The sequence below is a fragment of the Bacillus sp. YKCMOAS1 genome (assembly GCF_030268125.1).
GTDB lineage: Bacteria > Bacillota > Bacilli > Bacillales > Bacillaceae > Bacillus > Bacillus safensis.
The window spans coordinates 1-57,671 of sequence record NZ_BSEI01000003.1; the positions used below are offsets into that span (position 1 = coordinate 1).

Sequence of the window (57,671 nt, forward strand, 5' to 3'; positions counted from 1 at the left end):
AAGGCAAAAAGCGATATTGAGAAGCAAACTTCTGAATATCTGAAAATCAAAAAAGAACAAGAAGAAGCCCGCGAGATTGCAAAGGAACAAGAAGCACTCGCCAACCGCCCTTGGTATGAAAAAGCGCTCGATTATGGTGGAAACATCGTGAATGAACTGACTGGTGTGAACGATGCAAAACGTGCCGCAACAGGCGTTGATCCAATCACAGGGGAAGAGCTCACCGCAGGTCAGCGCGTCGCCGCAGGCGGTATGGCGGCCGCAGGCTACATCCCTATCGTTGGCTGGGCAGGCCGCATTTTCAAAGGCGGGAAAGCTGTCTATAAAACGACCCAAGCAACATCAGCCGCAGTCAGGGCGGTCGATATCTACAAGACATCGCAAAAATCTTTTGACGCCCTGAAAACATCTCAAAAAGGCTTATATGGCCTCACCGCCACCAACGGCTTCAGCGAAGCGATCACAGGCCGAGACATGTTTGGAAATAAGATCTCGAAAGAACAGCAGGAAGCGAGTATGAACGCGGCTCTGGGGATGCTTTTGCCGTTTGGGGTGAAAGGGTTTCATGGTAAAATGGGGGTTAAGGGTAATAAGGTAGATTCTGATACAATAAAAAAATATATTAGAGATATAGAAGGCCGAACAGGCAGAGAGTTACCTAAAAACCAAACACAGAAGTTGAAGGAAGCCTTAAGAAATAAAGAATATAAAAAAATGTCACCAATAGAAACAGCTAAGCATAGAGCAGAATTTGATAAAGTAAAAAATACAGTAATCAAAAAGTGGGAAGAAAATACTGGGCAAAAGTGGCCTGAGTATAATGAAAATGTCATTTCAGAAAAAACAGGTAAAATAATTAGGAAAAAAGGAGATAAGTATGATGCTCATCATATAATTGAGAATACATTTGGAGGAGAACATGAATGGTGGAATATGCATCCTGCAAAATTCCCAAATGAGCATCAAGCTGGTATTCATGGAAAAGGTTCACCAGCAAACGAACTATTTAAAGGAGGTAAAAAATAATGGGATACGAATCTATAAAGGCAAATCAAGAAAATAGTTTTTTTCCAGTAACTGAAAATGAAATAAAAGAGGTTGAGAAGGAACTTGATTTAAAATTTCCTAAAGAGTTAGTTAATTTTTATATAGAGGTTGGCTACGGGTTTATTAAAGGTTCAGAGTTTAATATCAATCGTATTATGGATCCTTATTCCGTAAGAGATTTTCGATTAAGAGAAAATGATTTTGAGTTTTATCCTGACATAGAAATCTATGATGAATTTGAAAATAACAAACTAATATTTTTTGAAGGTAATGAATCAGCTTTAATGTCAATTGAATTGAATGAAAAGAATAGCAGTCCGGTTTACTATTATGATATTCAAATTGCGACTTCTCTTGAAGAATTTTTAAGAAAAATAGAAGAAAATGATAAATATTACTTGGAGTTACTAGTTGATTAAAAAAATAAAACTCATACCTTGATTGGCTAAATGCCTTTCAAAGTTTTTTGTGTTATTGTACTTCAAATTGAGAAAAAAACGACAAAAAGGGAGATGAGGACCTTTTTTCCTGTGTGGGTCACGTATGATAGAGACAAGCCAAAATGAGCACTCACAGCTTTTATAGTGAGTGTTTTTTGAATGAGGGATACTTTACATCTTTTTCTTGAAAAAGTATAGATGTTAAACAGACAAGCCACTTTAACGACGAACTTCTTCATAAAGAAATGAGGTTGGTACAATAAACAGAAAAACATCCTCTAAATAATGCATAGAGAATGCTGCTCTGTTTAGAAGGCGGAAATTATTTTAATTTATTTGTTCAATCAGATTCACAAATTCGAGTAAAGAAAGTGTTTCTCAACTCAATATTCCCCTTTAATTTTAAAGAATGACCCACGAATCGTTCCAGCTAGTTTAGACTTCTGCCTAGCAAATTTAAATTTTCCTTCTAATTCCTTTGGTACTTCCATCCCTTCAGAAAGCTTAAAACCAACAGCACGTTTTTTCGGGTCATCCACTGTATACAGGACGTTAATTGCAAGACCATCCTCATAAAAGACGTAGGTCCATTTGATATTTTCCACTTGAAAACTTGCCGTTTCTAAAGGTTTGGCTGCAAACTCTAGTTCACGTTCTTCTTTTAACACTCGGTTTACATAATCAAGGGTCTCCTGACTTTCCCTAGCAGGTAATACTGTAAATTCATGCTTATATTTGTTCATAAAGTAACGAGCCTCATTCGCTCGTAAGCCAGCAAGTGCTTCTGCTACAGGTGAAGACTCTAAACCAATCGTAGACACATGTTTAAAATCAACGATATAAGCCATTTCTATTCCTCCAAATCCTTCTTATTTCCGTACAACAGGAATCCACATCTCACCAAGTAATAAGTCGTTTCGCTGTCCCATTTCTACCACTGCATTTGGTCCACCAACATAGGCAAAATTCTTTGCTTCAGGCAAGACTTGACCAAATGCAATGCCAGTAAGCGTTTGATGCAATTCATCAGCGGTTTTAGCTTCCCCTTTAACGATTAGATATTCCCCTTTAGGAAATTGAATCACTCTGTCCGCTTCTGGTAACGATTCCTCTGTCATGACCCCGACATAATGCATCAGCTTATTATTTACCGCTTCGTTTACGATAAAAATATAGTCATTTGTGGCAATGGCTTTTAAGGTGTCAAGCTTACCTTCTTGGTTGACTGCTTGCCAAAAGTCTGCTTTTTCCTTCGTTATGCCCGCATAGTCTGTGTAATGACTCTTAAGTTCAGTTCCAATACCTAACACGTGAAAGCTGTCTTTTTCTTCTAGTATATATTCTGCCATATTCAACACTTCCTTTTCGAAAAATGAACCAAGTGATTCTGTCTTTTCACTTGATAGGTATATAATAGGCTTAAACCATGTCAAAAAATGATACTGTTTAGGGGGACCAGATGAAAAAAGTTGAACGGATAAATACCATCATGCGGTATATTAACAACCGCGCCAACTTTACAATTTCTGAAATCATGAGAGAATTTCATATCTCTCGTTCGACAGCAATTAGAGACATCAGAGAAATTGAAGCTATGGGGATGCCGCTTGTCGCAGAAGTCGGAAGGGACGGGGGATATTTTGTAATGAACAATTCTGTCCTGCCAACTGTTCGCTTTACCGATAATGAGATTAAAGCTCTTTTTATTGCCTTTATGGCCACGAGAAACCAACAACTCCCTTATTTAAAGAGTCGCCAGTCTTTAGCTGAAAAATTACTAGGACTCATCTCAGAAACCCAGCAAGATGACCTCGTTCTGTTAAATCGCCTCTTGCTATTTGAAGGGACCAACCCGAATAATCCTGATCTGCTTGATTTGTCCGATCTCCCTCACCCCATGTTAGAAAAATTAATCCAATTGCTTATTTTGGATCGATATTTACTGATTACCGTTAGAGAGGAGAAAGTGATCAAGTCCTATCCTATTTACCTTTTGAACCTTTATCGTGAAAAAAGCCTGTGGTTGATTGAATGCTTTGATTTAAAGGAAGAGAAGAAACGGATTTTGACTGTCGACAATCTCACAGATGTAGAACCATGCTCTACAAAAAATAGATTAACCAGGAAAAAGATTTTAGAAAAACTAAGTAAGCAGGAGGAAGTAATCAACCTTGCCCTTGAACTTGGTCCAAAGGCAATTGCACAGTTCAAAAAATACCATCCTTTCAAAATGTCAATTTCTTATACGAATCCTTACCAAACTACAGCCATTTTAAAGACTTTTATCAATGTTAATTATTCAGAAGAAATAACCGAAATAACAAATTGGCTATTTTTCCTAGGCGATGATATCAAGGTCCGGGAAATGCCTGTAGAAATCTTTGAAAGTTTACAAGAGAGACTACTCCTATATTGTCCATAATCAATGCTGGTTAGACCTCATATTAGATACATGACGGTGAGACGTATCACTAATAGTGGTAAAGCAGAAAGGTGAAGTGGTATTTTGATAAAGAGTCGATTCACAAAATTCATGCTCCAAGTTTCAAACAAAATCGTCAATGAACCACCAATATTATTTCCATGCTTCTTTTAATAAACAAATACCTCTTTCGATTTGTTCAAGAGAAAGGTTTGCGAAACCGAGCAGTATGTGAGGTAGTACAGGTGGATTTTCGATAAATAAATGACTTGTTGGATAAACTTTAACATGCTGTTGAAGGGCTTTTTCAATTAATTCATTTTCGGTATAGGGAGTGTGTATACGTAACATGATATATAACCCTGCATTGTCGCCAATGATCTCAATTTGTTTTCCAAATAAATGCTGAACTTGTTGAACCAATAAGTTCATTTTCCTTTTATAAGTATTGCGCATACGTTTAATATGCTTTGTCCATTCCCCACTTTTCATAAATTCAGTCATGGTCAGTTGATGTAATAAAGAAGCATTATGTTCGAAGTGTTGAAATTTATCCATATAGATATTGATTAATGAATCAGGTAACACCATATATGCTAATCGTATAGATGGTAGAAATGCTTTTGAAAACGTACCAAAATAAATGACATGTTCAGCATCTAAAGAAGCTAAAGCAGGAAAGGGTTTTTGGCCATATCGAAATTCTCCATCGTAATCATCCTCTAATAAGAAACCGTTATTTGATCGTACCCATTGAATCAATTCAAGTCTTTGTTGAATCGATAGTGCAGTACCAGTAGGATATTGATGTGAAGGTGTTATGTACAATAATTTCCCGCTTTTATTTACGAGTGAGTCCAATAATACACCTTGTTTTGATGCAGGAATACTTTCAATCTCAAATCCATGTAAATGACAGACCTCACGTACACCGCTATAACCAGGGTTTTCAACAATCATACTAGAAAAACGTTCTTTTAATAGAAATCCTAAATACAACAGTAGTTGCTGTGTATTACTTCCAACAATCATGTTTTGAGGATTAATGCTCATACCTCTCGCTTGGAATAAGTAATCAGCCAGTTCTTGTTTAAATTCCGGCTCTCCAAAAGGATATCCATATTGAAAGCTAATGGATTGCTGCAACACTTTGTTAGAAATTTGCCGCCAAACTTTTAAAGGGAATTGTTCCTCATCAACAGCACTTACTTTGAAATCAATGAAATCGATCGATTGTGTTGGTTTAGTTCTAGGTACTTCTGGAATAGGGGTGTGAAGAAATATTGGTTCAAATTTATTGACAGTATAGCCTTTACGCACATTGGCTTGAATGTATCCTTCAGCTAATAATTGATCATATGCTTGCAGTGTTGTATGACGGCTAACACCTAAGTCATTTGCTAGTGAACGAATGGAAGGTAGATTTTCTCCTGTTTTTACCTTTCCGTCCTCGATTAATTTCTTAAATTGCTCATAAATTTGTTTATATTTTGGTTGATTGGCACTGAAAGGGAAAATATAATGTTTCATCTTTTTATTCCTCCCTTCTGACATTTAATAAAGTGGAAATCTGTACATTTTCACATGTCAGAATATCGATTATTATACTACTAATTGATATGAAAGGGGATAGAAGAGTGGATATAGTAAGAGCTAATGAAAATGACTTAAAGCAAGTTGCGGTTCTGTTTGATCAATATCGCCAATTTTATAAGCAGCTTTCAAATGTAGAAGGTGCTTATCATTTTCTAGCGGAACGATACGGTAAACAAGAGTCTATTTTGTTTGTTGCAAAAGAAGATGAACAATATTTAGGATTTGTCCAATTGTATCCAACATTTTCATCTGTTTCGATGAAAGATGCGTTCATTTTAAATGATTTGTTTGTTATAGAAGATTCTCGTCAAATGGGAATAGGTAAGCAATTGATGGAAAAAGCATTTTCATTTGCAAACGATAAAGGAGCTCGATTTATCAGTCTAGAAACAGCGACTTCTAATACAAAAGCACAACAATTGTATGAAAAAATGGGGATGACAATAGATTCTTCAACTCAGCACTATATTTATTATTGGGATTGAACATAGAAGAATGGAGGTTTAGGTATGGCAGGAAGAAAACAGTTAAAGATTTAATAGAATTCGGTCAAACAGTGAAAATGATTTGTAAAAGACGGAGCAGCAATCTACAATGGCATTGTACGCTGAAATGATGAATGCAACAAATGATATTACAGCGAGTCCTATGAATTTAGAAAAGAAAGACAGTGAAAAAATACAAAAGTATTTTAGACAAAGGGGGTAATTTTTTTGAATTCTTATGATGAAGATCTAATAAAGGATTTGGAATTACAAGACCTTCTTAAAAGTGTCAAAGTACATAAAAATCCAGAAATTTATTTAGATTTAATAGAACATAAATTTGATTTTGCTGGTTCAAAAATAGATTGGTTACAAACCAATAAACATTATAGTAAGAGCTCAAATAATGAATCTTTACTTCCTGATACTCTTCTATTTATAACTGAATTAAAAGACAAATATTTAGATAATCACTTACAAGTAATTTACATAGGGGATAACCTTACAGAGTTTGGGTACCAGTTTGAATTACAACATTTAGAAGAGTTACTAGTCTATTTGTTAGATATCCCACAGCACCACTACTTTATATCATTAAAAGGTGATTGGTGTATTTGTATTTCATTTGAAAACGATTTGGATTTCGGATTTAGTTTAAACAAAAAATAATTTTAAATGTCACGTATAGGAAAAATAAAAGATGATAAGAAGTGAAAAAACCTTGACTGGCTTTATATCATTCAAGGTTTTTTGAGTTTATTGGTCCTCAAACACGCAAAAGAAGACAAAGAACTCTTTGTTACAATCCTGAAAGCACACTCAAGCAGTGTGTTTTTCTTATGAAAAGAGTACACAATCTCTGCATAGCACGTGCTGAAGACATTTGGACTTCTTTGATGCATGTGAGTTGATTAGACTTATAAGCAAAGGGAAGAAAGGAGGAATTCCAACTGTACTTAACCAAAAGGGGCACTGCTTTATTATCTATACTGCTTCACACGACATCTTATCTATCAATAGAAGATTTACAGAATCGGATGAATGTCTCGACTCGAACCGTTTACGCTGAAATCAAACGAATGAACAGCTGGCTTGAAATTCATCAGCTTAGCGGTGTGCAGCGAAAAGGTCAACTTGGCTATTATTTAAATCCTCTGGAAAAAGAAATCATTATTCAAAAAGCTGACACCATTCTTGTTGGTCACGATTATGAACCATGTGTAAAGGAACGAAGAGCCATCTTGCTTTTATCCATTGCATGTAGCGAGCATTGTCTAAGAATTGATGATTTTATGAAGATGACAAAGGTGAGCCGAAATACATTGCTCGAGGATATGAAACAGCTAAAAGAGGCGCTTTCAAAGCAGGAGATCACACTCCGCTATCAGGCAGCAAGCGGCTATGTGATTTTAGGAGACGAAAGGGCCATTCGATTGGCACTCAAACCTTATATACATTTCATTCGCACAATGATAAAAAACGAAAAAACGTTTCCGTCATTTTGGTTAAAGGGACCTATTTCGTCCAAACGGGTACACCATCTCCTCCAGCAGTCAGAACAAGAACTTAAGCTTGAATTTGCAGATGAGATGCTGGATCAGCTCTCTTTGGATCTCTGTTTCTACTTCAAGCGGATGAAGCTAGGGCATGCTGTACACATTTCAAACGAAGAAAAGCGAACATTGCAGGAAACAGAGGAATGCTTGGCGGCTATTCGTTTCATGGCGCAGATTCAAAAAGAGGCCAGTCTCATTGTTCATGATGATGAGATCTATTTTCTTAGCACCCTATGGCTAAGTGCCAAAAAACAAAAACTTCCATTAATTAAAAAACCAGAAGAACATCTCATTCGCACCATCGCCAGGCAAATGATACTTGACTTTCAGCGATATGCTTGTATTTCCTTTCAAGAACCAAAAGCATTGGAGCAAAACTTAACCATGCATTTAATTCCAGCTTATTACAGGCTCATCTATCACATTGGTATAATCAACGAACTAACGGAGTCTATAAAAAAAGCACAGCCAGAAGTATTTGAAATCACTCAAAAAGTTGCCTGCCATTTAGAAAAGGCGGCCTGTTCAAAGTTGAGTGACCATGAAGTTGCATATCTCGCCATGCATTTTGGCAGCTGGATGAGAAGGGAAGGAATTTCATCCATTGTTAAGCGTTCTGTATACATTGTCTGCGGAGAAGGAATCGGCACAAGTTACATGCTGAAAACTCAGCTCCTCGAATTAATCGGCTACATCGAAGTACGAGGGCTGTTATCAAAGCGTGCATATGAAGAATTAGCAGCCGTTGATGCAGATTTCGTTGTGTCCACAACACCTATTTCGTTTAAAGGAAAACCAGTTCATCTCGTTCATCCTATTTTAACTGCCTATGAGAAAAAAACATTACTTCAATACGGGAAAGGCTTAGAAACGAAGGTTGACGAGCAGTATGTAAACGCTTTATTCGAAGTCATCCAGCAGCATACCATCGTACAAAACAAACAAGCACTGCTTCATGACATTCAGGAGCTGCTTCATCCCACATATGTATCCTATCAGAAAGGGTGGAACCCAGTGTTAAACGATTTATTAACAGAACAAACCATTAAGCTCCACCAAACAGCAGACACATGGCAAGAGGCGATTACAAAAGCGGCGCAGCCTTTACTTGATCAAAATGCCATTGAACCAAGTTATGTAGAAGCCATGATTCAGTCTGTTCATCAAAATGGTCCTTATATTGTGATTGCACCACAAGTGGCCATTCCACATGCAAGGCCCGAGGATGGCGTGAACAAATTGAGCATGACACTCATGTCATTCAAACAGCCCATTTCGTTTTCAAAGGATGGCAAAAAGCAGGTGCGGCTCGTCATTGTGTTAGCCGCTATTGACAGCATGAGTCACTTGAAAGCACTCAAACAGCTGACCATTCTGTTAAGTGAAGAGAAACGGACGAAACAATTGATTGAAGCAGAAGATTTAGCATCGGTTCAAGAATTAATTGATCAATTTTCACAAGTATAAAGGGGGAAAAAGAGAATGAAAAAAATTCTAGTTGTATGTGGAAACGGGTTAGGAAGCAGCTTTATTGTAGAAATGAATGTCAAAAAAGCATTAGAAGAATTAGGTCTTATAGCTGAAGTGGATCATACCGATCTCAGTACAAGTAAAAATGAACAAGCAGATCTTTATATCGGCGCAGCTGATATTATTGACCAGCTGAATGACGGCACAAGAAATGTGGCTGGCTTAAATAATTTGTTAGACCAGAAAGCCATTAAGGACGTCCTTCGTCAACACATTTAAGTCATGAAAAAGGGGGATTCACATCATGATAGAACTGATCATGAACGATATATTGGGCACACCTGCCATTCTCATTGGTTTATTTGCTCTAGCCGGTTTACTTTTGCAGAAAAAATCAGCGGCAGATACTGTGTCAGGCACCTTGAAAACAACCATGGGCTTTTTAATATTAGGGGCGGGCGCTACAGTGGTTTCGGATTCACTCGGGGTTTTTCGAAAGATGTTTGAAGCAGCCTTTCACATTCAAGGGGTTGTGCCAAATACAGATGCTATGGCCGCCATTGCTCAAAAGGAATTCGGTACACAGACAGCACTCATTATGATTTTTGGCATGCTGGTCAATTTGTTACTTGCAAGAGTCACACCCTTTAAATACGTCTTTTTGACTGGGCATCATACGTTGTATATGGCGGCTATGCTCGCCGTCGTTCTCTCGACCGCCGGTATGCACGGGTGGCTGCTCATCTCCACTGGCTCAATGATATTAGGGGCAGCTATGGTCATTGCCCCCGCAATCCTTCAGCCGTTTACGAGGAAAGTCACCGGAAGCAATGATCTCGCGCTCGGGCACTTCAGTACTTTCGGTTATTTTACTGCGGGAATGATCGGCAAATGGGTTGGTTCTCCTGAAAAATCAACGGAAACCATTCAAGTGCCTAAATCACTCGGTTTTCTAAGAGATACATCTGTTGCCATTTCGATTACGATGGCTTTGCTGTTCTTTGCGATTGCACCGTTTGCAGGAATTCCTTTTATAGAACAAATTAGCGGGGGCACGAACTTTGCTGTCTTCATTCTCATTCAGGCGATTACGTTTGCTGCTGGTGTGTACATTATTTTAGCAGGGGTACGGATGGCCATTGGCGAGATCGTGCCTGCTTTTAAGGGGATTGCCGATCGATTCGTGAAGGGAGCAAAGCCGGCACTTGATGCGCCAACCGTTTTTCCATTTGCGCCAAATGCGGTGATTATCGGTTTTCTATGCAGCTTTGCAGGAGGCATCGTATCCATTTTTCTTTTACCTTTGTTTGGTTTAACTGTCATTGTCCCTGGTCTTGTCCCGCACTTTTTTTGCGGTGCTACAGCAGGAGTGTATGGCAATGCAACAGGAGGGGTAAGAGGTGCTGTCGCTGGGTCCTTTGTAAATGGATTGCTTCTTTCCTTTTTACCTGCTTGTTTATTACCTGTGCTCGGAACCCTCGGCTTTGAAGGGACAACGTTTGGAGATACAGACTTTGGTATCATCGGAATCTTAATTGGATTGATCAAGCTTTTATTTCAGCTGTAATAAGGAGGAGACTGAGATTGACAGCTACTTTTTCACCTTCACTGATGTGCATGGATCTCACGCACTTCCGTGAACAAATTCATTTTCTCAACACGAGAGCAGACCGGTACCATGTCGATGTGATGGATGGGCATTATGTGAAGAATATGACGTTATCACCCTTTTTCATTGAACAGCTTCGGAAACTGACAAATGTACCGATTGATGTTCATCTAATGGCTGAACACCCCCAGGAATTTTTAATCGATGCATGTATTGATGCTGGCGCAACGATGATTTGTTTACACCCAGAAGTCGTGCAAAAAGATGCCTTTCGAATCATCCGGCATATTCACCAAAGAAAATGTGAGGTTGGCTTTGTTCTAAATCCCGCCACACCAGTTGCAGCATTAGATTCCTATATTCATTTAATAGACAGAGTGACGATCATGACAATCGATCCAGGCTTTGCCGGACAGCCTTTTATTAAAGAAATGCTTCAGAAAATTAAACAGGTGAAAGATATCAAAAAACACGGAGGATACTCGTTTTCAATTGAAGTAGACGGCTCTTGTAATGAGAGCACGTTCCGGCTGCTTGCTGAGGCTGGAAATGAGATCTACATCATCGGCACCTCAGGTTTATTTGGACTTCATAAACAACTCGACGCTGCTTGGGAAACAATGAAGCAAATATTTTCAAAAGAAACAGCTTCAATCGAATCGCGCTAGTAAAAGAGAGGATGAAACCCATCCTCTTTTTTACGCAAATTTTACTAAAACAATATTTACTCACCAAAACTTACCCAAAAACAAAATAAAAATCGCAAATCTATAATTGAAAGCGCTTTATTAATATGTTATCCTTCAAATATCTTTAGTAAATATTTAGTCAAATAACGATGAGGAGTTTGCCTATGACCACACTCAAAGATATTGCTCATGATGCAAAAGTGTCCGTTTCCACTGTATCCCGTGTGTTAAATGGCGATCAAACACTTGCCGTTTCACATGCAACGAGACAAAACATCCTCGACATTGCAAAGAAGTTAAACTATACCCCAGTGAGAGCAAGAAAAGCCGATCAAGCAGAAGAAAAAAGCCCATCTGAATCCCCAGTCATCGGTATCGTTGTCGCTCAATCCATTGACGAAGAATTAAATGATCCCTTTTTTTCATCGATTCGAAAAGGAATTGAAAAAGAATATGCCAAACAAGGCCTGTCCACTCTCCATACCTTTCGCCTAAGAAGCATGGATAAAGGGGCGATGCTAAAGGATATTGACGGCTTGATCGTCATTGGACGAATCAGCCCCGATACAGTTGAAAAAATGACAAATCGAATGGAACACATTGTTTTTATCAATCATTATGCAGATGAAGATTTGTATGATTGTGTACATGTGGATTTTGTCAGAGCGGCAGATCGCGCCATTCGTCATCTGCAATCACTCGGCTATACACATCTAGGCTATATTGGCGGGAAAGAGCGGGAGCATTATTTCGAAGGCAACGCTGTGATTGAGGACGAAAGACAAACGACGTTTATGAAAAGAATGCAGGAAGCGGGCGCTCTTCATATGGAAGACATCCACATTGGTGAATATTCCATGCAAGAAGGCTATTCGCTTATGCAGCAAGCTATCAAAAAAGGAAAACTGCCGCAGGCCTTTTTCATTGGAAGTGACTCTATGGCCATCGGGGCAATGCGCGCTCTCCATGAAGCCGGTCTACACGTTCCTTCAGATGTATCCATTGTTGGATTTAATGACATTGAAGCCGCATCATTTTCAAGCCCGCCGCTTACGACTGTCAAAGTATATACAGAAGAAATGGGGGAAGTCGGTCTGAAGCTTTTGCTTGAGAGAATAAACGGAAGAAAACTTCCTCTAAAAGTCGTCGTGCCAACAACACTCATCGAGCGAGGAAGTACATGTCTCATCCATGAAAGGGGGTGAACCATCGATTTCAGCAAACAAAAAAAGAGACAAAAAAGCAGAAAACAAGCTGCATAGCATGATGGCCAGATCATGCTAAGAACAAGGCAGCCTGCCGGTATGCTCTCTTATCTCTTTGAAAAGAATAGAATTCCAGTATAATGGACTTCTTTTGTTTCCGCAACTGCATGAATTCTACCGATTATCGTCTGAATTTTCAGTGATCAAAAGGAGGAAACCATGAATAAAAAAATCATGCTGCTGACTGCAGCCATATTCTTGACCATGATTTTGTCTGCTTGCGGTAATAACGGTTCTTCTGAAGCAAATGGAAAGGTCACCTTGACGCTATTTTCAACGATGAGCAACAGCGGGGAAAGAAAAGCGTTTGAAGAAGTGATTCGTGAGTTTGAAAAGGAGCATCAACACATTCGAATCGATGCCAATTTCCCAGGCAACAGCTATGAAGATATGATCCGTGTCAAAATGGGGGCAAACGATATGCCAGACCTGTTTGATACACATGGCTGGGCCAAACTGCGCTATAGCGAGTATGTGGCTGATTTAAAAGAGATGGATTGGGTCAAACAGCTTGATCCTTCACTCGACCAGATTTTAAAGGACCAAGATGGCAAAGTGTACGCCTATCCGCTGAATCAAGCAAAAGACGGGCTTAGCTTTAATGCCAATTTATTAAAGGAATATGGCATCGAAGTCCCAAAAACACTTGATGAACTAAAATCGGCTTTGCTGACAGTGAAAGAAAAAAGCGAAGGAGATGTTGTGCCGCTCTGGATTCCAGGAGGAGATAACTCTAATATTGCCCAAGTCTTTGATGAGCTGGCGACGCCTTTATTAATCACCGATCAAAAGCATCAATACGGAAAGGAACTTGAAAACGGTTCATTTGATTGGTCTCTCTATACACCGCTTGCCAGGTTCATGAAAGATCTGAAAGATCAAGACCTTTTAAACAAAGATGTCCTGACAGCGAAACTCTCTCAAGCACCGGAACTCATGGCACAAAACAAAATCGCCTTCACCTTTGTCGGAGGATCGTTAGGACCTGAAGCAACAGAGCTGAATCCATCGATCAAAGTAGGCACGATGCCTGTTCCAGCCATTCATGAAGGAGATGAACAAAGCTGGATTGGCGGAGAACGGTTTACTGTCGCTGCTTGGAAGGACTCTAAGCATCTAAAAGAAGCAAAGCAATTCATCGATTTTTTAGCAAAGCCTGAAAATGCCAAAAAAATCGCAGAGGGCACATCCTCTGAAACAGCTCTAAAACAAGTGAAAGCGAAAAACTATTACTCTGCATTTTACGATCAATACGAACAGGTGAAGATTGAACCGTATTTCGATCGAAAATACTTACCAAGCGGAATGTGGGCGGTCATGGCAACAACGGGTCAAGAATTATTAGCAGGCTCCATCACACCAGAACAGTTGTCAAAGAAAATGGAAGAGGAGTATAAGCGTCTGAAAAAACAATAGCCGATGGATGCTGAAACAGGAGTGAAGCCAATGAATGACATCACAAAAGCAAAGCAGCCAGCCGCATTCACCTCTTTACCAAAACAAAAGATACAAAAACGCCACAATTCATCACTTTGGTGGATGTACATGCCAGCTGTTCTCGTCGTCAGTACCTTTATCATTTATCCTTTTTTAAACGGCATTCAACTTTCTTTTACGAATTGGAACGGTTTCTCACAAACTTATCAATGGATTGGTCTTGAGCAATATGAGCGGCTGCTTCAGGATCAAGCGACATGGCTTGTTGTCAAAAACACGCTTCTCTACGGAATTGGGAGCACCATTTTACAAAATATCATCGGACTTGGATATGCGCTCTTATTAAATCAAAGCTTAAAGATGAAAGCCATCACAAGAACGGTCATCTATTTACCTGTCATGATCAGCCCGATTGCGATGGGCTATATTTGGTATTTTGTGTTTGCTTACCAAGGCGGTGCCTTAAATGATGTGGTGACGCTTTTTGGATTTGATCAAATGAATGCGCTCGGCAACCCGCAATTCAACACATGGATCATTGTGCTTGTCAACACATATCAATACGTCGGGATTGCGATGATCATTTATTTAGCAGGACTTCAAAGTATCCCTAAGGATTATTACGAAGCTGCACAATTAGACGGCGCATCGAGCCTCCAGCAATTCAGGCGGATCACATTGCCGCTGCTTATGCCGTCGATCACCATTAATGTTGTGCTGAATGTCATTGGCGGGCTCAAGCTCTTTGATGTCATTGTAGCACTCACTGGCGGTGGACCTGGAGATTCCTCGCAATCCATGTCGACCTTTATGTATGATCTGTATTTCAAACGTCAGGATGCGGGCTATGCAGCGACGCAAGGGGTTTTCATGGCGGTCATCATCCTTATCATTAGTGTCGCAGCGCTGATTTATTTCAAACGAAAGGAGACCGAGGTGTGATGGATAACGCCTATAAACGCAAGAAAAGATGGTACTCCTTCCTCGCACTATTGATTACATTGCTACACCTCATTCCATTTTATATTTTGGTGACGACTTCATTAAAGGGGATAGGAGATTTTAGTTCAAAATGGCTGTTTCCGAAAGCGCTGCACCTTGAAAACTTCCGCACAGCATGGACAGAGGCTCAGCTTGGCCAGTCCTTTTTGAATACAGTGATCATTACATTCAGCTCCGCTGTATTGCTCATTATATTGGGATCTCTTGCAGCCTATCCGCTTGCAAGAAGGAACACCAAGCTAAATAAAGCAGTCTATGTTTTATTTATTGCCATTATGGTCATTCCACCGCTCACAGCCCTTGTCCCACTCTATAAAATGGTCGTTCAAATCGGGATGATGAACACCTATCAAATTGCTATTTTAAATAATGTGGCTGCTTTTTTGCCGCTGACGATTTTCTTATACGCAGGCTTTATCAGGTCGACCATTCCAAAGGAGCTTGAAGAAGCTGCCCGTATTGATGGAGCAGGGACACTCAGAGTTTTTTTCACTGTCGTTTTTCCGCTTCTAAAGCCCATTACCGCTTCTGTATTAATCATTGCCTGCGTGTATATTTGGAACGACTATCAATTTGCTATCTTCTTTTTGCAAGATAAAGAGATGCATACACTCACAGTCGCCTTATCCCATTTTTTTGGTCAAAATCAGCATCAGCTTCAGCTCGTTGGGGCAGCTGCACTCATTGCGATGCTGCCAATGGTCACGATGTTTTTACTTTTGCAAAAATATTTTATCGCAGGGCTTTCACAAGGCTCTGTCAAAGGCTAGCCCAATATGGATGTAAAAAGGAGAGTCGTCTATGTCTAAAATTACATTTATCGGTGCAGGAAGTACCGTGTTTGCTAAAAATATATTAGGAGATTGTCTGTTTGTTCCCGCCCTTGCAGGCTTTGAATTCGCATTATATGATATCGACCACAACAGGCTGAAAGAATCAGAAACAATGCTGTCGCATTTAAAAGCAAATTACGGTGCAAATGTGACCATCCAGTCCTATCACAACCGGAAAGAAGCGTTAAAAGATGCGAAATATGTCATCAATGCCATCCAGGTCGGAGGCTATCGGCCAAGTACTGTCATTGATTTTGAAATACCTAAAAAATACGGATTAAGACAAACGATTGCGGATACGGTAGGGATCGGCGGCATCTTCCGCTCTCTTCGAACGATTCCTGTCATGCTTGACTTTGCAAAGGATATGGAAGAGGTTTGCCCAAGTGCTTTATTGTTAAATTACACAAACCCTATGGCCACATTGACAGGTGCAATGCTGCGTTATACTCAGGTTCAAACAGTTGGTCTTTGTCATAGTGTGCAAGTGTGTACACAGGACCTATTCGAATCTCTTGAAATGGAACATGAAGGCATTGAAGAAAAAATCGCCGGCATTAACCATATGGCATGGTTATTAGAGGTGAAACGGGACGGAAAAGACTTGTATCCAGAAATCAAAAGACGAGCAAAAGAAAAGCAGCAATCGCGGCATCATGATATGGTTCGTTTTGAACTGATGGATAAATTCGGCTACTATGTCACAGAATCCTCAGAACACAATGCCGAATACCATCCATATTTCATTAAATCACGGTACCCTGAACTAATCGGTCAGTTTAACATTCCGCTCGACGAATACCCAAGGCGCTGCGAGGAACAAATCAACAACTGGAATACAATGAAGCATGACCTTGTTGGGAACACACAGATTACACATACTCGGTCTAAAGAATATGGTTCACGTATCATTGAAGCGATCGAAACGAACGTTCCTTTTAAATTTGGCGGAAACGTTCTGAACACAGGCGGACTCATTCACAACCTGCCTGAAAAAGCCTGTGTAGAAGTACCGTGTGTGGCAGATCGAAGCGGCATCATGCCATGCTATGTCGGAGAGATCCCTGAACAATTGGCTGGACTCAACAGAAGCAATATCAGCTCACAGCTTATGACAATAGAAGCAGCCATCAGCGGAAAAAAAGAGCACATTTATCAAGCGGCTCTACTGGATCCACACACAAGCGCTGAACTATCAATTGATGACACCATCAAATTATGTGATGAACTCATTGAAGCACATGGAGAGATGCTGCCAAATTATATTGAACCGAATCAATATGCAGGATCAACCAAATAATATCAATGAACCAGCCTCTACCTGATGTGCCGCGCATCAGGTATTTCTTATGAAGCAAAAAGAGGATTGACTGAGGGCCATTTTCATATTATGATTTTTCTAAAGTTAACCAACAGTTAACCAAAAATACATCATGGATTTTTGGCATTCTCGTGTCATATGTCACAAACAAACCAGATGATCACAACGTAAACCAAAACTGCCGTTTGATTTGACAAAGAGTGTATACAGATGAATGCCCGTTAGATGAGACAATGACGATACATACACACCCTTTAAGCATGACATTCTTTAACAAAGAGGAGAGAGGGAACATGACCAAAACAGATGTACAAACGTTGAAAAATTATATTGGCGGACAATGGATTGAGGCAGAAACAAGTCAAACAGAGGCAGTGTATAACCCTGCTACTGGCGAAATCATCGCGGAAGTGCCGCTTTCAACAAAAACAGATGTTGAACGTGCGGTACAAGCAGCACAGGAAGCGTTTACTACTTGGTCTAAAACTGCTGTTCCCCGGCGTGCACGCATTTTATTTAAATACCAACAGTTACTCGTTGAGAACTGGGATGAGCTGGCTGAACTCGTAACGATTGAAAACGGAAAAAGTGTAACAGAGGCAAAAGGAGAAGTGCAGCGCGGGATTGAATGTGTGGAATTTGCTGCGGGCGCACCGACGTTAATGATGGGAAAACAGCTGCCAGATATTGCGACTGGACTTGAATCAGGCATGTACCGCTATCCAATTGGCGTCATCGGCGGCATTACGCCATTTAACTTTCCAATGATGGTTCCATGCTGGATGTTCCCACTTGCCATTGCCTGCGGAAATACATTTGTTTTAAAACCTTCAGAACGAACTCCTATTCTTGCGGCACGGTTAGCTGAGCTGTTTGAAGAAGCGGGTCTTCCAAAAGGTGTTCTCAACATCGTCAATGGAGCTCACGATGTTGTCAACGGCCTGCTTGAACATCAAAAGGTCAAAGCCATATCATTTGTCGGCTCTCAGCCAGTCGCTGAATATGTCTATAAAAAAGGAACGGAGCATGGCAAACGTGTCCAAGCACTTGCAGGCGCAAAAAATCATTCCATTGTCCTCAAAGATGCGGATTTAGACGCGGCAACGAAACAAATCATCGGGGCTGCCTTTGGATCAGCAGGAGAGCGCTGCATGGCTGCAGCCGTTGTCGCAGTGGAAGAAGAAGTGGCTGATGAGTTGATTCAAAAATTAGTGGAAGAATCAAACGAGCTCGTCATTGGAAACGGAATTAATGAAGAGGTCTTTCTTGGGCCAGTCATTCGAAAGGAACATAAAGAACGAACACTTCAATACATCCAGTCAGGGATTGAAGAAGGAGCAAGCCTCATTCGTGATGGCCGGCAAGACCACGAAACAAATGGAGAAGGGTATTTCGTCGGACCGACGATCTTTGATCATGTCACAAATCAAATGAAAATTTGGCAGGACGAGATTTTCGCCCCAGTCTTATCAATTGTCCGTGTTTCTTCATTAACAGAAGCCATCGACCTGTCCAATCAATCAAAATTTGCGAATGGTGCCTGCCTGTATACGGACAGCGCATCAAGCATAAGAGAATTTCGCGAAAACATCGAAGCGGGCATGCTCGGTGTAAACATCGGTGTACCCGCACCAATGGCATTCTTCCCGTTTTCCGGCTGGAAGGATTCTTTCTACGGAGACTTGCATGCCAATGGAACAGACGGAGTGGAGTTTTACACAAGAAAGAAAATGGTCACCGCTCGTTATATGTAAGCTATATGCAATGAATCATAAGAAGAAAAAATGCAGCCCCAGCATGGGAGACTGCATTTTTTTGTTGTCTTCTAGTCAAAAAGTAAGGGTTTTCAACGTTATTCCAGCAAGGATTTACACTAGAAATCATTCTTTATATTCATTCTTCATCAGTACCTATCAACATATTTTGAAATTGGGCCTAAACCCCAATATTAGGAAGATGAAAACAGGAGGAAATGAAACGATGAGGACGAGGATGAAGTGCGGCGTTGGTTTATTGATTCTTGCTTTGGTACTGAGCTTTTTTCCGGTATATGATGCGAGTGCAGCAAGCACAACAATTGCAAAACGTGTAGGAAATGCCAACCCGCTCATAGACCACCACTTGGGCGCTGATCCATTTGCGCTCACCTATAACGGAAGAGTGTACATTTATATGTCGAGTGATGACTATGAATATCACAGCAATGGAACGATTAAGGATAATTCTTTTGCCAATTTGAATAGGGTCTTTGTCATCTCTTCAGCAGATATGGTGAACTGGACAGATCATGGCGCGATTCCAGTAGCTGGGGCAAATGGAGCAAATGGCGGCAAAGGAATTGCCAAATGGGCAGGTGCTTCCTGGGCTCCATCAGCAGCGGTGAAAAAAATCAATGGGAAGGATAAATTTTTCCTTTATTTCGCGAACAGCGGCGGAGGGATTGGCGTTCTGACAGCAGACTCCCCCATCGGTCCATGGACAGATCCTATCGGAAAAGCACTCGTCACGCCAAATACACCAGGGATGGCTGGAGTTGTATGGCTTTTTGATCCTGCCGTTTTTGTAGATGATGACGGCACTGGTTATCTATATGCCGGCGGAGGTGTTCCAGGCGGTTCTAATCCAACGCAGGGACAATGGGCGAATCCTAAAACAGCAAGAGTTCTAAAACTAGGACCTGATATGACAAGTGTGGTAGGCAGCGCATCAACCATTGATGCTCCTTTTATGTTTGAAGATTCGGGGATGCATAAGTATAACGGAACCTATTACTATTCCTATTGCATCAACTTTGGCGGCTCCCACCCAGCAGATAAACCACCTGGTGAGATCGGTTATATGACGAGCTCAAGTCCGATGGGTCCCTTTACGTATAGAGGGCACTTCCTGAAAAATCCGGGTGCATTTTTCGGGGGAGGCGGTAATAACCATCATGCTGTGTTCAATTTTAAAAACGAGTGGTATGTCGTGTATCATACCCAAACGGTCAGCTCTGCTTTATACGGATCAGGAAAAGGCTACAGATCTCCGCATATTAATAAACTTGTGCATAATGCTGACGGCTCCCTTCGAGAAGTCGCAGCCAATTTTGAAGGGGTTAAACAGCTTTCCAACCTGAATCCTTATCAGCGTGTAGAAGCTGAAACATTCGCATGGAATGGACGCATTTTGACAGAGGCATCTTCAGCTCCAGGCGGACCGGTCAATAACCAGCATGTCACAAACATTCAAAACGGAGATTGGGTGGCTGCCAGTAACGTCGATTTCGGATCAAACGGTGCGAGAACATTTAAAGCCAATGTAGCGTCAAATGCAGGTGGGAAAATAGAAGTACGCCTCGGAAGTCCTGACGGCAGACTCGTCGGAACACTGAATGTCCCTTCCACAGGGGGAACAAATAACTGGCGAGAAGTAGAAACGGCAGTAAATGGAGCAGCAGGCGTGCACAACGTATTTTTTGTTTTTATTGGAACAGGTGCAAACCTATTTCAATTTGATTCCTGGCAGTTTACTCAAAGGTAACTAAGAAAGACAAGATGATAGGAGAGTGGAAGAATTTGATGTCAATGATCAAAAAACCAATCTGCACTTTATTGATCTGCTTCACCATGCTGTCTGTCATGTTCATCGGACCTGGCGTAACTGAGGTTTCAGCAGCAGATGTCAATATTAATATCAATGCGGAAAGACAAGTGATTCGCGGCTTTGGTGGAATGAATCATCCGGCTTGGATTGGTGATTTGACCGCACCTCAAAGGGAAACCGCCTTTGGCAATGGGCAGAATCAATTAGGATTTTCCATTCTAAGAATTTTTGTAGATGAGAACAGAAATAATTGGCACAGAGAGGTCGCCACTGCCAAAAGAGCAATAGAGCATGGAGCTTTGGTGATCGCTTCACCTTGGAATCCTCCAAGCAATATGGTAGAGACCTTCAACCGGAATGGTACATCTGCAAAGCGGCTGAGATACAATCAATACGCCGCATATGCTCAGCATCTGAACGATTTTGTGACGTATATGAAAAATAATGGCGTCAATCTCTATGCTATTTCTGTACAAAATGAGCCCGATTATGCACACGAATGGACATGGTGGACTCCTCAGGAAATCCTGCGTTTCATGAGAGAAAATGCTGGCTCCATTAATGCCCGCGTGATCGCACCAGAATCCTTTCAATACCTTAAAAATATATCAGATCCTATCCTAAACGATCCGCAGGCGCTTGGAAACATGGACATTCTCGGAGCCCATTTGTACGGAACCCAAATCAGTCAGCTTCCGTATCCTCTTTTCAAACAAAAGGGAGGGGGAAAGGAGCTTTGGATGACAGAGGTCTACTACCCGAATAGCGATAACAATTCAGCGGACCGCTGGCCTGAAGCATTAGGAGTTTCAGAGCATATTCACCATTCGATGGTAGAAGGGGACTTTCAGGCATATGTTTGGTGGTACATCCGCAGATCCTACGGCCCTATGAAAGAAGATGGTCTAATCAGCAAACGTGGTTACAACATGGCGCATTTCTCCAAGTTTGTACGCCCAGGATACATCAGAATTGATGCAACGAAAAGTCCTGAACCGAATGTATTCGTATCAGCCTATAAAGGAAACAATCAGGTCGTCATTGTCGCGATTAACAAAAACAATACAGGAGTCAATCAGCACTTTGTGATGCAAAACGGAACTGCTTCACAAGCGTCAAGATGGATCACAAGCAGCAACAGCAACCTTCAGCCTGGTACAGACTTAAATATATCAGGTAATCAATTTTGGGCTCATCTCCCGGCTCAAAGTGTGACAACATTTGTGGTCAAACGCTAAAATGAATTGAATCACCAAAAGCCAATTTTCTCATTTCAAAAGAAAATTGGCTTTTTTTATGCAAATAGGAAGTTGATTTTTTCACTATGTACTTACATTGGGTATAATAATGGCAATGACTTCAGGAGAGTGATCAATGTATGCCAAAGCTTCAAAGCAAAGTATTAATGATCGATGACGAAAAAGAAATCTTGGAATTAATTAACACTGTATTAACAAGGGAAGGCATTGATCGCGTCATAACTGCTTCAACTGCCCGTGATGGGCTTGCAAAATTTCATCAAGAACAACCCGATCTTGTCATACTTGATATTATGCTGCCAGACGGTGAAGGCTATGATATTTGCAGACAAATCAGAGAGACCTCCCATGTTCCGATTATCTTTTTATCAGCAAAGGGAGAAGAATCCGACAAAATTGTAGGACTTGCCATCGGCGGAGATGACTACATTACAAAACCATTCAGTCCAAAGGAAGTCGCCTACCGGGTGAAAGCGCAGCTGAGAAGGATCTCATACTTGCAGTCAACTCAAGCAGATCCCGTAATCAAAAAAGGGCCGTTTGAGTTAAACGAGCAGCAAGCAGAACTGACTAAAAATGGAGCGGTCATTGAGCTCACGCCAAAAGAGCTTCTGCTGATGACCTACTTCTTGCAGCATCCGAACCGCGTTATCAGTAAAGAAACGCTTTATCAAACCGTTTGGGGAGAAGACTTCTTCGGTTCTGACAATACGGTAATGGTTCATATCCGAAGACTACGGGAAAAAATAGAGGATTCCCCGTCAACACCAGAGTTTCTCGTCACTGTCAAAGGGCTTGGTTATAAATTTGTTGTAAAGGATGCGTAAAGATGAAATGGCGATTAACAGGCAGGTATATGGTCTCTGTCATTATCGTGACCATTATCACGGTCTTTATCAACTTATTCGGATTTATGATTTGGCTCGTACTTCAGGCAAACAGCCAGCATAACGAGGAAAATACGCCCGAAACCTTCACAAGATCATTTGAACAATACGTCTCTTTTTCTGATCAAGGAATTACCGTAAACAAAGAAGGGCAGAAAGCCTTAAAACAACAGAATGCATGGATTCAAATTTTAGACGAAAATGGCCAAGACGTGTATCATGCGCAGGCACCTAAAGGATTAAAGAACAAATATACACCGATAGAAATCGTGAACTTACATAAATATAAAGATAAGCAATTATTATCGACCATTTATGCTGGCGGAAAAAAAGTAAAGGGCAAAGAATACAGCTACTTTATCGGATTTAAAGACCCTTCCATCGGAAAGTACCTATTCTCGTTTGACACGAAGGACTTAGTAACAAGATTCAATATCGGGACGATGATTTTATTATCAATTGATGCCATCATAGCGTTACTCATTGGTTACTTATTCAGCCGGCAGCTCACAAAACCGCTTGCCCGTGCCATTCATAGCATCCAGCGGCTGGCAAACGGCGATTACACGACAAATCTGCCTGCTAAAGGAATTTATAAAGATGTCTTCTATAATGTCAATCACTTATCAGAGCAGCTCGCTTCAAGCAAAAAAGAAAAGGACAAACTAGAGCAAATGCGAGAAGAATGGATCAGCCATATTTCTCATGATATTAAAACGCCGCTAGCTTCTATTCAAGGCTATGCAGAAATCCTCAAAGATCCAAAGTATCCTCTTTCAAACCAGGACATCAGACATTACGCGGGCATCATTGAGAATAAATCATTGTATATCAAAGATGTCATGGAGGATCTGAATTTAACAACAAGGCTGAAAAATAACGGCGTCATGCTAAATAAAGAGCTGGTCAACATTGTGTCACTGTTGCGGGAAACGTTAATTGATATTTTAAACGATTCAAGATATGCCGATCAGACGATTGAGCTTCAAACGAATGAAGACAAGCTCATGCTGAATATTGATAAAATCCTCATTCGAAGAGCGGTCACCAATCTGATTTTAAATGCCCTCGTTCACAATGATCCTGATGTGACGATTATTGTACAGCTTGAACAAAAAGAAAGAACCCATATTACGATTCAAGACAACGGCAGAGGAATAGAAGAGACAGAGCTGGAAAAAGTGTTTGACCGCTATTACAGAGGGACGAATACAGGAGTTTCGCATGCAGGCTCTGGTCTTGGGATGGCTATTGCAAAGGATATTATCGTCAAGCACGGCGGGGATATCACGATCCGTAGCAGTGTAGGAAAAGGAACAACAATTGACATCCAACTACCAGCATGAAAACATACAAAAAAAAACGGTTCTGATCAACAACAGAACCGTTTTTTCATCTATTATTTATTCTGAAAACACTTTGATGCCTTTTACAATGTTCCAAATGAAGAAGTAGATAGCAACAAGGAATGTTACTGCATATGTCGCAATTAAGAAAGGCCCCGCATGGCTGATATCTTTCATACCAAGTAAACCTGAACCAAGGATGCCAATACCAAAAATCAAATAAGGAATAATATGCGTCCATAATGATTTTTTCGCATGATATTTCACGTCGTCCTGACCTAAGAAATAGACGATAATTGGGAACAAAAATGGTGCAAAAAAGATACTAAAGTAACATAATGAAGACAAGATTTTATTTTCTCTCAAAACGTTTCACCTCTATGATTTATTCACTACAAACCCATTGTACTACCTGAACCTTAACCTGTATTAATCCGAACCTTACAGCAACCTTAAACTTATTTACCTTTTAAAATAATTTATAAACGACATACTATAATATAGGTATTTAAATCTATCTTACCGAAAAAAATAGTTGACTTTAGTTTATCCTGTGTTTACAATAAAGTCGTAACCGATGCAGGAGTGTTACTGATATCATCAGGCACCACCAAGTCAGGTAAACATGTTGTACATTTGTACGTTGTTTGCTGAGATTTTGGTGTTTTTTTATGCTTTTTTTAGCAGTTTTAGGTAAGGTGGGATGAAGATGTTCACCGTCGTTAAAGTTTTAAACAATAATATCGTATTAGCTCTAACAGACACGCAAAATGAAGTAGTTGTTTTTGGTACAGGAATAGGCTTTAAGAAGAAAAAAGGTGATACTCTTGATGAGAGCGCTGTCAGTAAGACATTTTATTCTGATCAGACGTCTCCATTAGAATCTCAACTTGCCGCTATCCCAACTGATATCCTTTTATTAACTGAAAAAATCATTCATATGGGCGAAGAGATGTTGAATAAAAAATTAGGTTCCAGCATGCTGTTTTCGCTATCTGATCATCTTACCTTTTCTATTCAAAGGCATCAAGAAAAAATGGAATATGAAAACCCTATCGTATGGGAAATTCCACATCTATATTTTCAAGAATATCAAATTGGGAAAAAAGCACTTAAAATTATTCAAAAAATGATGGGGATTACCTTTGAAGATACAGAAGCTTCACTCATTGCCCTTCATTTTGTAAACGCTCAAATAGATGGTCAGTCTATGGGAGATACGATCAAAATGACCCATCTCACGAAGGAAATCGTTAAGATTATTCAAAACATTTTCGAGATGGTATTAGATAAATCATCGATAGATTATTCGAGGTTTATCACTCATTTGAGATATTTTATTGTCAGACAAGAAACAAATCAACCGCCTCAGCAGATGGATGATTCATTAAAAGAATTAATTCAGGATCGTTATATGAAGAGCTATGCATGCGGTTTGATTATTAAAGAAATGTTAAAGCGTGAATTTAATTGGAATGTCACAGAAGACGAACTTGTTTTTCTAGTCATTCATATTGAAAGAATCACAAAGAAACATCAACAGAATACATGATTTCTTTTAGGCGTGTTATGAAAAAGCATTAACCTAAACAAATCTCCATTTAGAAGAATGGTCTTTCTAATGGTGGATTTTGTTTAGGTTTTTTTTGTGAAAATGAAGGGGTGAAGACATGAACAACAAAGAATTGGCGCAAGAAATTATCAAATTAATCGGCGGAACCGGCAATATATCTCAAAGCTGGCATTGTATTACGAGGCTGAGATTTAATATCAACGATGAAAAACAGGTAAAAGTAGATGAACTGAAAACAGTAGATGGAGTGCTCGGAGCGCAATTCCAAAGCGGACAATTCCAAGTCATTATTGGAGCAAAAGTTGCAGAAGTCTATGAGGAAATAGACCATCTGATTGGTGACAGCAGCAATGATTCTTCTCCTGCTAAAAATACGTCAAAGATGAATCCAATCGAAGTCGTATTCGATGTCATTAGCGGAATTTTCACACCGATTTTGCCGGCGATTGTTGGTAGTGGATTGATTAAAGGGATCATGGCTTTGTTCGTTAGTTTAGGCTGGCTGACAGAAAAAACCTCTACCTATGCTGTACTACAAATCTTTTCAAATGCTGTCTTTTACTTTTTACCTTTCCTCATTGCTTATTCTGCAGCGAAGAAATTTAAAACACGAGAATCTCTCGCGATGGCACTCGCTGGGATTTTATTATATCCCACGATGGTGGAAGGGGCAGCAAAAGGGGCAGATCCACTTAGTTTTTTAGGATTGAGTATTCCATTAAATAATTATACTTCTTCCGTTTTACCGATTATTTTAGGAGTACTGCTGCTTAGCTTTATCGATAAGTGGATAACGAAAGTCATTCCAAAATCCTTAAGCATCGTATTTACACCGGTACTGAGCTTAATGATCACAGCGCCTCTTACACTAGCTTTCATAGCTCCTATTGGAAACGTTTTCGGTCAGTATTTAGAGATCTTTTTCACTTCTTTATTCCATTTTGCTGGACCCATTGCAGGCTTATTAATGGGAGGCCTCATGCCTTTAATTGTGCTAACTGGGATGCATTACGCATTCTTCCCAAGCACGTTTGCCAGCTTTGAAAAAGTTGGATACGATGTCATGCTGCTTCCGATGAACTTTATTGCCAATATGGCACAAGCAGGCGCCGTTTTAGGAGTCATCATTCGCACAAAACGAGTAGAAACAAGGTCTTTGGCATTATCAACATTGCTTCCGAGTTTCTTTGGTATCACAGAACCAGCCATTTATGGAGTCACACTGAGATTGAAAAAGCCTTTCTATGCTTCATTAATTGGCGGCGCAGTTGGCGGATGTTTTTATGGTTTATTTTCAGTCAAAACGACAGCATTTTCAATTCCAGGTATTACATCTCTGCCAACCTACATTATGAAAGGCACAAACAATTTCCAGCTCGCTTTAATTGGAATAGCGCTGAGCTTTTTGGTCTCACTGCTTGTCACTATGTTCCTTGGTTTCAAAGAACCTGCCACAAAAGTGGAAGGTCAGCCGCTAAAACAAGGAAAGTCATCTAAAGATCCAGAGCATGCAGTCAATCAACAAGCTGCCAGACAAGTAAATCCTTATGAAGTACAAGCACCTATAACTGGTCAGGTCGTTCCTTTATCTGAAGTCAATGATGCCGTCTTCTCCAGCGAAATGATGGGCAAGGGAGTAGCGATTATGCCTGATAAGGGGGTGGTACAAGCACCGTTTTCCGGAAAAGTAGTGACCGTTACACCTACTAAACATGCAATAGGTTTGGTTTCAGATGATGGGATTGAATTATTAATACATGTAGGGATTGATACCGTCAGCCTAAATGGTCAATTCTTTGAGGTATTGGTGGAAGAAGGAAATGAAATCAACATTGGGGATCATTTATTATCATTTGATATAGAAGGAATTCAATCAAAAGAATTAAATGTTGTGACACCTATTATCGTCACTAATTCCTCGAAGTACCTAGATGTCATCCATACAGGTGACTCTTATGTCAACGCAGGAGAAAATAAACTCTTAATGCTCATTCATTAATCATAAATAGAAGGGATGATTGAAATGAAAGAATTAAAAAAAGGTTTTTCAGATAATTTTCTATGGGGTGGCGCAACAGCTGCCAATCAAATAGAGGGCGCATATTTAGAAGGCGGGAAAGGGCTGTCAACTTCAGACTACGCGGCATATAAAGATCCCTATGCACAAGGAAAAGTAAACAACTTTACATTCGATGTGAGTTCAGCTGAACTAAACAAATACAAGGAAAATCCTGATGCATTTGATTTCCCAAAAAGACGCGGAATTGATTTTTATCATCGTTATGAAGAAGATATCGCACTGTTTGCAGAAATGGGCTTCAAAGTCTTTCGCTTATCTATTTCATGGGCAAGAATCTTTCCAACAGGTTTAGAGGACAAGCCGAACGAAGAAGGATTGGCTTTTTACGATAAAGTATTTGATGAATGTGCGAAATATGGAATTGAGCCGCTTGTAACGATGTCTCATTATGAAATGCCGATTACTTTAACAGAGAAATATAATGGATGGATGAGTAGAGAGCTTGTCCCATTGTTCGAAAAATACGCGCGTGCGATTTTAGAAAGATATAAAAACAAAGTGAAATATTGGATTACATTTAATGAAATGAATATGAACCTCAATAGTCTTTATACAGGTGCTGGCATTTTAGAGGATTTAGTAGACCATAAATTACAGGCTGCTTACCAAGCATCTCACCATCAATTTGTGGCAAGTGCATTAACAGTGAAGGCAGCGAAGGAAATCATTCCAAATGTCCAAATTGGCTGTATGATTAACCAAATTGAAGCCTATGCAAAAACAACAAAACCAGAGGATCAGCTGCAGGCAGTCAAATCGAATCAATTGAATATGTTCTATCCTGATGTTCAAGCTAGAGGCGAATATCCAACATACATGGTAAAATACTTTGCTGATAATCAAATCAAGCTGGATATTAAAGAGCAGGATGAACAAATTTTGAAAGAGGGCACTGTTGATTTTGTTGCGATCAGCTACTATATGTCACACGTAGCAGAAGCGCGTGAAGATGCCGCTGAGCTAGCGGGCACGTTTGACAGTCCGATTAAAAATGAGCACTTGGAATTATCACAATGGGATTGGCCGATCGATCCAATGGGTCTGCGCATTTCATTAATTAAACTGTATGACAGATACCAAAAGCCTTTATTTGTTTGTGAAAATGGACTTGGCGCAAGAGATACATTGACACAAGATGGAAAAATCCACGATGATTATCGAATTGATTATTTGAAAAAACATATTGAACAGATGAAAGAAGCAGTAAAAGAAGGTGTTGACTTAATGGGATACACACCTTGGGGCTGTATTGACTTAATCAGCTGCGGAACATCTCAAATGACTAAACGCTATGGTTTGATCTATGTGGATCAAGACGACCTAGGAAATGGGACACTGAATCGTTACCGTAAAGATTCATTTTTCTGGTACAAAAATGTAATTGCATCAAATGGAGAAGACCTATAAAAGCAGATTGAATGATGAAAAACACCATCTCAGGGCGCCTTAACCGGCTGCATGCGATGGTGTTTTATTTTTCACGAAAACATCTCTTGACCTTGAAGTATAGTTCAACCTTTATAATGTAATTATAGTAAGACAAAATCACAAAAAAGGAGTAACAATGGAGTTGATGACTAGAGGTGAACTTGCCAAACAAACTGGAATAAGCCCTGCCGCAATTCGTTACTATGAAGAACACAACATTTTACCTGTCCCGAGACGCCGTTCGAACGGTTATAGACTATACACAGAAGATTATATTGTGAAAATTCAATTGATCAAAGATGCCAAATCATTGGGTTATTCACTAAAGGAAATAAAAGAAATATTGGAAATGCTGAGTCAAGATATAGAACTTGATACTTTAAAAAGAATCGTAAAACATAAACATGAAGAAATTGAAAAGAAAATTAAAAGCCTGCGCCTCATTCAAGACCTTTTATCTAACTTATTAAAGACTCCCGAGAAAGAAGTACAAGTGTATCTCAAATCATTTCGTGTGATGAATCAGGATGACGAATAAACATATCTGCTTAAAGGAGAGAAATAAAATGAGTGTCGAAATTTATAACGGAGAACGTTCTGAAGAAAGTATTCAATTTGAAACATTAATCACGTCCCAAAGTAATAAAGAGAGTTTTGCTAGTGTCGAAAAAACCAAAAACTTTCTATCTCAAATAGAAAATATTAAGCCTTATGCAATCGGAGATGATGTGAAATTAGTGAGTGAAATAAAGGAGCAAATTTTCGAAGGAATGCAGGTTTTCACATTGAATGACCAAATGTCGCAAAAGCAAAAGGTGATTCTCTATATACATGGTGGTGCTTGGGTAAACCAGCCTCTTAATTTCCATTGGTGGTACATGGATAAAATGGCTCAATCCCTTAATGCCAAAGTGGTCGCTCCTATATATCCTAAATTACCTCATTATAGCTACCAAGATACCTATCCGAAAATCTTAAATCTATATAAAGAAATACTAAAAACGGTTGAGAGTACCGATCAATTAACAATTATGGGAGATTCAGCGGGCGGAAATATCTCACTTGGCCTGGCGCATCTCTTAAAGATGGAAAGTCTGCCGCAGCCGAAGGATATTATTTTATTATCTGCATGTGTTGATATGAGTTTAAGCAATCCTCTTATATCTGAATATGCCCTTAAAGATCCCATTTTAGCGCCTGAAGGAATAGATGTCATTACAAAAATGTGGGCAGCAGATAAAAAGATAACTGACCCATTAATCAGTCCAATTCATGGGGACTTTCATGGTCTTGGGAAGATCACTCATTTTATTGGAACACATGATATTTTATATCCAGATGCACTAAAGCTTGATGAAAAGCTAACAGAACAAGGAATTGACATGAAAACCTTTGTTTATCCAGAAATGCTGCATGTGTTTGTCGTCATGCCAACCCCTGAGGCACAAGATGCTCAGGAAAAAATCATTCAGGTGATAAATAGTCAGGTCTTTTTCACACATCAAAATGCTCTGACTTAAATATTCGAAAAAATAGGCTGCTTACTGAAAGCAGTCTTTTTCCATTCAACATGAAATACATTTAGATTGTCAATTCACCTCAGATTAAAAATTCCTTAAATTCCAATTTTTGTTTACAACGCACGAATTTCCTATTAATATGATACATATTCGGTTCTTCACCGGTTCATAAAGGAGAGTGACATGATGAGTGTTTTCTTTCTTCATCCTATGGCGCTGATCTTATTTACATTGCCTTTGTTATCTTTGATTTGGGGGATTGTTGGCTACTGCATCTTTAAGCGAGTTTATATCGTTCTTATCATCACATTTGCCGTCTCCACTATTTTCATATTTGCCTATACTGGGTTTGACATGTCAAATATGTATTGGGTCGTGTTGATGACCTTTTTATGCATGTGTACCTCTGTCATCACAAAAATCATTCGCTATATGTATGGCCGCTATAAAAGAGCATAACGAAAAAGCTGATATTAACAAAAATCAGCTTTTTCCATATAGAAATACATGGCGAGCTAGTCAAAGTGAAAATCGGGGAACTGATTCCACTCAAATATACTCGAAGTTGATGTACGACCTAGACTTAGCAGGAAGAGGTACGTATCAAGCGTTCTCTTTGTTACATTCCAGATAACTGAAAAATCGCTCCACAAAATCAGCCCCATGTATTTTCTCCATATGTGCTGTGTTAAAAATATATTGTTCCATATGCTCAAGCTTGTGCAGGCTGCGTACCAGTACTTTCCGATCCTCGTCAGATAGATGAGGGTCATGATTTATCTTCAGCAATGCCTGTTTGACACGCGCGGAGACCTTTTCAACATATAGATGGTTTTGGAAGCTGGCGGAATACATTGCGACAGGTCACAGCCTGTAAAGCGAACACCGTCAAGAATGCAGTTTTCAAAGTTGGCGATCAGCTTTTGTTTACCATTTCCCTCAAACGTTATATCCACTAGCTTACCGGTAAAAGTGCAATGAACAATATTCCCTGCTTGTAAAATGCGGTCATTAAACCTACATTGATAAAATGTACAGTTGATAAACACAGCATTCTCCAATGTCATTCCTCTCATATCACAGGAGGAAAATTCGCAATTCGTAAAAACAGCCTCGCCTTCAGCAATCCCAACAGAGCGCAAATCAGAACGAATAAAAGTACAATGCTCAATCGTACTACCTGCAAAAAATCTCGCATTCGTTAGATCACACGTATCAAATTCAAGATGACGCAGCTGACAGCTCCAAAATATAGGTGAATGAACATTCGAGTTGCTAATTGTCAATCCGCTTATCGTTTCGTGTTCATACCTGACAATATCAGAAAATATTTCATTGTCTACTGACATACCAGACTCAAGCCTTCTCATTGTTATCACCTATCATTTCTTCAGAATCTTTTACAAGGATGAATACCTTCCAGCAAGTTCATTTCTGTTTCACTAAACGGCTTACATTGACAAGTTATTATATCATAAAGCTCGAAACATAAAGAGAGTGGTCATCGTTTTGAAAGCGCTTATCTTGCAATGTGTCTTTCACACTCACTTTAAATCATAAGGGGGACAAAAGAATGAAAAGATATGACGCATTCCCAGAACCAATCGGCGGTTATACTGCCGGACGCACACAGATGGATTTTGAGTACACGGCATCTGATCACTCAAAAAGAGAACTGACCGCATTTGTATACTATCCGTCTGATAGCAATGAAGGGAAGACCCCATCAACGTACATGTTTCCTGAAGTATACGAAATGCTGCATGACCAGCCGCTTGTCACTGAGTATATGAAGGAAAAGGATTTTTTCTCTATCGATATCCAAACGCATTGTTACGACGACCTCGCTCTTTCCGGGAAGGAAGAACGCTATCCAGTGTTATTTTATGTTTGCGGCGGGGGCGGCTCTCTAGAATGGGGAACTGTGATCTGTACAGACCTTGCAAGCATGGGGTATGTTGTCGTCAGTATCGGTCATCAAAACAGCACGATGTATAAGCGTAAAGATGGGCGGTTGTTTAATGTATCAAAGGATTTTTCAGATGTCCTTATAGCGTTTTCTGAAGATCCAGAGATGATGGCGCTGGCTGGTCAGATGACGATGCGGCCTGACGATGAAACTGCCATTGAGACATGCCGTAACGTCCTTACACTGCCAATACTTCATCCGTTAACGAAATATAGCAAATTACAGGCAGAGGATGTAAGGTATGCAGCTGATTATCTTTACAAACTAGACACCGGAGAACTCAATTCCATCTTCAATGGCAGATTGCAGCTTGACGCCGGCATGGGCATAATTGGACATTCTTACGGAGGGCCTACGACAGCGATTGTTTGCAGGGATGACGACCGATTTGCCTGCGGGATCGGCCTCGATAGCGGTGCATTTGGTCTTCTTGACAGCGACCTGAAAAAACCCTTTATGCTGCTTTTTTCTGAGCCTAACTATCATATGAATGCAATCATTGGCGCAAACAATAGCATGGAAACCTATTATTTCTCTGTTGAGCATGCTGCGCATTTAGATTATTGCGACATCGTGTTTACCGGTGTAAACGAAGAACTGAGAGGAAAGCGGGATGCGATGGAGATGCGGAATCTTATCACAAACTATACAAGGACATTTTTTGATCATTACATTCTGCAAAAGCCTGTACATGTGGAAAGTCTATCATACGATGGTGTGAACTTGATTAAGAAAACGAGCAGAAAGTGATCTAAAATGAAAAAAGCCTTGAGAATTAGGCTTTTTTTGTTTCTACATGGTATATATTCGTGACGATTTTTAAAAAAGCCTTCAAAGCACGTGTTTTATATCGACCTTTCTTCACGACAATGCCAATTTTCCATGGAATATATTGACTACTAATTGGTTTTACACAAATGTCCTCTTTATACATGTCCGTTAAAGGACTTGGAATGATCGCAACTCCTAATTCATCACGAACTAATGTCAAAAGCAAATCCCATTGTGTTGTGCTGTAAGCGACATCGGGAACAAAATGTTCCTTACGGCAGCTTTCTAAAATCACTTGACTTAACGCAAATGAAGAATCAAACAATATCCATTTATCCTCTTTAAGCTGTTCGAGTGAGAGCTGTTGTTCATCTTTTAAAGCGTGATTTTTTGGTAAACAAGCCACAAACGGCGCTTCAAAAATGAGTTGTTCTTCTAATTCATGACTTTGGGCAGGTATGACAATAAAGGCCGCATCTACTTCGCCTTTCTCAACGAGTTTTTCTACATGTAAGCCGCCCTCCTCAATCATTTCGAGCGTCACATCTGGATGCTTTTGAGTAAAAGCTTTTGCCACTTTCGAAAAGAAAAAGGTACCAATTATTTGCGGCAGACCGATCTTTAAATGGCCGCGAATATGCGTTTCGGTATCACCCAGCTCCATTTGCAATTCATTCATTTGCTGCAGTACCGCAATCGCTTTTTCATATACAAGCTCTCCTTCATCCGTTAACCTGAAAATTCGATTTGACCGATCGAAAAGGATGACACCCAGTTTTTTCTCTAATTTTTGAATGGTTTTAGAGAGGGAAGGCTGGGCGATAAAAAGCTTTTCACTTGCTCTTGAAAAACTTCCACAATCCGCAATCGTTTTAAATATTTCAAAGTCCCGTATGTTCATTTTACCCTCCATTATTCCAATAAGGCATACTCATTATGATGATGATATATTGTACATTATAAACGTTTATTTTTACACTGAGAATAAGGAGGGGGTAAGATGTCAACATGTAGAGTTGCTGTTGTGCAAGCTGCTTCTGTCATTATGGATAGAGAAGCATGTACTGAAAAAGCCATTTCGTTAACACTTGAGGCCGGAGAAAAAGGAGCCAATATTGTTGTATTTCCTGAAGCTTTTATACCTGCCTATCCTAGAGGACTAGCTTTTGGCGCCACAGTAGGAAGCCGTTCTCCAGAAGGAAGAAAGGACTGGCTTCGTTACTTAGAAAATTCAGTTCCAGTTCCAAGTAGAACAACAGACAGATTAGGAGAAGCAGCCCGCAAAGCTGGTGTCTACCTCGTCATCGGTGTCATTGAAAGAGATGATGAATCAAGTCGCGGGACTTTATATTGTTCCGTATTGTTTTTCGGACCAGATGGAACCTTACTTGGAAAGCACCGTAAACTAAAGCCGACAGGTTCCGAACGACTCATATGGGGAGAGGGGGATGGCAGCACACTGCCGGTTTTCGATACACCGTATGGTAAAATAGGCGCTTTATTTTGCTGGGAAAACTATATGCCATTAGCTAGAGCAGCGATGTATGCAAAAGGCGTCCAAATCTATATAGCCCCTACGGCAGATTCCAGGGAACTATGGCAATCTACAATTCGCCATATTGCCGCAGAAGGCCGGTGCTTCGTTCTATCTTGTAATCAATATGTGAATAAAGAGATGTATCCTAAAGATTTAGCCTGCTATGATGAATTAGCATCTTCTCCTGATGAGATGTGCCGAGGGGGGAGTGCAATAGTCGGTCCTTTAGGCGAATATATAAAAGAACCTGTCTATGGTCAGGAAGAGATACTGCTGGCAGATCTTGATTTGCGTGATATTTCTTCTAGTCAATTCGACTTCGATGTAGTCGGGCATTATTCAAGACCTGATATCTTCCAACTCGTCGTCAATGAAGAGAAAAAAGAAAATGTAAAGTGGATGAATGGATGAAATCACACGAAAAAAGAGCAGCCATCAGCCGCTCTTTTTTTCATGTGTCAACCTTGATGAGTTTTTAATGGACCTTTTGTGATATGAGTAAGAGGAGCATTCATGTTAAAGATTTTAGCGTTGATGTCTGTTATTCCAAAACTAGTGATTCTTTTAGAATGCATCTCAAGATAGTTTTCAGCTGCTTCTTTTGTTTCGAATAAGTAGATTCCGCCAGTCTCATTCTTCTCCGGATTCTCCGTCCATATTTTCCATATGAATCCGTCTTCCTCATTTATACTTTTCGCTAAATCAGCAAACTCTTTTGCCATTTCATCACCGAAAGGGCCTTTCATCTTAAAATCCACCTGTAATAAATGTGCCATCGTCATTCTCCTTATGTTGAAGTTGTAAAATACAGTTCCCCCAGCACTTCTTTCATTTGATACTGCTGCTGCGGAAGTTCTTTCTTCATAAAAGACCGTACATCTGATTGGTCAACATCGTACATCACTTCAATTTCTTTAGAAAATAGAAGTTTTTCTTTTTCGAGCAGGGTAGAAACAGCTGGGCGTTTTTTCGGTTCAAGTTCTTCAGTGTTTAAAGCTTGCTTTAATCCTTCAACATAGACTTCAAATGAGCGGCCACCCGTGATTTTGACTCCTTTATTTTCTTCGTTGACGAAGATGATCGTTGGGAAACCTCTAGCACCAAGGTCTCGAACTAGAGTAAAATCTTGATTTAATAATTCCTGTCCGCTTGGCAGCTCCGCTTCATGGACAATCACATCTCCGTTAAGTCCAAGGTCGTTGACGATGTCAATTAACACCGTGATATCCGATATATTTTGATTGAATGCAAATAGCGCTTCTCTTGCACGGCGTAAAAAAGTATAGGCTAGTGCATCATCATGATGTTTTTGAATCACTTTGAACACGCGAGAGGGCGGATAGGAAGATTGAACAGGATTGTCAATCATTAAGGACCCATCAATTGGCATGCGGGAATGTTCTCCAACCTCTCTCCAGTGACCAGCCACATCAGCAGGTTTGTAAATTCCGTTTGCAGGATCAATTGGACCGCCATGCCATTTCTCTAACAGTCCACCCAACACAGTCTGGAAATGAAAATAATGTCCATATTGCTCTTTAAATCGACGCAGCACAGGTTCAATTGCCCAGCAATGCGAACAAATCGGATCTGTTACATAATAGAGCGTTATTGTTTTTTTAGGTTGCTGAAAATCAATGACCTGAATATCCTCTTCTTCACCTACACCACATACACCTGTTTCTATATCACAAAACATCTCATTGTTTTTCAATTTCATTTTCCTCCTCAAATTTTGTAGGAACGCTATTGCCTATCAGTTTGTTTGAATCAAGCAATGATTTACTTTACAATTAAATCTTAAGACACAATGAGTGAGACCAACACCAATAATTTCTTCAATTTGTTGTTTATCCAACAGATTGATAGATGTGTTGAAAAAGGAGGGGGGATAAGATGCCACAGCCAAAGACAGACCCTCGGGTCCTAAGAACGCGTAAGTTAATCATGGAGTCTTTTATTAAACTTTCATCGAAAAAGGAATTTAAGGATATTACGATCAAAGATGTCACGGCAGAAGCCATGATCAACCGCGCGACGTTTTATTATCATTTTGAGGATAAATACGATTTGCTGGATAAAACACTATCAGAAGTATTATCGATTAATTTAGAAAGTATAAATTTCAATCATCGTAAACTAGATGAAGATTCGATTATCAATATTTTTAAAGCACTAACGAATTTCCAACAATCTCTCCATAACCGCTGCCAAGTAGAATATGAAACTGAACTTGCTCCTATTGTGAGGGAGCAGCTTGAAATTATTTTTTATCAATTGTTAATCAATCAATATACAAATGTGGAAAAGCAAATTCTAAAAGTCACAGCTGTTTTTTTAAGTTGGGGAATTCACGGAGCTTCTGTTGAGTGGAGAAAAAATAGTTCGCACTTATCCTCAGAGGAGTTTATCAAAACAGCAGTGCCATATATCTTGTCAGGGATTGATTTTAAACAAGCAGATGGATGATTTGACAATTTTCAAAGGCTTCACTAATATAAATGCTATAGCATATAAATTTCATAGAGGGTGTTTACATGGATTTACAAGATTTAATAGGCTATCTCGTTCATCGTACCGATCTCAAAATGACCAATTATTTTACGAACAGGTTAAAGCCTTACGGGGTCACTCCTGAACAATGGAGTATTATAAGTATTCTGAGTAGTGAAAAGGGAACTACTCAAAAAGAATTGGCAGAAGGAATTGATAAAAATCAAACCACTGTCGTCAGAATGATCCAGTCTATGGAACGAAAAGGGCTTGTCAAAAAGATCTATAATGAACAAGACCGGCGCTCACATCATCTGCTTTTAACAGAAAAAGGGGACGAGGTCAAAAAGGCCATTCTTCCTGTCGTCATGGATGCACATCAAACGGTGACAAAGCAATTAAACGATGAAGAGATTCAACAATTAAAATTACTTTTAAACAAATTATTTCATTCACACTATGAATCTTGAAATGTCTAATCTGTAACGAACTATTTATGTCCGATATATGCTATGACATATAAATTGTATCAGCTGAAATTTTGTCCATTTGGACGGATTGTTTCAGTCAAATTACTTAGGAAGATGTGATCACGATTTTCATACTTATTCTTCAAATGATATTGGCCGCTTTCTTTTTTGTAACAGGATCGAAAATTATATCAGGGAAAATGGCAGAAGAGTTCAAACGATTTGGTTTACCTGCTTTTTTTAATGTTTTAACCGGAGCCTTTGAGCTCATAGGCGCAGCTGGAATGCTGATCGGCATATGGATGCCAACAATCGCAATATTATCAGGCTTATTGTTAGGAGGCACGATGCTGGCAGCTGCACTTACTCTGATCGTATTGGCCAAAGATCCCTTTAAAAAAGCAATCCCGGCACTTGTATTATTCGCTCTCAGTATTGGGATCAGCTTGTACCACATTCTTTAAGTTCATATCAAGGTAAGTCACAAAACCTAAACAAATCTCCACTATTCTAATGGTGGATGATGTTTAGGTTTTTTAGCGATTGAATTGTTTTCGAAGAACTAAGCATGAGACAGCAAATACTGCAAAAGCGCCCGCTGATCCAGAAGCAAACACGAGCTCAGATTGTTCTAGTTTGGACTTGAATAACAAAGGGACAGAAAGAATGAGAGCGGCACCACTAAAGCTTAATCCTAATATCAACATTGCTAATAATTTATTCATAGAAACACCTCTTACACTCAGAATGAAAACAATCGAAAAGAATCATATTTGGAGTGTATCATATGGTGACGGGCGATTGCTTTCTTTTCATTAAAGCACTCGTAAAATAAACTCTTTAAACGAACACTGTTCTTAACGAACAGTGTTCGTTATAATATAAATGAGATGTGGCTTTAAACGATTTTCATAAAGAAGAGGAGATGCATACGATGACGGCATTATCTAAGGATCAAAAGCAAATCGCTATCATTGGAGGAGGACCTGGGGGGCTAACGCTCGCCTTAATACTGAAAAATTACGGTATACAAACGACCATCTATGAACGAGAGATGCATGACAAAAGTCTTGAAAGAGGGGGCTCACTGGATATTCACGAAGAAACAGGCCAAAAAGCTTTAAAAGAAGCGGGAATTTATGAGGAATTTCAAAGGAACGCACGCTATGAAGGAGAAGATTTCCGCTTACTTGATAAGTCAGGAAAAATTTATTTAGATGAAGAAACGGAACAAGATCAAAAAGGGACCCGCCCAGAAATTGATCGTGGTGTTTTGTGCGAACTGCTGTTAGATCAAATTGATGCTGAGAACATCAAATATGGTTATAAACTAGAAAGTTGCGTTTCACTAGAAAACGGCATGACGGAGCTTCATTTTGAAAACGGAGTTGTCGAGACAGTTGATCTTTTAATTGGAGCAGATGGTGCTTTTTCTCGTGTGCGTCCTCTGTTAACAGATATTGATATTGAATACGCCGGACTCACGATGCTGGAACTGAATATCCTCAACGTAGAGGTGAATCACCCTGATTTAGCTGCATTTAATAAACGCGGGAAGATGTTTGCTTTAGCAGACCATAAAGGACTGATTGGTCAGTTAAACGGGGATGGACGAATAAAAGTGTATGCAAGCCTTATGGTAGAACGTAACTGGATTGAGGCTTGTGGTATTCCTTTTCATCAAGCGAAAGAAGCAAAAGAACAATTATTAGAGTTATTTAGTGATTGGGACGATCAGCTGAAAAATTATATTCGTTATGCAGAAGATGCCATCATTCCAAGACGGATTTATACGCTTCCTGTCGGTTTTAAATGGAACCGCCATAAAGGAGTAACGCTTATCGGTGATGCAGCTCATGTCATGTCACCATTCGCAGGGGAGGGCGTAAACATGGCGATGTTTGATGCAATGGAACTCGCACTTGCGATTGTCCGAAATCCTCATCATATCGAAAAGGCTATAGAAGAATACGAAGACATGATGTACGAATATTCATCGGAGAAAGCTCATGAATCAGAAAAAAGTTTAAAACTGTGTTTTTCAAAAAATGCTGCGGTCAAGCTTGCAGATATGATGAATTCTTTTCAAGAAAACGGTGATTGATGCTCAATTTACTATTTGACTTTGACATGTTATAAAGAGAGTATGAACAATTCAAATCGTCGTATTATCAGTCGTCGGTCTCAGCCGTCTAAAGAGCCCTTAAGCCGTGAACTCATTGTGAAAACTGCCTTTGACCTTCTTAAGGAGCAAGGGTTAGAGGGCATGAGTATGCGTAAGGTGGCTAAAGCATTAGATACAGGACCTGCATCCTTGTATGTCTACGTGAACAATTTTCAAGAACTAAGTGCTTACGTATTAGATTATGGTCTCGGCCAAATGGTTTATCCAAATTCAGCGGGTGGCACATGGAAAGAACAGTTATTTGACATATTGCATACTTATTTCCTGCTGCTATACGAAAAGCCTGGTCTTGCTGAAATTTCTCTTTCCACCATCCCGCAAGGAACGAACTTTTTACAGTTGACCGAACATCTTCTCGCTGCACTGCATAAAGGCGGAATCAAATCTACATCCGCTGCATGGGGAGTAGACCTTTTACTGTTATACGTATCTTCCGTAGCATACGAAAAGGTCTCTTGGAAGAAACACGGCTCTTCGCAGATTTCAGATACAAAAAAAACATTTCATGATGCAGACAAAACGCGGTTTCCTTTCATCCATAGTCTGAAAGAAGAAATATTTGCAGGTGATACCGTATTAATGGAACGGTTCCGATGGGGAATTGACGTCATTTTGTCTGGGATCCAGCAAAAAATCAATTAGAAAGGAGCAAAAAAAGCAGTCAATGGCTGCTTTTTTATATTTTCTCCACTTTTTCAAGATGTATAAAAAAATCTATATATTGTTTTTGTATATAAAAAATTATATAATCTAGTGGAATAAACAAATGAGGTGCTTAGGCATGGAACATATAAAGAATTTATTACAGAGCTATATTCCTTTAGCAAAATCTACTGCAAAAATGTTTGGACCAAATTGTGAAGTCGTGATTCATGATTTAACGAATCCTCAAGCATCTGTCATGTTTACAGTCAATCATCATGTGACGGGAAGAAAAATCGGTCAATCATTTGATCATTTGGTAAAGACTGTTTTACAATCAGAAGATTTTAAAGAAGATTATCTCGCTGGGTATACATTTAAAACCGAAGACAACCGTACCATTCGTTCTTCGACTTCATTAATTCGTGATTCCGAGCAAAAGGTGATTGGTGCATTCTGTATCAATTTTGATGTTGAAGCATTGAATCAAATGCAGCAATTTATGGATACTTTTCTTTCTACAAAAGTTGAAGTTCAAGAGAATGAAACAACAACAAATGATGATCTTGAAAATGTGGAAGAAATCGTAGATCAATTGATTCAACAGATCATTCAAAACAGTGTTCACCCAGTCATGAAACGCCATGAAAAAATTGAATTAATAAGGTTCATGGATGAAAAGGGAATTTTTTTAATGAAAGGATCTGTTGAGAAGGTCGCATCTATGTTAGGTATTTCTAAAGTCACCGTCTATAGCTATTTGGATGAGATCAAACATAAATCGAATGAAGGAGGAACGAAATGAAAAGCATCCTTGAGGTAGGGAATCTAACATCCAACGGCCACTATGCATTCGCAACCATTCATCAAAACACGGTCTATGTTTCAGGACAATTTGCCATCAATCCAGAAACGAGAGAAAAAGAATTTGGCGCCATTGAAGAAGAGACATTACAAGCGCTAAAAAATGTGGAGATGATTGTAGAAGCGGCTGGAAGTAAAAAAGAAAAGATTTTGCGTATGACATTATACATTTCTGATATTGAACTATGGGACAAAGTAGATGCGGTTTACACTGAATTTTTCGGTGAACATCAACCAGCACGTACTGTTGTACCAACGAATGAATTACATTTTGGTTTCAAAATTGAAATTGATGCTATTTCTTATATCTAGAATATTTTTTTGCCTATGATATATAAAAAATTATATTTCATATAAAAAATTATTTAAAGGGGATGATGATCGATGAATCAATTGATTTGTAACCATTGCGGGAAAAAGTATGAGATGACACCAACTCTATGGAAATGTGATTGTAACGGCGTATTAAACCTGGTGAAAGATACCCCTAAAATAGATATAGCGGCTTGGGATCACTATCCAAACTCATTATGGCGTTATGTAGAAACCATGCCATTTTCAAAGGGTTCTAAGACTTGGGAATCTGTAACAATGGGTGAAGGTCAAACTCCGTTAATCCTTTTAGATCCGAATGAGCCAAATACTTATGTAAAAGTTGATTATATGATGCCTACACTCTCCTTTAAAGATCGAGGAGCTGCTGTTTTAATGACAAAGGCAAAGGAATTAGGGGTATCAAAAGTCATTGCGGATAGCAGCGGGAATGCAGGAACAGCGATTGCCGCTTATGCAGCTCGTTGCGAGATTGCATGTGACATCTATTTAAGCGATGAAACTTCACCTAAAAAGGTCGCTCAAATAAAAGCCCATGGAGCAACGATTAAAGAAATTCGTGGTACACGCGAGGACATTGCTGCTGCAGCCCAAAAAGCAGTAGACGACGAAAACGTTTTTTATGCAAGCCATGTGTATAATCCTTATTTTTTTGAGGGAACAAAAACATACTCATATGAAATCTATGAACAAATAAAAGGAGCTCCAGATGCTTTAATCATTCCGGTTGGAAATGGCACTCTCCTTCTAGGAGCATATTATGGCTTTAAAGAGTTATTTGAAAATGGTTTGATTCATAAAATACCGAAAATCATTGCCATACAAGCGAAAAACTGTGCACCTCTTGTGAAAGCTTATCAAAACGGGGAGGAATCAGCATCACCTGTTACGAATACAGGGACCTTAGCAGAAGGGATAGCCATCGCTGCCCCGGCGCGCTCCAAACAAATTCTAGAAGCTGTACAAGATACCAATGGTACATTTATAGATATTGAAGAAGATGAAATATTGAATGCACGCTCTAAACTAAGTGAGAAAGGATTTTATGTAGAAGTGACATCTGCAGTCAATTTTGCCGGCTACTTGAAATATAAAAAGGAATCAAAAGAAACCATCGTCATACCTCTTTGCGGGGCAGGGATTAAGTCAAAATAACCCGTAGAATACAACTTGAAAGCGGAGGAATGCTTCATGGGATTGGATTTTACTCATTGCGAAGCACATTGGTCATACAGTGAATTCCATGATTTTAGAAGAAAGTTAGCAGCTTGTATTGGTATGAATTTAGATGATATGGAGGGATTTGGCGGGGACATACCCTTTAAAGACTACCAGGATGATATCATCCCATTGCTGGAACTATCCGATTCTGATAGTTACTTATCACCAGAGGTTTGTCACACCGTTGCTGCGAGATTGCATCAACTGATCCGCCATTGGCCAGATGATGACCTAGATAAAATGAACGCTCTCTATCTAGCAGAAGGAATGGAACTAGCGCATGAACAAAATGAGGTATTGGGATTTATATAGGAAGAGGATATGTTTTCATATGGCAGCTCATGGTTGGTAAGACCAACAGATTTCAATGAAGAGAAATTAATGATACAAAGTTTACAACTTGGTGCAAAAGGCTACCTCTTAAAGGATGCCAGCAGAGAAAACTTATTTAATACAATTGAAGCGGCCATCAGACGAGACATTTTACTTCAATCAAATGTGGCCTCAAAGCTATTTGAATCAACCACACACAAAGAACCTCAAGAAAAACTGAAAACAGAAAATCATTTACTTACCGAAAAAGAGATGCTCGTTTTGCAAGCAGTAGCTAGAGGGTTTCGGAGTAAGGAAATTGCATTTGATATGGGGATTTCCGAGAGAACTGTAAAAGCACATTTAACAAACATTTATCAAAAACTAAATGTGACATCAAGAGCTGAAGCGATTAAAACATCAATAGAATTAGGAATTATTCATTTTTAGAATCATTCTCTTCATAATTGAAATGATCAAGAGAATACTAAAAAGGGGAAGTTGAATAAATAACACAGAGGCTGTACCAAAACAAGAAGAAGGGTCATTAAAGTGAAGCTGTCGATAAACTCGGTAGCTTTTTTAACTGTTTAAATAATTACTCAAATAATCTTGAAACGAAAAAAAGACCAAAAGAGAATACTCTTTCGTCTTTTAATGAAACTCAAGTTTTAAATGCAACGACAAGCGCTAGAATGAACTTAGGTCACTACTATGCTCATACTAAAATCAACCTCACATAGTAGGGAAGGGTTACTCCATATGATTGAGTAACTTCGAAATATTCTGATCCATTACAAATACTTCAATTCGTTCACCAGTTTTTGTACTAGTATCACTATGGCTAGATAATACATTACACCCTGTATGCTTTTCCACAATTGCCTTAAAATCATCACTATACATTTCCCTAAGGACCTGTCTCATCTTTTTCACAAGGCTTTTACCGACATCATGGGTAACAAGATGTTCTTCCTCAACGGTCAAAACACCTTTAAAGCGTAATAGGATCATATCCTCTACAATATAAGTTTTTGCCTCTCGAGGTCCTCGACCAATTAATTCTCGTTGAAATTTAATAAAAGCCTCGCTGAGTTCAGTTTCTAACTTTTTTTTAGATTGTCCCATAATGTTCCCTCCGAAAAATTCTTTCTGTCGTAATAAACAAAGAAACCGAGAAGAGGATTTCTATTAGACCAACGAATCTAGGAATTCACTAGCCTATAAGCAAAAAGGAACAATTCTCTTCAAACGCTTACGAGGTTAGCTGTCGGATTCGGGCATGAGAGTTGCCCTACTCAAAATGATGAGATTCACCCCTAAAAATGAATCAGCTCCATTTTATTCTGGTTCCCCCGCTCTTACCATCAAGATTTAGCGATTTAAGTTCATTCATTTGTTAAAACATCAATTATCATAATTAATGATACTGATATTGTAAAGAAAATTTTTTTGAGGAGGAGGATATAGAAGAGAAGCCTAAGATTCGTTTATTGGTTATTAATGAAAAAGAAAGTCCATAACTAAATTATTTTTTTAAAATGTCTCTTTACAAGTAAAATTTATCATCGTATAATCAAACCATTCATTCAACATATATCGGCCTAGTCCTGAATATTCAGGAACGGAGGAACCAATTAATTGGGGTTAATTCTACATGTTGTAGAAGGGATGAGATTACTCTTTCGCCATCCTACCCGTCAGCTAACTTCGTCGGCTAAAGCGAAGGAGGTCAACAGACCACCTATTGATTCAACGGGTATTCTATTGCTTTTGCAGTAAAATATTTATTGAATCATGTTATGTAGGTCTTTTTTATTTGTTTAAAGGTGTTTTTAAACTGTATCTTAAGAAAAGAACAGGGAGACAGAATGCAGGGAGAGCTTAACGCTAGCTAGGCATTAGGTAGACCAATGAGTACTTTTCTTCCACAGTTGAAATTGTTAAGAGAAGGATAGGAATTCTATGTCTTTAACTTCAAAGGCATAGCGATAGATACCTATTTGTTTCTTTACCATTTCACAGGGAGATAAGTAAGCATTGGTCTATTTTTTATTCTTAGGCTTATTTCAAGTTCGTTAGGAAGTAAGCGTAAATTTAAAAATTTGCCTAATTTAAATCCATCCAATAAGTAGGAGAGTAGGTTGATGAACGATAGAAAGTCCATAAGAAAGGCAGCCAGTGACGAAATTAAAATGACGGTGCACTTCATGAATGAATGGAGAGAAAAAAACGATGAATGACTTAATGGTAATCAGTTTCTTCATAGTATCCTTTGTTATTTTCTGGTTTTTTACTTTGTTTTGTGAGAGAGCATAAGGAGGAAAATCATATGATTATACCTGCAATCATTGGATTAGTTATGATCATTTACTTGTTATATGTGCTGATTAAACCCGAAAAATTTTAAATATTACAAATATAAGAGCGGCAAGTAGGAGGAAATAAACATGTCGATGGGACTTATACAGATAGTGGTCACCTTACTCATTATTGGGCTCTTAGTTAAGCCAGTTGGTATCTACCTTGAAAAAGTATTTAATTACGAAGAAACAAGATTGAATCAATTTTTCGGACCAGTGGAACGTGTGATCTATCGTTTAATTGGAGTTGACGAAAAAGAGCATATGGGGTGGAAAAAGTACGTCTTTGCTGTTCTGCTTTCTAATTTTATCATGATGATATTGATGTATGGAGTTTTCAGATTACAAAAATACTTGCCTTTAAATCCGGACGGTATAGAGAATATGTCTCCTGGATTAGCTTTTAACACAGCTGCTTCTTTCATTACAAATACTAACTGGCAAGCGTATAGTGGGGAAAATTCGCTTTCATACTTATCACAGATGATAGCTATTACTTTCCCTATGTTTACATCAGCTGCTACAGGATTTGCCGTAGCCATTGCATTTATACGCGGTTTAATAGGACGTCAAGATAACCTTGGCAACTTCTACGTTGACCTTGTTCGTTCTATCATCCGTGTGTTCTTGCCTTTATCTTTTATTGTCGCTTTATTCTTAGTATTTCAAGGAGTGCCTCAGACACTTCACGGTGCGCTTCATGCTACAACTCTAGAAGGCGTTACCCAAATGATAACAAGAGGGCCCGTAGCAGCTTTAGAGTCTATTAAACACATTGGAACAAATGGAGGGGGATACTTTGGAACGAACGCAGCACATCCATTTGAAAATCCAACTCCATTAACAAACTTTGTTCACATTTTATCTATGATGCTGCTACCTACTGCTTTAGTATATGCATTTGGAGTTATGGTTAAAAACAAAAAGCAAGGTTTTGCTATATTTGCCACAATGAGCATGATGTTTATCGTGTTCCTTTCTGTTGTGTTTATTGCCGAATATAACGGGACGCCGGCTTTAAACCACTTGGGTATTAATGGGAATATGGAAGGCAAAGAAGTTCGTTTTGGTATATCAGAATCTGCTTTGTTTACCGCAGTTACAACAGCAGTAACAACTGGTTCAGTAAACAACATGCATGATTCTTTAACGCCTATAGGTGGCCTTGTTCCATTGGCTCAGATGATGTTAAATAACATATTCGGAGGTAAAGGAGTAGGACTATTAAATGGATTGCTATACGTCATACTGACAGTTTTTATTTGTGGGCTTATGGTGGGGCGTACACCGGAGTTTTTAGGAAAAAAGATTGAAGCTAGAGAAATAAAATTAGTTTCAATCGCTATCTTAATTCATCCAATTCTTATCCTAGTTCCTACAGCAATAGCTTTATCGCTCTCAGGACCAGTTTCATCCATATTAAACCCAGGTTTCCACGGGATATCAGAAGTATTATATGCTTTTACATCAGGTGCAGCTAATAATGGATCAGCTTTTGGTGGTCTTACCTCTAACACTGATTTTTATAACATAGCGATCGGGTTCGTTATGTTATTCGGAAGATATATTTCCATTATCGCAATGTTAGCAATTGCAGGTTCATTAGCTACGAAGAAAATCGTCGGGGCAACTTCTGGAACATTTCGTACAGATACACCTATGTTTACCGTTATTCTATTAGTCATCATTCTAGTTGTCGGGGCTCTTACATTTTTCCCAGTACTAGCACTAGGGCCAATAGCAGAACATTTAGGAATGTTTCAGTAACAGAACAGTCATGCATCGAAACAAATAAGGAGGATGCCTCGTGGCAGTTGAGAATAAAGCTGTTTCAAAAAGTGTTATTTTTCAAGCAAGTATTGATGCATTTAAAAAGTTAAATCCATTGGTAATGATTAAAAATCCCGTAATGTTTGTAGTAGAAGTAGGAACTTTCATGACACTGATTTTATCCTTTAACCCTAGCATCTTTGGCAAAAGTAACATCGGACACGGTTACAATATTGCTGTATTTCTTGTTCTATTATTTACAGTATTATTTGCTAATTTTGCAGAAGCTCTTGCAGAAGGCCGCGGTAAAGCACAAGCAGATACGTTAAGGAAAACAAAATCAGAAACATTGGCAAAAGTAAGACAAAAAGACGGAAGCTATCAGCAGTTCCCATCTACTTCTTTACATAAAGGAGATATTGTACGGGTAGATACTGGGGATATCATTCCTTCTGATGGTGAAATCATTGAAGGGTTAGCATCTATTGATGAATCAGCCATTACAGGTGAATCTGCACCTGTCATTAAAGAAGCTGGTGGTGATTTCTCCTCGGTAACAGGAGGAACAAAGGTCGTTTCAGATTACGTCATTGTGAAAATACAAGCAGATCCTGGTGAATCATTTCTCGATCGAATGATTTCTTTAGTAGAAGGAGCATCTCGTCAAAAAACACCTAATGAAATTGCACTTACAACACTTTTAACGGTATTAACCTTAATTTTTTTAGTGGTTATTATGACGCTTGTTCCGATCGCAGATTATTTAAATGTCAAACTTGATGTCACAACATTAATAGTACTCCTCGTTTGTCTCATTCCTACTACAATTGGAGGCTTACTTTCCGCCATTGGAATTGCAGGAATGAACCGTGTCACTGAATTTAATGTGCTGGCTATGTCAGGTAAAGCAGTAGAAGCTGCCGGTGATATAGATACAATGATATTAGATAAAACAGGCACAATTACCTTCGGAAATCGTATGGCGAGTGAATTTGTTCCTGTAGCTAATGTGAACAAAGAGGATGTTACATTAGCAGCTCTAAAAGCATCTGTTAAAGATGAAACTCCAGAAGGAAGGTCAATAGTAGAGCTTGCTAATAAACTAGGAGTTCATTGGAACGAAGATGACAGTCATGCAGAGATCGTCAAATTTACAGCGGAAACAAGAATGTCCGGCCTAAATCTAAAGAATGGAACAGTTATTAGAAAAGGCGCAGTAGATTCAATTAAGAAATATATCATTGAAAATGGCGGAAGCATACCTGCTGACTTTGAGGAAATATCTAATAGGGTCGCAAAGGCAGGAGGAACACCTTTAGCAGTCGCCATTAATAATAAGATATACGGAATTATTTATTTGAAAGATACTGTAAAACCTGGACTAAGAGAACGTTTTGAAGAGCTGCGGGGCATGGGAATTAAAACTATTATGTGTACAGGGGATAATCCATTAACTGCAGCTACAATTGCAAAAGAAGCGGGTGTAGATGAATTTATAGCAGAAGCTATACCAGAAGATAAAATAGACGCGATTAAGAGGGCACAAGCACAAGGTAAACTTGTTGCCATGACAGGTGATGGAACAAATGATGCACCGGCTTTAGCACAGGCCGATGTAGGGGTTGCGATGAATTCTGGAACGATGGCAGCAAAAGAGGCAGCCAACATGATTGATTTAGATTCAGATCCGACAAAACTCTTATCTGTTATTGCGATTGGGAAGCAACTACTCATTACGAGAGGAGCTTTAACAACTTTTTCCATATCTAATGATATCGCTAAATACTTTGCCATCATTCCAGCTCTATTTCTTATGACCATCCCGCAGTTGCAATCACTTAACATTATGCATTTAACATCATCAAATTCAGCACTGCTTTCTGCTTTAATCTTTAATGCTATTATTATTCCTCTTCTTATTCCTGTTGCGATGAAGGGGGCAAAGTATAAAGCAATGGACGGAAATAGGCTACTGTTTAGAAACTTAATCATTTATGGACTTGGCGGCATTATTTTGCCGTTCATTGGTATTAAAATGATTGATGTTATCGTATCCGCATTGCATCTCGCCTAAAAAGAAAGTGGAGGAGAACACAAGTGAAATCAATGATAATCGCATTACGTACGTCAATAGTTTTCATGATACTTTGTGGGTTGGTTTATCCTTTGGCTACAACAGGGGTAGCTCAAGCTTTATTTCATAAACAAGCTGAAGGAAGCCTTGTCATTTACAATGGGAAGGTAGCAGGTTCAGAATTATTAGCTCAAGATTTCAAAGGAGTTCAATGGTTTCATCCAAGATTATCAGCTGCTAAGTATGATCCGACTGCTTCAGCTGCCACAAATTCTGCTGTTGCATCAAAGGAATATATTAAATTAGTAGAAAAAAATATAAAGCAGGTAAGGGGCGAGAATAGAAATATAGGCAGCAAAATTCCACCTGATTTAATTACCACTTCAGGTTCTGGATTAGATCCTGATTTGTCACCAGAGGCAGCTGCATTACAGGTGCCAAGAATTTTTAAAGCAACAGGTATTGCTCCGGATCAACTAATGGCTCTAATAAAAAAGAATCAAAAAAATCGCCAATTAGGTCTTTTTGGAGAACCTCGTGTCAATATTTTAGAATTAAATATTCAGATTGAAAAGTTCCTTAAGAATCAAACATATCATTAAAAAACTAAAATCATAAAAGAAGTAGAACATTGAGTATTTGTTAAATAAGTAAAACCATGTCACCTAAGTGATGACATGGTTTTTGTTTTGTCATCTAATTATGATAAATAGTACTTTACCTTCAACGCGAAAATCTTCAAAATTGGTATGCAAAAAACTGTCTATACTGGTACTTAAAAAATCCAAATGACTCATGCTAGCATAAATCTAACAGCATGCTTGTATAAGAATCATAGCTATGATTATCCAATAACATAATTCCATTAAGATGAAATGAAAGGGGAGCATATGTATGCAAGAAATTACTTCACTGAGAAAATCGATAAATCATCTTACGTAATTGCGATATCATTCATTCTTTCAATGGTTGGCTTATCCGTCCTGTTACAACATTCCGAGATTATTTTACCAGAAGCTGCAGCGATGGCCATAGCCATGTGGGTATACAGAGAGCCAGAATGGATAAGACGCCCATCCATCATTTTGATTGCACCTACCTCAACAGCTGCGATTGGAATCATCATGTATCAGTTCAAAATTCTTTATCCAATAAAGGTAATGCTTACTCTAATGATAGTCATGCTCTTTATGAGATTAATATGCTCGAATCTTGCACCAGCCATCGCTACCGGTTTATTACCACTTGCCACTCATACAGAGGGATGGTCATTTGTATTCATTGTCTTTTTATTCATGCTGATCTTAATGGCCGGAGTTGTCGTATGTCAGCTTAACAAAAATCTCGTAAAATGGTCGATAATTTAATACAAATACATGGGCATATTTCTGGTGATTTCACTGTGCTGGCTCAGTATTTGCTGGGTATTGGGTTATGAGCAGATAGCAGTGATTCCACCAGTTTTTGTTGTGGTATATGAATCGCTACAAAAACCAGTCTACTCAGGAGAAATTGCGTTAAAACAAGGGTTTTCTCTAACGGTATCAGCATCATTGGCTGTTCTGATTTTCATGCAGGTTGAATCGCATGTGTTAGCTGCATTGATAGATATGATTATAGCAATCATGATATCTCGACTTTTTCTTGTCAGAATTCCTGCTTTGTTCGCTATACCATTGCTAACCTTTGTATTTCCTGAAGACAAAATTTGGAGTCTACCCTATGCCACATTTTTTGCAAGTGTGTTTATGTTTAGCTTTATATTGTTATACAAGAATTTGGAAAAGAAAACTTCGATCCGGAAATAATGTCTGCATCCGGAATTCGATGATGCCATAAATAATAAATAACTCGGTTATTGACAGGGGAAATTTGGAGGAAAAACATATGTTATTTGGCCTGATTGCAGCATTTTGTTTTGGTTTATCGGATTTTATGGTTACCCAGGCCACCAGGAAGGTTCAAACGTTACCTGCCTTGTTAGGGATTCAGTTTATTGCCTCACTTTTGCTGGGAGTGTTCGTACTTACACAATCACCACACATTGATAAAAGCTCGATCCCAATCATGGCATGGCTTGGAATAGCTGGTATCAGTGTCATCAACTTTATAGGTACTTTATTGTTATATCGAGCATTTGAAAAGGGGACTTTGTCAATCGTATCTCCTATCGGCTCAGGATTCGCTGTTGTCACTGCAATTCTCGCTTTTGTAGGTGGTGAACGATTGCCTTTCAATTCAATTATCGGAGTCATCCTGCTGATTATTGGAGTGTTTACGGTAACGAGATCAAGCAATAAGGCTGGACAACAAGTGACGTTGTCAGGCATACCAGAAGCCATTATCGCCTCGATATGCATCGGTTTTTATTTTTGGGCAATCGGATACATTACACCTCATCTTGGTGTGATTCTTCCTGTACTCATCACACGAATCATACAATTTTTCTGTGCGTTTGTACTTCTACGTGTAAAGAGAATTCAACTTCCGCGCATAAGCCTGTCTATCGGTATGGTTCTGGTAGTAGCCGCTCTGCTGGATACAGGAGCACTACTCTCGTTTAATATGGGGCAAGCCGTTGATTACACAACGAGCACAACTGCACTTACTTCATTATATAGTGTCGTTACTATACTAATGGCCGGTTTGATTTTAAAAGAAAAGCTAATAAAGAGTCAATGGGCTGGAATTGCTATTATTCTTCTTGGGGTCATGATCGTCAGCATCTAAAAGGATTAGAAGATCGTTATAGTGCATACCATTTATTGATGATTTATCCGAATGAGCCATATATTAATGGGTCAAAACATGACCTCAAGCAGGTACAAGAAAGGAAGGACAAAATGTCCTTCCTTTTTTACAGTTTATATAAATTGTGAAAGAACTTGAACACCCTGGGAAATCTGTGTCTCGTTCACATTGCCAAATCCCATAATCAGGCTCTCATTATACTGATCTTTTCGAATGGTATACCGCTCAGCCGGGTAGATTTTGATACGATGCTTCTCAAGCTCCATTGCAGTCAAAAGATTAGCGTTTCTTCCTGGCCAAGTTGCAATCAGGTGCAAACCCGCAGCATCGCCCGATATTTGAATCTTTTCCCCGAACGTATCCGTCAACGCATGAATCAGGTGAGTTCTTCTTTTATGATAAATTCGTTTCATTCGCAGAATATGTCGTTTCAGATGGCCCTCGTTCATAAATCGGGCCAAAGTTAATTGTGATAGGGCAGGACACTGCATATCGGTCGTACGTTTAAGTTGCACGATTGATTCCACCAACTCTTGCGGGGCCACAATATAACCGAGCCTTAGGGCAGGGAACATGTTTTTACTAAACGTTCCTACGTAGATTACCCGCTCTGCATCAAGCTCTCGCAAGGCATGAACAGGCATTCCTCCATAACGGAACTCGCTGTCATAATCATCCTCTATAATGTAGGCGCCTGTGCTGCGAGCGTAGTCAAGTAATTGGAGGCGCCTGCTGATCGACAGAATACTCCCAAACGGAAACTGATGAGAAGGTGTTACAAAGATGCATTTAGGCTTTACATCGGTTGGCAGCTGCTCTACACATAAACCATCGGCATCGACAGGCACAGGTATAATCCGAGAGTTCGTTTCAGCGAAAAGATGATGAATAAATGTTGCCGTCGGATCTTCCATAGCAATCGTTTCACCAGGCATTAATAAAAGCTTGCTGAGTATCGAAAAAGCCTGAGTTGCGCCAGCCGTAATAATAATTTGCGATGGCTGACAATGAAAACCTTTAATATGGAGAAGATGCTCACAAATTGCTTGTCGAAGCTCAATATTGCCAGCCATATCCTCTTCGTATCCAAGCATAGAAGGTGGAAGATCATGATACACATCCAGTGCAGCTCTTTTCCATTTCTGAAGAGGAACATGCTCGAGAGCAGGAAAGCTAGGACGAAAATCAATAGATACATGATTCTCGCAAGCTGAGGAAACATTCTCATGCCTGTCATTCATCTCTTCAGATTGTACATGCAGCGATCTGCTTGAACCTATATCTCTAACAAAGGTTCCCGAACCTTGTTTACCTTCCAAAAATCCTTCAGCTGTTAACTGCTCATATACTTCCACAATAAGGGCGCGTGAGACCCCAAGTTCTTTAGCAAGCTCCCGGGTGGAGGGAAGGGAGGTTCCAGCCCTGTAACTGCCTTGCATAATTCGGTCTCTGATCCACGAGTATACCTGTCTGGTTTTCGTTTCATTCTTTCCAGATTGCATGAGAAATCTCCTTTTACGATAAATTGGTATGATCAAAATGCATGAAAAATGGATCTAATAACGACCAATATATCATGATATTATAAGTCATGCCAAATCCCATTCCTTATAGAAAGAAGCGAATTGTATGAGAAACCGTAGAACGAACCAACTTAGAGCACCGACGATGAACGCAGCAGTGGAAAGTATATCTCCGGTACTCATCGACAAAGACTACGAATTGAATCGTTGGCTTTTCGTTACGGCACTGTTTATGGCATCACTCAATTTGAGACCCATTGTTTCATCTATTGCACCTGTCTTGGGAAGTATTCAACATGAACTTGGCCTAAGCGGAGCTGTATCCAGCTTACTTGTTTCTATTCCGGTGTTATGTATGGGCATACTAGCTCCATTCTCAGTAAAATTGAGTGAAAAGTTAGGGATTGAGCAGGTCATCACCTTCTCCCTGGCGCTGATCGGAGGCAGTACACTTTTACGCCTGTTTATCCATTCTGCTTCATTGTTATTTTTCACTACATTGTTATCTGGTATGGGTATAGCCATGATGGGGCCCTTGTTATCTGGCTTTATAAAAAAGCATATGGCTGACAGAGCACCCTCCATGATTGCAATCTATTCCATGGCTCTAGCATTGGGTGCGGCTCTTGGTTCAAGCTTTACTTCACCTTTGCATTGGATGCTTCATTCGTGGCAAAAGTCATTATCGTTCTGGGTGATACCTGTATTTTTCGCTTTGCCGCTATGGTTTCATGTACTAAAGCGACAGTCTTCCAGCTCTAAACTGAACTCAACCGTTTCATTCGGAAAATCGTTAGAACTACCTTGGCAAAAGAGGAAAGCATGGATACTAGCTGTGCAATTCGGAATGTTATCTCTTGTATTTTATTCGCTTTTAGGCTGGCTTCCCTTAATCCTTATTGGAGCAGGTGCATCCAAACTTCACGCAGGTCTTATGGTTACCTTGTTCGCATTGATCCAAATTCCGTGTGGTACCGTTGTGCAGCAGCTGCTTAAAAGGCACCCTTCAAGACGATACTGGCTCATTGTATCCTCCATGATGCAAGCTGCTGGTCTGTTACTTATTTTCTTTTCCACTTATTTATGGCTTGCTGTGTTCATTTGTGGTTTGGGATCAGGTATGCTGTTTGCACTGCTCAACTTGCTTCCGGTTGAACTGACTACTTCGCCTGAAGAGGCGGCCTCATGGGCGGCTATGACTCAGTGTATAGGCTTTCTGATTGGAGCGTCCGGGCCACTCTTAACTGGTTATTTGCATGATCGTATGGGGAATTTTAATGCAGGAATATTGGCAATGGTATTCATCTCTATAGCGATGGGAATTCTATCTCTGACTATGATGTCTAAAGAAAATTAACATATTTTGCGAAAATAAAAGAATGTAATAAGAAACTGGAGGTCTATATTTATGAAAATTTTCGTAGCCGGTGCAAGTGGTGTTATTGGGAGATTGTTGCTGCCGCAGCTCGTACAAGCTGGTCACGATGTCATTGGCATGACGCGGAAAGAAGAGCAAAGGGGGGCCATTGAAAAAACAGGAGCCAAAGCCATTCTTGCAGATGTGTTTGACCGAGAACAAATCATGAAAATTCTAGATGAAGTGAAACCCGATGTTGTGATTCATCAATTAACGTCTCTAAGTCAAGGAAGCTCCTCAGAAAATGCGCGTATACGAATAGAAGGGACACGAAATTTAGTAGATGCTGCAAAACAGGCACAGGTACAAAAAATCATCGCTCAGAGTATTTCATGGGCCTATGAACCAGGCACAACTCCTGCAACTGAAGAAACCGCATTGGACATACATGCATCGATGCCTAGAAAAACGACGATTAACGGAGTGTTGTCTCTCGAGGAAGCTGTAAAAGAAATTCCTGAGCATGTCATTTTACGATATGGTACTTTGTATGGACCTGCAACTTGGTTTGGTATGAATGGGGATACAGCAAAAAAGGTCATGAACCAAGAAATAAAGGCTACAAATGGGGTATCTTCTTTTGTTCATGTCGAAGATGCTGCCAATGCTGCTTTGCTGGCGCTAGATTGGCCAAAGGGTACGTATAACATTGTGGATGATGAACCAGGCAAGGGGATAGACTGGCTTCCTGTATACGCACAAGTCCTAGGGGCACCAGTACCAGACATTCAACCAGAAGCAAACTCTTGGGAGAGAGGAGCCTCGAACCACAAAGCTAAAAACGAAATTGGGTGGACTCTTAAATATCCGACATGGAGAACAGGTTTTTCAAAGTCTTACTCTAAATAAATGGAATATAAATCTAAAAAATTAAAAGAAGCTGAAAAAAGCTGTCGGGCTAGCTGATCATTATTATAAGAGATAGCACTTTTGTAAAAACCTATGGGCTTTGGAAAGCTAGTATAATAATAAAGAGACTACTTTAGGTAGTCTCCTTTTAAAAAGCATGGAGTTAGACTCTATAAAAGAAAGAAGGTATGTGCGCTTTGGGTGAAGAAGTTTAAGTAAACAATGAAGTAAGATTATAAACAAAGGAGAAACCTATGCAACATGATCTTCTAAATCAATTATTAAAGATAACAGATGAAGAGGAACTGATTCTACAAAACAGAAGAGAGATAAATAAAGACATTTATACCAATCAGTCTAATTTTATTATAGAAAGTCAAAAATTTCTCAATCAAGAGAGTATGATTACGGTTCGAAAACATACACGCTTTGTGGATTTTCCTAAACATAAACACGACTACATTGAGATTAATTATGTTTACAATGGAGAGTATAACCAAAAAGTAGGGAATCAAAGAATAAATTTGCAACAAGGGGAGCTGTTATTTTTAAACCAGCATATTGAGCATGAAACTCAAGCTTGTGCAGAAGAAGACATTATTATTAATTTTATCATTTTACCTCATTTTTTTGATTTTATCTTTTCGTTTTTAACGACTGAAAATAGAATTAGTAATTTCTTAATTAACAGTTTATATAACAGTACTCAAAATGGACAATTCCTTTACTTTAAAGTTTCAGAAGTAGAAAGCATTCAAGAATTAATAAAAAAAATTATTATTGAAATTATGTCTCCTGCTTTTATGTCTGAATCCACCATTAAATTGTATATGGGTCTTTTAATGGTGGAGTTAATTAAACACGCTGATAAGGCCGAACATACAGAAGACAATCCTGTACAACATTATTTAATTGTTGAATCATTAAAGTATATTGATGAACATTTCCAGAGTGCATCACTGAATGAATTAGCCACAAAATTAAGCCAGCCCCCTTATGCTTTAAGTAAAGAGATTAAAAAGGCTACCAACTTTACATTTAAAGAATTACTTCAAGAAAAACGTTTAAATAAAGCGAAAGAGTTACTGGAAAGTACAGATATGCCAATTGCCTCTGTCATAGATCAAGTTGGATATGAGAATGTAAGTTATTTCTATCGGATTTTTAAAAACAAATATCATCAGACACCAAAGCAATTCAGAGAACACTTAGCAAAAAAATAAGATGCTGCTAAATGTTCTTTTTTATTTTAAACAATTGCAAATAAGGACAATAAA

Annotated in this window: 55 protein-coding genes, 2 pseudogenes and 2 riboswitches; of the genes and pseudogenes, 46 read left to right on the top strand and 11 right to left on the bottom strand. The window is 39.2% G+C overall.

Annotation, left to right across the window (positions count from 1 at the left end):
- Window positions 1–1,026 (top strand): pre-toxin TG domain-containing protein (locus QSJ46_RS09065; protein WP_285604612.1); only part of this gene is annotated, 1,026 nt, incomplete at its 5' end.
- Window positions 1,026–1,466, top strand: a complete 441-nt coding sequence (locus tag QSJ46_RS09070) for an SMI1/KNR4 family protein (protein ID WP_224928540.1) — start codon at window positions 1,026–1,028, stop codon at window positions 1,464–1,466. The genes QSJ46_RS09065 and QSJ46_RS09070, both read left to right, overlap by 1 nt.
- Window positions 1,467–1,870: 404 nt before the next feature.
- On the opposite strand, the gene QSJ46_RS09075 is transcribed toward QSJ46_RS09070, so the two are convergent.
- Both QSJ46_RS09075 and QSJ46_RS09080 read right to left on the bottom strand, forming a co-directional pair.
- The gene (locus tag QSJ46_RS09075) at window positions 1,871–2,335 is read right to left on the bottom strand and encodes a phage tail protein (RefSeq protein WP_107163774.1); all 465 of its coding nucleotides are present in this window, start codon (window positions 2,333–2,335) and stop codon (window positions 1,871–1,873) included.
- 21 nt (window positions 2,336–2,356) lie between these two features.
- Window positions 2,357–2,836, bottom strand: coding sequence for a GyrI-like domain-containing protein (locus QSJ46_RS09080; protein ID WP_058838635.1), 480 nt, complete (start codon window positions 2,834–2,836; stop codon window positions 2,357–2,359).
- A gap of 110 nt (window positions 2,837–2,946) precedes the next feature.
- On the opposite strand from QSJ46_RS09080, the gene QSJ46_RS09085 reads away from it, so the two are divergent.
- Window positions 2,947–3,909 carry a helix-turn-helix transcriptional regulator gene (locus tag QSJ46_RS09085; RefSeq protein ID WP_285604613.1) on the top strand — a complete coding sequence of 321 codons (963 nt, stop codon included), beginning with the start codon at window positions 2,947–2,949 and terminating at the stop codon, window positions 3,907–3,909.
- A gap of 153 nt (window positions 3,910–4,062) precedes the next feature.
- On the opposite strand, the gene pdxR (QSJ46_RS09090) is transcribed toward QSJ46_RS09085, so the two are convergent.
- A complete protein-coding gene (pdxR, locus tag QSJ46_RS09090; RefSeq protein WP_107163772.1) occupies window positions 4,063–5,439 on the bottom strand; it encodes a MocR-like pyridoxine biosynthesis transcription factor PdxR in 1,377 nt (458 codons plus the stop codon).
- A gap of 107 nt (window positions 5,440–5,546) precedes the next feature.
- Between pdxR (QSJ46_RS09090) and QSJ46_RS09095 the strand changes: the two genes are divergently transcribed.
- The 16 genes from QSJ46_RS09095 (at window position 5,547) to QSJ46_RS09170 (ending at window position 24,249) form a co-directional block, all read left to right on the top strand.
- On the top strand, window positions 5,547–5,990 hold the full coding sequence (locus QSJ46_RS09095) for a GNAT family N-acetyltransferase (RefSeq protein ID WP_107163771.1): 444 nt from the start codon (window positions 5,547–5,549) through the stop codon (window positions 5,988–5,990).
- A 228-nt stretch (window positions 5,991–6,218) separates the two neighbouring features.
- The gene (locus QSJ46_RS09100; protein ID WP_107163770.1) at window positions 6,219–6,659 is read left to right on the top strand and encodes a rhs-associated protein; all 441 of its coding nucleotides are present in this window, start codon (window positions 6,219–6,221) and stop codon (window positions 6,657–6,659) included.
- Between the two features lie 317 nt (window positions 6,660–6,976).
- Complete coding sequence (locus tag QSJ46_RS09105) at window positions 6,977–9,013, top strand: BglG family transcription antiterminator (RefSeq protein ID WP_352230649.1); 2,037 nt, start codon at window positions 6,977–6,979, stop codon at window positions 9,011–9,013.
- A gap of 15 nt (window positions 9,014–9,028) precedes the next feature.
- Window positions 9,029–9,295, top strand: a complete 267-nt coding sequence (locus tag QSJ46_RS09110; RefSeq protein ID WP_047203175.1) for a PTS sugar transporter subunit IIB — start codon at window positions 9,029–9,031, stop codon at window positions 9,293–9,295.
- Window positions 9,296–9,320: 25 nt separating this feature from the next.
- Window positions 9,321–10,583: a PTS ascorbate transporter subunit IIC gene (locus QSJ46_RS09115; RefSeq protein ID WP_047203174.1), complete on the top strand. Its 1,263-nt coding sequence runs from the start codon at window positions 9,321–9,323 to the stop codon at window positions 10,581–10,583.
- 17 nt (window positions 10,584–10,600) lie between these two features.
- On the top strand, window positions 10,601–11,293 hold the full coding sequence (gene alsE / locus QSJ46_RS09120; RefSeq protein WP_285604614.1) for a D-allulose 6-phosphate 3-epimerase: 693 nt from the start codon (window positions 10,601–10,603) through the stop codon (window positions 11,291–11,293).
- A 185-nt stretch (window positions 11,294–11,478) separates the two neighbouring features.
- On the top strand, window positions 11,479–12,519 hold the full coding sequence (locus tag QSJ46_RS09125) for a LacI family DNA-binding transcriptional regulator (RefSeq protein WP_099663318.1): 1,041 nt from the start codon (window positions 11,479–11,481) through the stop codon (window positions 12,517–12,519).
- 219 nt (window positions 12,520–12,738) lie between these two features.
- Window positions 12,739–13,995 (top strand): ABC transporter substrate-binding protein, encoded by a 1,257-nt coding sequence (locus QSJ46_RS09130; protein WP_212039917.1) that lies wholly within the window; start codon window positions 12,739–12,741, stop codon window positions 13,993–13,995.
- Between the two features lie 30 nt (window positions 13,996–14,025).
- Window positions 14,026–14,958 carry a carbohydrate ABC transporter permease gene (locus QSJ46_RS09135; protein ID WP_047203193.1) on the top strand — a complete coding sequence of 311 codons (933 nt, stop codon included), beginning with the start codon at window positions 14,026–14,028 and terminating at the stop codon, window positions 14,956–14,958.
- On the top strand, window positions 14,958–15,788 hold the full coding sequence (locus QSJ46_RS09140; protein ID WP_064498533.1) for a carbohydrate ABC transporter permease: 831 nt from the start codon (window positions 14,958–14,960) through the stop codon (window positions 15,786–15,788). The genes QSJ46_RS09135 and QSJ46_RS09140 overlap by 1 nt, the downstream gene beginning before the upstream one ends.
- A 31-nt stretch (window positions 15,789–15,819) precedes the next feature.
- A complete protein-coding gene (gene melA, locus QSJ46_RS09145) occupies window positions 15,820–17,151 on the top strand; it encodes an alpha-glucosidase/alpha-galactosidase (protein WP_285604615.1) in 1,332 nt (443 codons plus the stop codon).
- A gap of 314 nt (window positions 17,152–17,465) precedes the next feature.
- On the top strand, window positions 17,466–18,926 hold the full coding sequence (locus QSJ46_RS09150) for a CoA-acylating methylmalonate-semialdehyde dehydrogenase (RefSeq protein ID WP_285604616.1): 1,461 nt from the start codon (window positions 17,466–17,468) through the stop codon (window positions 18,924–18,926).
- A 226-nt stretch (window positions 18,927–19,152) separates the two neighbouring features.
- Entirely contained in the window at window positions 19,153–20,694 is a 1,542-nt protein-coding gene (locus QSJ46_RS09155) for a glycoside hydrolase family 43 protein (protein ID WP_285604617.1), read from the top strand.
- Between the two features lie 35 nt (window positions 20,695–20,729).
- On the top strand, window positions 20,730–21,995 hold the full coding sequence (gene xynC, locus QSJ46_RS09160) for a glucuronoarabinoxylan endo-1,4-beta-xylanase XynC (protein WP_285604618.1): 1,266 nt from the start codon (window positions 20,730–20,732) through the stop codon (window positions 21,993–21,995).
- A gap of 140 nt (window positions 21,996–22,135) precedes the next feature.
- Complete coding sequence (locus QSJ46_RS09165) at window positions 22,136–22,843, top strand: response regulator transcription factor (protein ID WP_047203160.1); 708 nt, start codon at window positions 22,136–22,138, stop codon at window positions 22,841–22,843.
- Between the two features lie 2 nt (window positions 22,844–22,845).
- Entirely contained in the window at window positions 22,846–24,249 is a 1,404-nt protein-coding gene (locus tag QSJ46_RS09170; protein WP_285604619.1) for a sensor histidine kinase, read from the top strand.
- Window positions 24,250–24,306: 57 nt separating this feature from the next.
- On the opposite strand, the gene QSJ46_RS09175 is transcribed toward QSJ46_RS09170, so the two are convergent.
- Window positions 24,307–24,615, bottom strand: coding sequence for a magnetosome magnetite crystal formation protein family (locus QSJ46_RS09175; protein ID WP_039179010.1), 309 nt, complete (start codon window positions 24,613–24,615; stop codon window positions 24,307–24,309).
- A gap of 343 nt (window positions 24,616–24,958) precedes the next feature.
- Here QSJ46_RS09175 and QSJ46_RS09180 point away from each other — a divergent pair, with 343 nt between their 5' ends.
- The 6 genes from QSJ46_RS09180 to QSJ46_RS09205 all read left to right on the top strand — a co-directional run bounded on the left by QSJ46_RS09180 (window position 24,959) and on the right by QSJ46_RS09205 (window position 31,309).
- On the top strand, window positions 24,959–25,801 hold the full coding sequence (locus tag QSJ46_RS09180; protein ID WP_041085182.1) for a PRD domain-containing protein: 843 nt from the start codon (window positions 24,959–24,961) through the stop codon (window positions 25,799–25,801).
- A gap of 118 nt (window positions 25,802–25,919) precedes the next feature.
- The gene (locus tag QSJ46_RS09185) at window positions 25,920–27,821 is read left to right on the top strand and encodes a beta-glucoside-specific PTS transporter subunit IIABC (protein ID WP_285604620.1); all 1,902 of its coding nucleotides are present in this window, start codon (window positions 25,920–25,922) and stop codon (window positions 27,819–27,821) included.
- A gap of 24 nt (window positions 27,822–27,845) precedes the next feature.
- On the top strand, window positions 27,846–29,309 hold the full coding sequence (locus QSJ46_RS09190; RefSeq protein WP_285604621.1) for a glycoside hydrolase family 1 protein: 1,464 nt from the start codon (window positions 27,846–27,848) through the stop codon (window positions 29,307–29,309).
- Window positions 29,310–29,466: 157 nt separating this feature from the next.
- Complete coding sequence (locus QSJ46_RS09195; protein WP_047203156.1) at window positions 29,467–29,868, top strand: MerR family transcriptional regulator; 402 nt, start codon at window positions 29,467–29,469, stop codon at window positions 29,866–29,868.
- 28 nt (window positions 29,869–29,896) lie between these two features.
- Entirely contained in the window at window positions 29,897–30,850 is a 954-nt protein-coding gene (locus QSJ46_RS09200; protein WP_285604622.1) for an alpha/beta hydrolase fold domain-containing protein, read from the top strand.
- Between the two features lie 186 nt (window positions 30,851–31,036).
- Window positions 31,037–31,309 carry a DUF2651 family protein gene (locus QSJ46_RS09205; RefSeq protein WP_269773067.1) on the top strand — a complete coding sequence of 91 codons (273 nt, stop codon included), beginning with the start codon at window positions 31,037–31,039 and terminating at the stop codon, window positions 31,307–31,309.
- Window positions 31,310–31,632: 323 nt separating this feature from the next.
- Here QSJ46_RS09205 and QSJ46_RS09210 read toward each other — a convergent pair whose 3' ends face one another.
- Entirely contained in the window at window positions 31,633–32,220 is a 588-nt protein-coding gene (locus QSJ46_RS09210; protein ID WP_285604623.1) for a pentapeptide repeat-containing protein, read from the bottom strand.
- 203 nt (window positions 32,221–32,423) lie between these two features.
- Here QSJ46_RS09210 and QSJ46_RS09215 point away from each other — a divergent pair, with 203 nt between their 5' ends.
- Complete coding sequence (locus tag QSJ46_RS09215; RefSeq protein ID WP_285604624.1) at window positions 32,424–33,569, top strand: alpha/beta hydrolase; 1,146 nt, start codon at window positions 32,424–32,426, stop codon at window positions 33,567–33,569.
- Window positions 33,570–33,594: 25 nt separating this feature from the next.
- On the opposite strand, the gene QSJ46_RS09220 is transcribed toward QSJ46_RS09215, so the two are convergent.
- Window positions 33,595–34,491, bottom strand: coding sequence for a LysR family transcriptional regulator (locus QSJ46_RS09220; RefSeq protein ID WP_285604625.1), 897 nt, complete (start codon window positions 34,489–34,491; stop codon window positions 33,595–33,597).
- 99 nt (window positions 34,492–34,590) lie between these two features.
- Between QSJ46_RS09220 and QSJ46_RS09225 the strand changes: the two genes are divergently transcribed.
- Entirely contained in the window at window positions 34,591–35,538 is a 948-nt protein-coding gene (locus QSJ46_RS09225; protein ID WP_285604626.1) for a carbon-nitrogen hydrolase family protein, read from the top strand.
- 47 nt (window positions 35,539–35,585) lie between these two features.
- On the opposite strand, the gene QSJ46_RS09230 is transcribed toward QSJ46_RS09225, so the two are convergent.
- Both QSJ46_RS09230 and QSJ46_RS09235 read right to left on the bottom strand, forming a co-directional pair.
- A complete protein-coding gene (locus tag QSJ46_RS09230; RefSeq protein WP_285604627.1) occupies window positions 35,586–35,903 on the bottom strand; it encodes a monooxygenase in 318 nt (105 codons plus the stop codon).
- Window positions 35,904–35,914: 11 nt separating this feature from the next.
- Complete coding sequence (locus QSJ46_RS09235) at window positions 35,915–36,841, bottom strand: DsbA family protein (protein WP_059376804.1); 927 nt, start codon at window positions 36,839–36,841, stop codon at window positions 35,915–35,917.
- Window positions 36,842–37,023: 182 nt separating this feature from the next.
- Between QSJ46_RS09235 and QSJ46_RS09240 the strand changes: the two genes are divergently transcribed.
- The 3 genes from QSJ46_RS09240 to QSJ46_RS09250 all read left to right on the top strand — a co-directional run bounded on the left by QSJ46_RS09240 (window position 37,024) and on the right by QSJ46_RS09250 (window position 38,554).
- A complete protein-coding gene (locus QSJ46_RS09240; RefSeq protein ID WP_107163762.1) occupies window positions 37,024–37,596 on the top strand; it encodes a TetR/AcrR family transcriptional regulator in 573 nt (190 codons plus the stop codon).
- 68 nt (window positions 37,597–37,664) lie between these two features.
- Entirely contained in the window at window positions 37,665–38,090 is a 426-nt protein-coding gene (locus tag QSJ46_RS09245; protein WP_041085171.1) for a MarR family winged helix-turn-helix transcriptional regulator, read from the top strand.
- Window positions 38,091–38,206: 116 nt separating this feature from the next.
- Window positions 38,207–38,554 carry a DoxX family protein gene (locus QSJ46_RS09250; RefSeq protein WP_039178975.1) on the top strand — a complete coding sequence of 116 codons (348 nt, stop codon included), beginning with the start codon at window positions 38,207–38,209 and terminating at the stop codon, window positions 38,552–38,554.
- 72 nt (window positions 38,555–38,626) lie between these two features.
- Here QSJ46_RS09250 and QSJ46_RS09255 read toward each other — a convergent pair whose 3' ends face one another.
- Entirely contained in the window at window positions 38,627–38,815 is a 189-nt protein-coding gene (locus QSJ46_RS09255) for a hypothetical protein (RefSeq protein ID WP_047203145.1), read from the bottom strand.
- 209 nt (window positions 38,816–39,024) lie between these two features.
- On the opposite strand from QSJ46_RS09255, the gene QSJ46_RS09260 reads away from it, so the two are divergent.
- The 7 genes and pseudogenes from QSJ46_RS09260 to QSJ46_RS09290 all read left to right on the top strand — a co-directional run.
- Window positions 39,025–40,194 (top strand): FAD-dependent oxidoreductase, encoded by a 1,170-nt coding sequence (locus tag QSJ46_RS09260; protein WP_285604628.1) that lies wholly within the window; start codon window positions 39,025–39,027, stop codon window positions 40,192–40,194.
- Between the two features lie 42 nt (window positions 40,195–40,236).
- The gene (locus QSJ46_RS09265; protein ID WP_285604629.1) at window positions 40,237–40,917 is read left to right on the top strand and encodes a TetR/AcrR family transcriptional regulator; all 681 of its coding nucleotides are present in this window, start codon (window positions 40,237–40,239) and stop codon (window positions 40,915–40,917) included.
- A gap of 139 nt (window positions 40,918–41,056) precedes the next feature.
- Entirely contained in the window at window positions 41,057–41,722 is a 666-nt protein-coding gene (locus tag QSJ46_RS09270; protein ID WP_064498518.1) for a helix-turn-helix transcriptional regulator, read from the top strand.
- Window positions 41,719–42,093 (top strand): RidA family protein, encoded by a 375-nt coding sequence (locus tag QSJ46_RS09275; RefSeq protein ID WP_047203141.1) that lies wholly within the window; start codon window positions 41,719–41,721, stop codon window positions 42,091–42,093. Before QSJ46_RS09270 ends, QSJ46_RS09275 begins: the two co-directional genes overlap by 4 nt.
- A 72-nt stretch (window positions 42,094–42,165) precedes the next feature.
- Window positions 42,166–43,269 (top strand): threonine synthase, encoded by a 1,104-nt coding sequence (locus QSJ46_RS09280; protein WP_285604630.1) that lies wholly within the window; start codon window positions 42,166–42,168, stop codon window positions 43,267–43,269.
- A 36-nt stretch (window positions 43,270–43,305) separates the two neighbouring features.
- Window positions 43,306–43,647 carry a hypothetical protein gene (locus QSJ46_RS09285; protein ID WP_285604631.1) on the top strand — a complete coding sequence of 114 codons (342 nt, stop codon included), beginning with the start codon at window positions 43,306–43,308 and terminating at the stop codon, window positions 43,645–43,647.
- 45 nt (window positions 43,648–43,692) lie between these two features.
- A pseudogene (locus QSJ46_RS09290) lies at window positions 43,693–44,097 on the top strand (response regulator transcription factor); the annotation flags it as partial.
- Between the two features lie 303 nt (window positions 44,098–44,400).
- Here the strand turns inward: QSJ46_RS09290 and QSJ46_RS09295 are convergent.
- Entirely contained in the window at window positions 44,401–44,775 is a 375-nt protein-coding gene (locus QSJ46_RS09295) for a Na-translocating system protein MpsC family protein (RefSeq protein ID WP_047203137.1), read from the bottom strand.
- A 108-nt stretch (window positions 44,776–44,883) separates the two neighbouring features.
- Window positions 44,884–45,037: riboswitch (cyclic di-AMP (ydaO/yuaA leader) on the bottom strand.
- A 201-nt stretch (window positions 45,038–45,238) separates the two neighbouring features.
- Window positions 45,239–45,381: riboswitch (cyclic di-AMP (ydaO/yuaA leader) on the top strand.
- Window positions 45,382–45,979: 598 nt separating this feature from the next.
- Between QSJ46_RS09295 and kdpF the strand changes: the two genes are divergently transcribed.
- The 6 genes and pseudogenes from kdpF to QSJ46_RS09320 all read left to right on the top strand — a co-directional run bounded on the left by kdpF (window position 45,980) and on the right by QSJ46_RS09320 (window position 52,584).
- Window positions 45,980–46,057 carry a K(+)-transporting ATPase subunit F gene (kdpF, locus tag QSJ46_RS19590; protein WP_075612384.1) on the top strand — a complete coding sequence of 26 codons (78 nt, stop codon included), beginning with the start codon at window positions 45,980–45,982 and terminating at the stop codon, window positions 46,055–46,057.
- 46 nt (window positions 46,058–46,103) lie between these two features.
- Window positions 46,104–47,777 carry a potassium-transporting ATPase subunit KdpA gene (gene kdpA / locus QSJ46_RS09300; RefSeq protein WP_285604788.1) on the top strand — a complete coding sequence of 558 codons (1,674 nt, stop codon included), beginning with the start codon at window positions 46,104–46,106 and terminating at the stop codon, window positions 47,775–47,777.
- Window positions 47,778–47,817: 40 nt separating this feature from the next.
- Complete coding sequence (gene kdpB / locus QSJ46_RS09305; protein WP_285604633.1) at window positions 47,818–49,854, top strand: potassium-transporting ATPase subunit KdpB; 2,037 nt, start codon at window positions 47,818–47,820, stop codon at window positions 49,852–49,854.
- A 32-nt stretch (window positions 49,855–49,886) separates the two neighbouring features.
- The gene (kdpC, locus tag QSJ46_RS09310) at window positions 49,887–50,456 is read left to right on the top strand and encodes a potassium-transporting ATPase subunit KdpC (protein ID WP_249117691.1); all 570 of its coding nucleotides are present in this window, start codon (window positions 49,887–49,889) and stop codon (window positions 50,454–50,456) included.
- A 288-nt stretch (window positions 50,457–50,744) separates the two neighbouring features.
- Window positions 50,745–51,662 (top strand): annotated as a pseudogene (locus QSJ46_RS09315) (hypothetical protein).
- Between the two features lie 79 nt (window positions 51,663–51,741).
- Complete coding sequence (locus QSJ46_RS09320; RefSeq protein WP_107163755.1) at window positions 51,742–52,584, top strand: DMT family transporter; 843 nt, start codon at window positions 51,742–51,744, stop codon at window positions 52,582–52,584.
- A 134-nt stretch (window positions 52,585–52,718) separates the two neighbouring features.
- Here QSJ46_RS09320 and pdxR (QSJ46_RS09325) read toward each other — a convergent pair whose 3' ends face one another.
- Window positions 52,719–54,107 (bottom strand): MocR-like pyridoxine biosynthesis transcription factor PdxR, encoded by a 1,389-nt coding sequence (pdxR, locus tag QSJ46_RS09325; protein ID WP_212039899.1) that lies wholly within the window; start codon window positions 54,105–54,107, stop codon window positions 52,719–52,721.
- Between the two features lie 166 nt (window positions 54,108–54,273).
- Between pdxR (QSJ46_RS09325) and QSJ46_RS09330 the strand changes: the two genes are divergently transcribed.
- The 3 genes from QSJ46_RS09330 (at window position 54,274) to QSJ46_RS09340 (ending at window position 57,617) form a co-directional block, all read left to right on the top strand.
- Window positions 54,274–55,485, top strand: coding sequence for an MFS transporter (locus tag QSJ46_RS09330; RefSeq protein ID WP_212039898.1), 1,212 nt, complete (start codon window positions 54,274–54,276; stop codon window positions 55,483–55,485).
- A 51-nt stretch (window positions 55,486–55,536) separates the two neighbouring features.
- The gene (locus QSJ46_RS09335) at window positions 55,537–56,394 is read left to right on the top strand and encodes an NAD-dependent epimerase/dehydratase family protein (protein ID WP_047203132.1); all 858 of its coding nucleotides are present in this window, start codon (window positions 55,537–55,539) and stop codon (window positions 56,392–56,394) included.
- Between the two features lie 254 nt (window positions 56,395–56,648).
- Window positions 56,649–57,617 (top strand): AraC family transcriptional regulator, encoded by a 969-nt coding sequence (locus QSJ46_RS09340; RefSeq protein WP_047203131.1) that lies wholly within the window; start codon window positions 56,649–56,651, stop codon window positions 57,615–57,617.
- Window positions 57,618–57,671: the final 54 nt, after the last annotated feature.

Bases quoted from the DNA above. Each gene is read 5' to 3' on its own strand.
- QSJ46_RS09150 (WP_285604616.1), top strand. From the start codon at position 17,466: ATGACCAAAACAGATGTACAAACGTTGAAAAATTATATTGGCGGACAA.
- QSJ46_RS09195 (WP_047203156.1), top strand. From the start codon at position 29,467: ATGGAGTTGATGACTAGAGGTGAACTTGCCAAACAAACTGGAATAAGC.
- QSJ46_RS09080 (WP_058838635.1), bottom strand. From the start codon at position 2,836: ATGGCAGAATATATACTAGAAGAAAAAGACAGCTTTCACGTGTTAGGT.
- QSJ46_RS09140 (WP_064498533.1), top strand. From the start codon at position 14,958: ATGGATAACGCCTATAAACGCAAGAAAAGATGGTACTCCTTCCTCGCA.
- QSJ46_RS09165 (WP_047203160.1), top strand. From the start codon at position 22,136: ATGCCAAAGCTTCAAAGCAAAGTATTAATGATCGATGACGAAAAAGAA.
- QSJ46_RS09245 (WP_041085171.1), top strand. From the start codon at position 37,665: ATGGATTTACAAGATTTAATAGGCTATCTCGTTCATCGTACCGATCTC.
- QSJ46_RS09270 (WP_064498518.1), top strand. From the start codon at position 41,057: ATGGAACATATAAAGAATTTATTACAGAGCTATATTCCTTTAGCAAAA.
- QSJ46_RS09170 (WP_285604619.1), top strand. From the start codon at position 22,846: ATGAAATGGCGATTAACAGGCAGGTATATGGTCTCTGTCATTATCGTG.
- QSJ46_RS09285 (WP_285604631.1), top strand. From the start codon at position 43,306: ATGGGATTGGATTTTACTCATTGCGAAGCACATTGGTCATACAGTGAA.
- QSJ46_RS09070 (WP_224928540.1), top strand. From the start codon at position 1,026: ATGGGATACGAATCTATAAAGGCAAATCAAGAAAATAGTTTTTTTCCA.
- QSJ46_RS09225 (WP_285604626.1), top strand. From the start codon at position 34,591: ATGTCAACATGTAGAGTTGCTGTTGTGCAAGCTGCTTCTGTCATTATG.
- pdxR (WP_212039899.1), bottom strand. From the start codon at position 54,107: ATGCAATCTGGAAAGAATGAAACGAAAACCAGACAGGTATACTCGTGG.
- kdpF (WP_075612384.1), top strand. From the start codon at position 45,980: ATGATTATACCTGCAATCATTGGATTAGTTATGATCATTTACTTGTTA.
- QSJ46_RS09185 (WP_285604620.1), top strand. From the start codon at position 25,920: ATGAACAACAAAGAATTGGCGCAAGAAATTATCAAATTAATCGGCGGA.
- QSJ46_RS09110 (WP_047203175.1), top strand. From the start codon at position 9,029: ATGAAAAAAATTCTAGTTGTATGTGGAAACGGGTTAGGAAGCAGCTTT.
- QSJ46_RS09280 (WP_285604630.1), top strand. From the start codon at position 42,166: ATGAATCAATTGATTTGTAACCATTGCGGGAAAAAGTATGAGATGACA.
- QSJ46_RS09200 (WP_285604622.1), top strand. From the start codon at position 29,897: ATGAGTGTCGAAATTTATAACGGAGAACGTTCTGAAGAAAGTATTCAA.
- QSJ46_RS09260 (WP_285604628.1), top strand. From the start codon at position 39,025: ATGACGGCATTATCTAAGGATCAAAAGCAAATCGCTATCATTGGAGGA.
- melA (WP_285604615.1), top strand. From the start codon at position 15,820: ATGTCTAAAATTACATTTATCGGTGCAGGAAGTACCGTGTTTGCTAAA.
- QSJ46_RS09240 (WP_107163762.1), top strand. From the start codon at position 37,024: ATGCCACAGCCAAAGACAGACCCTCGGGTCCTAAGAACGCGTAAGTTA.
- QSJ46_RS09340 (WP_047203131.1), top strand. From the start codon at position 56,649: ATGCAACATGATCTTCTAAATCAATTATTAAAGATAACAGATGAAGAG.
- QSJ46_RS09135 (WP_047203193.1), top strand. From the start codon at position 14,026: ATGAATGACATCACAAAAGCAAAGCAGCCAGCCGCATTCACCTCTTTA.
- QSJ46_RS09180 (WP_041085182.1), top strand. From the start codon at position 24,959: ATGTTCACCGTCGTTAAAGTTTTAAACAATAATATCGTATTAGCTCTA.
- QSJ46_RS09190 (WP_285604621.1), top strand. From the start codon at position 27,846: ATGAAAGAATTAAAAAAAGGTTTTTCAGATAATTTTCTATGGGGTGGC.
- QSJ46_RS09205 (WP_269773067.1), top strand. From the start codon at position 31,037: ATGAGTGTTTTCTTTCTTCATCCTATGGCGCTGATCTTATTTACATTG.
- QSJ46_RS09075 (WP_107163774.1), bottom strand. From the start codon at position 2,335: ATGGCTTATATCGTTGATTTTAAACATGTGTCTACGATTGGTTTAGAG.
- QSJ46_RS09265 (WP_285604629.1), top strand. From the start codon at position 40,237: ATGAACAATTCAAATCGTCGTATTATCAGTCGTCGGTCTCAGCCGTCT.
- QSJ46_RS09230 (WP_285604627.1), bottom strand. From the start codon at position 35,903: ATGGCACATTTATTACAGGTGGATTTTAAGATGAAAGGCCCTTTCGGT.
- QSJ46_RS09155 (WP_285604617.1), top strand. From the start codon at position 19,153: ATGAGGACGAGGATGAAGTGCGGCGTTGGTTTATTGATTCTTGCTTTG.
- QSJ46_RS09295 (WP_047203137.1), bottom strand. From the start codon at position 44,775: ATGGGACAATCTAAAAAAAAGTTAGAAACTGAACTCAGCGAGGCTTTT.
- pdxR (WP_107163772.1), bottom strand. From the start codon at position 5,439: ATGAAACATTATATTTTCCCTTTCAGTGCCAATCAACCAAAATATAAA.
- QSJ46_RS09125 (WP_099663318.1), top strand. From the start codon at position 11,479: ATGACCACACTCAAAGATATTGCTCATGATGCAAAAGTGTCCGTTTCC.
- QSJ46_RS09335 (WP_047203132.1), top strand. From the start codon at position 55,537: ATGAAAATTTTCGTAGCCGGTGCAAGTGGTGTTATTGGGAGATTGTTG.
- kdpC (WP_249117691.1), top strand. From the start codon at position 49,887: ATGATAATCGCATTACGTACGTCAATAGTTTTCATGATACTTTGTGGG.
- QSJ46_RS09255 (WP_047203145.1), bottom strand. From the start codon at position 38,815: ATGAATAAATTATTAGCAATGTTGATATTAGGATTAAGCTTTAGTGGT.
- QSJ46_RS09320 (WP_107163755.1), top strand. From the start codon at position 51,742: ATGTTATTTGGCCTGATTGCAGCATTTTGTTTTGGTTTATCGGATTTT.
- QSJ46_RS09210 (WP_285604623.1), bottom strand. From the start codon at position 32,220: ATGAGAAGGCTTGAGTCTGGTATGTCAGTAGACAATGAAATATTTTCT.
- QSJ46_RS09220 (WP_285604625.1), bottom strand. From the start codon at position 34,491: ATGAACATACGGGACTTTGAAATATTTAAAACGATTGCGGATTGTGGA.
- QSJ46_RS09275 (WP_047203141.1), top strand. From the start codon at position 41,719: ATGAAAAGCATCCTTGAGGTAGGGAATCTAACATCCAACGGCCACTAT.
- QSJ46_RS09115 (WP_047203174.1), top strand. From the start codon at position 9,321: ATGATAGAACTGATCATGAACGATATATTGGGCACACCTGCCATTCTC.
- QSJ46_RS09130 (WP_212039917.1), top strand. From the start codon at position 12,739: ATGAATAAAAAAATCATGCTGCTGACTGCAGCCATATTCTTGACCATG.
- QSJ46_RS09085 (WP_285604613.1), top strand. From the start codon at position 2,947: ATGAAAAAAGTTGAACGGATAAATACCATCATGCGGTATATTAACAAC.
- QSJ46_RS09215 (WP_285604624.1), top strand. From the start codon at position 32,424: ATGAAAAGATATGACGCATTCCCAGAACCAATCGGCGGTTATACTGCC.
- kdpA (WP_285604788.1), top strand. From the start codon at position 46,104: ATGGGACTTATACAGATAGTGGTCACCTTACTCATTATTGGGCTCTTA.
- QSJ46_RS09330 (WP_212039898.1), top strand. From the start codon at position 54,274: ATGAACGCAGCAGTGGAAAGTATATCTCCGGTACTCATCGACAAAGAC.